48 protein-coding genes and 1 pseudogene (1 of these 49 running past the window's edge) are annotated in these 57,014 nt (G+C 72.2%); 24 read left to right on the top strand and 25 right to left on the bottom strand.

The genetic code is table 11. From position 1 onward, the window contains the following. On the top strand, positions 1-148 hold the final stretch of the coding sequence (locus ACIQM4_RS01860; protein ID WP_401584582.1) for a SpoIIE family protein phosphatase. 2,354 nt of this gene lie to the left of the window's left edge; 148 of the gene's 2,502 nt are visible here — the last part of the coding sequence; its start codon lies beyond the left edge, outside the window; the stop codon is at positions 146-148. A gap of 75 nt (positions 149-223) precedes the next feature. Next, entirely contained in the window at positions 224-1,429 is a 1,206-nt protein-coding gene (locus ACIQM4_RS01855) for a phosphatidylserine/phosphatidylglycerophosphate/cardiolipin synthase family protein (RefSeq protein ID WP_401584579.1), read from the top strand. Here ACIQM4_RS01855 and ACIQM4_RS01850 read toward each other — a convergent pair. The 7 genes from ACIQM4_RS01850 to ACIQM4_RS01820 form a co-directional block, all read right to left on the bottom strand. After that, positions 1,420-2,487 (bottom strand): YihY/virulence factor BrkB family protein, encoded by a 1,068-nt coding sequence (locus ACIQM4_RS01850; protein WP_401584576.1) that lies wholly within the window; start codon positions 2,485-2,487, stop codon positions 1,420-1,422. The genes ACIQM4_RS01855 and ACIQM4_RS01850 overlap by 10 nt on opposite strands. Positions 2,488-2,497: 10 nt before the next feature. Beyond that, the gene (locus tag ACIQM4_RS01845) at positions 2,498-3,742 is read right to left on the bottom strand and encodes a glycoside hydrolase family 6 protein (protein ID WP_401584573.1); all 1,245 of its coding nucleotides are present in this window, start codon (positions 3,740-3,742) and stop codon (positions 2,498-2,500) included. Positions 3,743-4,163: 421 nt separating this feature from the next. Beyond that, positions 4,164-5,321 carry an XdhC family protein gene (locus ACIQM4_RS01840; protein ID WP_401584571.1) on the bottom strand — a complete coding sequence of 386 codons (1,158 nt, stop codon included), beginning with the start codon at positions 5,319-5,321 and terminating at the stop codon, positions 4,164-4,166. 60 nt (positions 5,322-5,381) lie between these two features. Then, a complete protein-coding gene (locus ACIQM4_RS01835) occupies positions 5,382-6,839 on the bottom strand; it encodes an NCS2 family permease (RefSeq protein WP_401584568.1) in 1,458 nt (485 codons plus the stop codon). 281 nt (positions 6,840-7,120) lie between these two features. Then, positions 7,121-9,505, bottom strand: coding sequence for a xanthine dehydrogenase family protein molybdopterin-binding subunit (locus ACIQM4_RS01830; RefSeq protein ID WP_401584565.1), 2,385 nt, complete (start codon positions 9,503-9,505; stop codon positions 7,121-7,123). Between the two features lie 4 nt (positions 9,506-9,509). Continuing rightward, positions 9,510-10,139, bottom strand: a complete 630-nt coding sequence (locus tag ACIQM4_RS01825) for a (2Fe-2S)-binding protein (protein WP_401584562.1) — start codon at positions 10,137-10,139, stop codon at positions 9,510-9,512. A gap of 2 nt (positions 10,140-10,141) precedes the next feature. After that, positions 10,142-11,035: an FAD binding domain-containing protein gene (locus ACIQM4_RS01820; protein WP_401584560.1), complete on the bottom strand. Its 894-nt coding sequence runs from the start codon at positions 11,033-11,035 to the stop codon at positions 10,142-10,144. 311 nt (positions 11,036-11,346) lie between these two features. Here ACIQM4_RS01820 and ACIQM4_RS01815 point away from each other — a divergent pair, with 311 nt between their 5' ends. Continuing rightward, entirely contained in the window at positions 11,347-13,053 is a 1,707-nt protein-coding gene (locus ACIQM4_RS01815) for a PucR family transcriptional regulator (RefSeq protein ID WP_401584557.1), read from the top strand. Positions 13,054-13,226: 173 nt separating this feature from the next. Beyond that, on the top strand, positions 13,227-14,045 hold the full coding sequence (locus tag ACIQM4_RS01810; RefSeq protein WP_401584554.1) for a hypothetical protein: 819 nt from the start codon (positions 13,227-13,229) through the stop codon (positions 14,043-14,045). 68 nt (positions 14,046-14,113) lie between these two features. On the opposite strand, the gene ACIQM4_RS01805 is transcribed toward ACIQM4_RS01810, so the two are convergent. Further along, positions 14,114-14,761, bottom strand: coding sequence for a GntR family transcriptional regulator (locus ACIQM4_RS01805; protein ID WP_401584552.1), 648 nt, complete (start codon positions 14,759-14,761; stop codon positions 14,114-14,116). A 212-nt stretch (positions 14,762-14,973) separates the two neighbouring features. Between ACIQM4_RS01805 and ACIQM4_RS01800 the strand changes: the two genes are divergently transcribed. Further along, complete coding sequence (locus ACIQM4_RS01800) at positions 14,974-15,852, top strand: (2Fe-2S)-binding protein (RefSeq protein WP_401584549.1); 879 nt, start codon at positions 14,974-14,976, stop codon at positions 15,850-15,852. Positions 15,853-16,106: 254 nt separating this feature from the next. Beyond that, a complete protein-coding gene (locus ACIQM4_RS01795) occupies positions 16,107-17,174 on the top strand; it encodes a DUF2637 domain-containing protein (RefSeq protein ID WP_401584546.1) in 1,068 nt (355 codons plus the stop codon). Between the two features lie 31 nt (positions 17,175-17,205). Here ACIQM4_RS01795 and ACIQM4_RS01790 read toward each other — a convergent pair whose 3' ends face one another. The 4 genes from ACIQM4_RS01790 to ACIQM4_RS01775 all read right to left on the bottom strand — a co-directional run bounded on the left by ACIQM4_RS01790 (position 17,206) and on the right by ACIQM4_RS01775 (position 26,331). Beyond that, the gene (locus ACIQM4_RS01790; protein WP_401586033.1) at positions 17,206-17,592 is read right to left on the bottom strand and encodes an ATP-binding protein; all 387 of its coding nucleotides are present in this window, start codon (positions 17,590-17,592) and stop codon (positions 17,206-17,208) included. Positions 17,593-18,051: 459 nt separating this feature from the next. Next, positions 18,052-19,794, bottom strand: a complete 1,743-nt coding sequence (locus tag ACIQM4_RS01785; protein WP_401584543.1) for a pyruvate dehydrogenase — start codon at positions 19,792-19,794, stop codon at positions 18,052-18,054. 127 nt (positions 19,795-19,921) lie between these two features. After that, the gene (locus tag ACIQM4_RS01780) at positions 19,922-22,405 is read right to left on the bottom strand and encodes a protein phosphatase 2C domain-containing protein (RefSeq protein ID WP_401584540.1); all 2,484 of its coding nucleotides are present in this window, start codon (positions 22,403-22,405) and stop codon (positions 19,922-19,924) included. A gap of 134 nt (positions 22,406-22,539) precedes the next feature. After that, positions 22,540-26,331: a S8 family serine peptidase gene (locus ACIQM4_RS01775; RefSeq protein ID WP_401584538.1), complete on the bottom strand. Its 3,792-nt coding sequence runs from the start codon at positions 26,329-26,331 to the stop codon at positions 22,540-22,542. Positions 26,332-26,502: 171 nt separating this feature from the next. Here ACIQM4_RS01775 and ACIQM4_RS01770 point away from each other — a divergent pair, with 171 nt between their 5' ends. Beyond that, entirely contained in the window at positions 26,503-27,498 is a 996-nt protein-coding gene (locus ACIQM4_RS01770; RefSeq protein ID WP_401584536.1) for a helix-turn-helix domain-containing protein, read from the top strand. Between the two features lie 34 nt (positions 27,499-27,532). Here the strand turns inward: ACIQM4_RS01770 and ACIQM4_RS01765 are convergent, their stop codons facing one another. From ACIQM4_RS01765 to ACIQM4_RS01745, 5 genes are all read right to left on the bottom strand, one after another. Then, positions 27,533-29,014, bottom strand: a complete 1,482-nt coding sequence (locus tag ACIQM4_RS01765; protein ID WP_401584534.1) for a DNA-3-methyladenine glycosylase 2 family protein — start codon at positions 29,012-29,014, stop codon at positions 27,533-27,535. Positions 29,015-29,245: 231 nt separating this feature from the next. After that, complete coding sequence (rsgA, locus tag ACIQM4_RS01760; RefSeq protein WP_401584531.1) at positions 29,246-30,334, bottom strand: ribosome small subunit-dependent GTPase A; 1,089 nt, start codon at positions 30,332-30,334, stop codon at positions 29,246-29,248. A 325-nt stretch (positions 30,335-30,659) separates the two neighbouring features. Next, positions 30,660-31,406: a hypothetical protein gene (locus ACIQM4_RS01755; protein WP_401584529.1), complete on the bottom strand. Its 747-nt coding sequence runs from the start codon at positions 31,404-31,406 to the stop codon at positions 30,660-30,662. 106 nt (positions 31,407-31,512) lie between these two features. Next, the gene (gene dhbC, locus ACIQM4_RS01750) at positions 31,513-32,745 is read right to left on the bottom strand and encodes an isochorismate synthase DhbC (RefSeq protein WP_401586031.1); all 1,233 of its coding nucleotides are present in this window, start codon (positions 32,743-32,745) and stop codon (positions 31,513-31,515) included. A gap of 64 nt (positions 32,746-32,809) precedes the next feature. After that, a complete protein-coding gene (locus tag ACIQM4_RS01745) occupies positions 32,810-33,652 on the bottom strand; it encodes a 2,3-dihydro-2,3-dihydroxybenzoate dehydrogenase (protein WP_401584526.1) in 843 nt (280 codons plus the stop codon). A gap of 289 nt (positions 33,653-33,941) precedes the next feature. Here ACIQM4_RS01745 and ACIQM4_RS01740 point away from each other — a divergent pair, with 289 nt between their 5' ends. Beyond that, positions 33,942-34,616, top strand: a complete 675-nt coding sequence (locus ACIQM4_RS01740) for a methyltransferase domain-containing protein (protein ID WP_401584523.1) — start codon at positions 33,942-33,944, stop codon at positions 34,614-34,616. A 134-nt stretch (positions 34,617-34,750) separates the two neighbouring features. Continuing rightward, on the top strand, positions 34,751-35,413 hold the full coding sequence (locus ACIQM4_RS01735) for a phosphotransferase family protein (protein ID WP_401584521.1): 663 nt from the start codon (positions 34,751-34,753) through the stop codon (positions 35,411-35,413). Between the two features lie 49 nt (positions 35,414-35,462). On the opposite strand, the gene ACIQM4_RS01730 is transcribed toward ACIQM4_RS01735, so the two are convergent. Then, positions 35,463-36,458, bottom strand: coding sequence for an NAD-dependent epimerase/dehydratase family protein (locus tag ACIQM4_RS01730; protein WP_401584519.1), 996 nt, complete (start codon positions 36,456-36,458; stop codon positions 35,463-35,465). A gap of 223 nt (positions 36,459-36,681) precedes the next feature. Between ACIQM4_RS01730 and ACIQM4_RS01725 the strand changes: the two genes are divergently transcribed. After that, positions 36,682-37,077 carry a VOC family protein gene (locus ACIQM4_RS01725; protein ID WP_401584517.1) on the top strand — a complete coding sequence of 132 codons (396 nt, stop codon included), beginning with the start codon at positions 36,682-36,684 and terminating at the stop codon, positions 37,075-37,077. Here the strand turns inward: ACIQM4_RS01725 and ACIQM4_RS01720 are convergent. Continuing rightward, positions 37,014-37,790 (bottom strand): helix-turn-helix domain-containing protein, encoded by a 777-nt coding sequence (locus ACIQM4_RS01720; RefSeq protein ID WP_401584514.1) that lies wholly within the window; start codon positions 37,788-37,790, stop codon positions 37,014-37,016. The genes ACIQM4_RS01725 and ACIQM4_RS01720 overlap by 64 nt on opposite strands. 187 nt (positions 37,791-37,977) lie before the next feature. Between ACIQM4_RS01720 and ACIQM4_RS01715 the strand changes: the two genes are divergently transcribed. Continuing rightward, entirely contained in the window at positions 37,978-38,403 is a 426-nt protein-coding gene (locus ACIQM4_RS01715; protein ID WP_401584512.1) for a CU044_2847 family protein, read from the top strand. A 237-nt stretch (positions 38,404-38,640) separates the two neighbouring features. Here the strand turns inward: ACIQM4_RS01715 and ACIQM4_RS01710 are convergent, their stop codons facing one another. Beyond that, positions 38,641-39,858, bottom strand: coding sequence for a YihY/virulence factor BrkB family protein (locus tag ACIQM4_RS01710; protein ID WP_401584510.1), 1,218 nt, complete (start codon positions 39,856-39,858; stop codon positions 38,641-38,643). Between the two features lie 17 nt (positions 39,859-39,875). On the opposite strand from ACIQM4_RS01710, the gene ACIQM4_RS01705 reads away from it, so the two are divergent. The 13 genes from ACIQM4_RS01705 to ACIQM4_RS01645 all read left to right on the top strand — a co-directional run bounded on the left by ACIQM4_RS01705 (position 39,876) and on the right by ACIQM4_RS01645 (position 51,936). Then, positions 39,876-41,516 carry an acyl-CoA dehydrogenase family protein gene (locus tag ACIQM4_RS01705; protein WP_401584507.1) on the top strand — a complete coding sequence of 547 codons (1,641 nt, stop codon included), beginning with the start codon at positions 39,876-39,878 and terminating at the stop codon, positions 41,514-41,516. A gap of 114 nt (positions 41,517-41,630) precedes the next feature. Beyond that, positions 41,631-42,206, top strand: coding sequence for a GNAT family N-acetyltransferase (locus ACIQM4_RS01700; RefSeq protein WP_401584505.1), 576 nt, complete (start codon positions 41,631-41,633; stop codon positions 42,204-42,206). Between the two features lie 136 nt (positions 42,207-42,342). Then, positions 42,343-42,426: a putative leader peptide gene (locus tag ACIQM4_RS01695; RefSeq protein WP_318299652.1), complete on the top strand. Its 84-nt coding sequence runs from the start codon at positions 42,343-42,345 to the stop codon at positions 42,424-42,426. Between the two features lie 144 nt (positions 42,427-42,570). Next, positions 42,571-44,277, top strand: a complete 1,707-nt coding sequence (locus ACIQM4_RS01690) for a nitrite/sulfite reductase (protein WP_401584502.1) — start codon at positions 42,571-42,573, stop codon at positions 44,275-44,277. Next, a complete protein-coding gene (locus ACIQM4_RS01685; protein WP_401584500.1) occupies positions 44,274-44,456 on the top strand; it encodes a hypothetical protein in 183 nt (60 codons plus the stop codon). The genes ACIQM4_RS01690 and ACIQM4_RS01685 overlap by 4 nt, the downstream gene beginning before the upstream one ends. Then, the gene (locus ACIQM4_RS01680) at positions 44,453-45,148 is read left to right on the top strand and encodes a phosphoadenylyl-sulfate reductase (protein WP_401584499.1); all 696 of its coding nucleotides are present in this window, start codon (positions 44,453-44,455) and stop codon (positions 45,146-45,148) included. Before ACIQM4_RS01685 ends, ACIQM4_RS01680 begins: the two co-directional genes overlap by 4 nt. 20 nt (positions 45,149-45,168) lie before the next feature. Further along, a complete protein-coding gene (cysC, locus tag ACIQM4_RS01675; protein WP_401584496.1) occupies positions 45,169-45,702 on the top strand; it encodes an adenylyl-sulfate kinase in 534 nt (177 codons plus the stop codon). Beyond that, complete coding sequence (cysD, locus tag ACIQM4_RS01670) at positions 45,699-46,637, top strand: sulfate adenylyltransferase subunit CysD (protein ID WP_401584493.1); 939 nt, start codon at positions 45,699-45,701, stop codon at positions 46,635-46,637. The genes cysC and cysD overlap by 4 nt, the downstream gene beginning before the upstream one ends. 2 nt (positions 46,638-46,639) lie before the next feature. Next, positions 46,640-47,989: a sulfate adenylyltransferase subunit 1 gene (locus tag ACIQM4_RS01665; protein ID WP_401584491.1), complete on the top strand. Its 1,350-nt coding sequence runs from the start codon at positions 46,640-46,642 to the stop codon at positions 47,987-47,989. Between the two features lie 210 nt (positions 47,990-48,199). Then, a complete protein-coding gene (locus tag ACIQM4_RS01660) occupies positions 48,200-49,312 on the top strand; it encodes an aliphatic sulfonate ABC transporter substrate-binding protein (RefSeq protein ID WP_401584488.1) in 1,113 nt (370 codons plus the stop codon). Positions 49,313-49,353: 41 nt separating this feature from the next. Beyond that, positions 49,354-50,166, top strand: coding sequence for an ABC transporter ATP-binding protein (locus ACIQM4_RS01655; RefSeq protein ID WP_401584486.1), 813 nt, complete (start codon positions 49,354-49,356; stop codon positions 50,164-50,166). Next, a complete protein-coding gene (locus ACIQM4_RS01650) occupies positions 50,153-51,160 on the top strand; it encodes an ABC transporter permease (protein ID WP_401584483.1) in 1,008 nt (335 codons plus the stop codon). The genes ACIQM4_RS01655 and ACIQM4_RS01650 overlap by 14 nt, the downstream gene beginning before the upstream one ends. 5 nt (positions 51,161-51,165) lie before the next feature. Further along, entirely contained in the window at positions 51,166-51,936 is a 771-nt protein-coding gene (locus ACIQM4_RS01645) for a sirohydrochlorin chelatase (protein ID WP_401584480.1), read from the top strand. Positions 51,937-51,962: 26 nt separating this feature from the next. On the opposite strand, the gene ACIQM4_RS01640 is transcribed toward ACIQM4_RS01645, so the two are convergent. The 5 genes and pseudogenes from ACIQM4_RS01640 to ACIQM4_RS01620 form a co-directional block, all read right to left on the bottom strand. Continuing rightward, positions 51,963-52,514 (bottom strand): DUF1697 domain-containing protein, encoded by a 552-nt coding sequence (locus ACIQM4_RS01640; RefSeq protein WP_401584477.1) that lies wholly within the window; start codon positions 52,512-52,514, stop codon positions 51,963-51,965. Between the two features lie 61 nt (positions 52,515-52,575). Further along, a pseudogene (gene mgt, locus ACIQM4_RS01635) lies at positions 52,576-53,815 on the bottom strand (macrolide-inactivating glycosyltransferase). A gap of 24 nt (positions 53,816-53,839) precedes the next feature. After that, complete coding sequence (locus ACIQM4_RS01630) at positions 53,840-55,138, bottom strand: ABC transporter substrate-binding protein (protein ID WP_401584475.1); 1,299 nt, start codon at positions 55,136-55,138, stop codon at positions 53,840-53,842. After that, positions 55,138-55,971: a carbohydrate ABC transporter permease gene (locus tag ACIQM4_RS01625; RefSeq protein ID WP_401586027.1), complete on the bottom strand. Its 834-nt coding sequence runs from the start codon at positions 55,969-55,971 to the stop codon at positions 55,138-55,140. The genes ACIQM4_RS01630 and ACIQM4_RS01625 overlap by 1 nt, the downstream gene beginning before the upstream one ends. 74 nt (positions 55,972-56,045) lie before the next feature. Then, on the bottom strand, positions 56,046-56,990 hold the full coding sequence (locus ACIQM4_RS01620) for a carbohydrate ABC transporter permease (RefSeq protein ID WP_401584473.1): 945 nt from the start codon (positions 56,988-56,990) through the stop codon (positions 56,046-56,048). Positions 56,991-57,014: the final 24 nt, after the last annotated feature.

The raw sequence follows: 57,014 nt of genomic DNA, 5'->3' as shown, positions 1-57,014 counted from the left end.
CCGTACGGTGCAGGAGGCCCTGGAGCAGCTCCTCGCACTGGCCGGCACGGCGCCGCCCGAACTGGAGAAGCACTTGGACCGGTTGCTCACCCACAGCCGTTCCGACACCGACGACGACACCTGCCTGATCGGCATCGAGGTGCGCTGATCCGGCTCTGCGGGCCGAAGCGGCCCGCCCCCAGGGGAAGTTGACCCAGCACACTCACGCAGGAGCAGAACAGTCATGACCGCAGAGCTCGTCCCTTGCCGCAGCACCACCCCCGACGACGACACCGCGGCGCGCAAGCAGCGCATCCGGCGCCGGCTGGAGCGGCTGATCGGCATCGCCGCGACCGAGGGCAACCGCCTCACGCCGCTGCGCAACGGTGACGAGATCTTCCCGGCGATGCTGAAGGCCATCAAGGGGGCCCGGCACACGATCGACATGATGACGTTCGTGTACTGGAAGGGCGACATCGCCCGGGAGTTCGCGTTCGCCCTGGCCGGGCGGGCGCGCGCCGGCGTGCGGGTGCGGTTGCTGCTCGACGGCTTCGGCAGCCGGCTCATCGACAAGGACCTCCTCGCCGAGATGGACGCGGCCGGGGTCCGGGTCGCCTGGTTCCGCAAGCCGCTGTGGCTCTCTCCGCTCAAGCAGAACCACCGCTGTCACCGCAAGGCCCTGGTCGTCGACGAGCAGACGGCGTTCACCGGCGGGGTGGGCATCGCCGAGGAGTGGTGCGGCGACGCCCGGAACCCCGGCGAGTGGCGGGACACCCATGTGGAGGTCGCGGGCCCTGCCGTGGACGGGATAGCGGCGGCCTTCGCGCAGAACTGGGCGGAGTGCGACGACGACCTCTTCGACGACCACGACCGCTTCGTGGAGCACACGAAGCAGGGCGACGCGGTGGTGCAGGTGGTGCGCGGGTCGGCGAGCTTCGGCTGGCAGGACATGCAGACGCTGCTGCGGGTGGTGCTGGAGTCGGCGGAGGTACGGGTGCGTCTCGCGACGGCGTACTTCGCACCCGACCAGTACTTCATCGACCTGCTGTGCGCGACGGCGCGGCGCGGTGTCGAGGTGGAGATCCTGGTGCCCGGCCCGTACACCGACAAGCGGGTGTGCCAGCTGGCGGGCGAGCAGCACTACGAGGAGCTGACGGCCTGCGGCGTGAAGATCTGGCACTTCCAGCCGACGATGATGCACGCGAAGGTCATCACGGTGGACTCGGTGGCGGCCCTGACCGGCTCCACCAACTTCAACCGGCGCTCGCTGGACCATGACGAGGAAGTGATGCTGGCGGTGCTCGACGAGGAGTTCACGGCGGTCCTGGACGGCCACTTCGACGAGGACGTGACCCGCAGCGAGCTGGTCGAGGCGCACACGTGGCGCAGGCGCGGCGGTGTGCAGCGCCTGCGGGAGGCGGCGGTGACACCGATCCGCCGCTACTTGTGAGGACCCGCGGGGTGGGCCACGGCACCGTCCGGGCCGCCCGCGGTCTCTGAGGGTCCGGCGCCGTCCCGGTCCCCGAAGAGGACCGCGTCGCCCTCGCCGCCCGGTCCCGGGTCCGCCCGTACCGGCTCGGTGATGCCCGCCCGCGCCGCCTCCAGCTGGGCCGCGAAGGCGATGCCGAGGAAGAGTGCGACGCCGGTGAGGTTGGCCCACAGCAGCAGCGCCACGAACGCGGTCAGCGGACCGTAGAGCGCGCCGAAGGTACCGCTGCGCTCGACGTAGACCGTCAGCAGCCAGGTCGCACCGACCCACAGCACCAGTTGCACCGCGGACCCGAACGCCAGCCAGGTGTAGCCCGGTTGGACCCGCCGGGGCGACCACCGCAGGATCACCGCGGACGCCATCCACGCGAGCAGCACGCCCGCCGGGATGTCCATCGCGTGCCACCAGCCCAGCCAGCCGGCCGACCAGCCGAGCGCCTCGACGAGCGCGTCCCCCACCGCGTCGCCCGCCACCAGCGCCAGGAAGCCCAGCACCATCGGCATGCCGGCCGCGAGGGCGAGCAGCAGGCTCCGGGCGTACTTGCGGGCGAACGGCCGGTCGCGCTCGATCCCGTATATCCGGTTCGCGCCCCGCTCGATCTGGGCCATCGCGGAGGCGAGGTTGAGCACGGCGAAGACCAGGCCCGTCCACATCGCGATCGCCGTCCAGGTCCCGGAGGCGGCGCTGCGGCGGGTCTCGTCGAAGGCGTCCGCTATCAGGTCGGCGCTGTCCCCCGGCACGATCTTGGTGAGCGTCAGCTCGACGACCTGCCCCACCGCGTCGCTGTGCACGGTGGCCGCCGCGCCCACCACCGCGACGATGAAGGGCACTATCCCCAGCACCACCTGGTAGCCGAGGGACCGGGCGTGACTGAACCCGTCGGCGTACCGGAACCGGGCGAAGGCGTCGAGCAGCAGCTTGCGGCCGCCGTAGTGCCGCAGAGCCGTCAGAGCCTCGTCGCCGGAGAGTTCGTCCCCGATCATGTCCCGGGTCTGCGGGACATGAACAGTAGTTCCCATCCGGCATACGTTACCCGGGACGGCCCGGCAGGATGGTCGGGTTCGACAGTCGTACGAGTTCCAGGGCCTGGTCGGGGAACCAGTCGCCCGCCTTGGGGTCGACGGTGCCCCGCTCAGGGTCCTTGGGCCCCGCCGTACCGCGCAGGCACAGTCCGTCCGACTCGCCGGGGGTCTTGATCCACAGCTTGGCGTCGTGCAGCGGGTCGCCGGTGCGGGTGGTCGGCCGCACGCCGAGGCCGCGGCCCGGCGGGTTGCACCAGTCCTGCGGGTCGGTGTACTTGCCCGCGGGGGGCGTCCATGGTCCCTTGCCGTTGCGGCTGGTGTCCGTGACGAAGTGCTTCATCTTGTCGGGCGGTGTCGTCACGTTCTGGTCGAGCCACGCCTGGGCCGCGGCGCGCGGGCCCTTCTGGGAGGGGCAGGCCTCCGCCTTGCCGCCGGCCTCGACGTACGCCAGGCAGGACGAGATCAGCTTGCCGTACCAGGAGTTGGCCTCGTCGGTCTGGTAGTTCGAGGCGTTCGTGTAGAAGCCGGTGGCGTTCTTGACGCCGCCCTTGACCAGTCGCGGCACGATGCTTGCGACGTCGTGCCAGCCGGCGTGCCCGGTGTCGAGGTAGACCCGGGTGTGCCGGAGTGCGGCGAGGGTGGCGACGGCGTGGTTGACCTCTTCGTAGCGGGCCGCGGTCTTGGACCCCTGACCGTCGTCCTGCCCGCAGTCGGAGGGCAGCAGGGCGAGCGCGTCGGGCTCCAGCACCACGATGGCGTCGCGTTTGCCGATGCCGCGGGCGACGGCCTCGACCCACTCCTTGTACTCGGCGGTGGTGCTCGCGCCGCCACCGGAGTAGTTGGAGCAGTCGCGGCCGGGGATGTTGTAGAGCGCGAAGACGGGGACCGAGCCGTCGATGCCGGCGTCCCTGACGATGGCGCGCGCATCCCGCTCGACGACGGCCGGGCTCTGGTCCCCGTACCAGACGGCGTGCGGCGTGCGCACCATGCCGACGAGGCCCGCAGCCTCCTTGACGGTGCGGGGGCTGCCGCCGAGCTTGAGCGCCTGCTTGTAGGCGTCGGGGTTGGCGAGCGGCGTGTACAGGCGGGGGCTGCCGACGAGGGCGGGGGCCGGCGGCCCGGCGGCCGGCTCGGGCGCGCCGGACGCCGGAACGGAGGTCATGGCCCAGACCAGGCCGGCGGCGAGCGGGGGCAGGGCGGCGAGAACGAGGGTACGGCGGCGCAGCCGGCCTTTGGGCCGGGTGTGTTTCACGGGGCTCAGCGTCGGCACGGGGCGCGTGGGCGACGAGGGCTGCTCGGGCGGTTCGGGACGCATGAGGCACTCCTGGGTCGCAAGGACGTGCGGGAGCGGTTCCCGCACGAGAGTTGCCCAGGGCCATGTGCGCGTCAAGAGTGAGGAGGATTCCGTTGCACCCGGGGCCGCGGATTTAACGGTGCGTCAGGATTGCGCACGAGGCGAGCCGACGGGGTTCGTACGGGTGAGGAGTGACTGGCCGTCAGCCGAACGCGAAGCCCGACCACGACCACCGCGCGCCGAGCCGAGGCGCGACGACCCCACGCGAGGCCGTGGCGCGACGACCGAGCGCGGTCCGCGGCAGGCGACCGCGCCCGGGTACGGCGAAACCCGGCCCCTGACGACCGTGTGGTGTCGTCAGGGGCCGGGTTCGCTCGGGTTACGCCACCTCTCCAATCCGGCCGACCGTTCCCGGCGGGCCGTCGTGGTGGATCGGGGTGTGGGCGCCGGTGAGCGAGGCTCCCGTGCCGCCGCGGCGGGCGGCGACGATCTCCGCGCCGATGGACAGCGCGGTCTCCTCCGGCGTCCTGGCCCCCAGGTCGAGTCCGATCGGGGAGCGCAGCCTGGCCAACTCCATCTCGGTGACGCCCACTTCACGAAGCCGTTCGTTGCGGTCGAGGTGGGTGCGGCGCGAGCCCATCGCGCCCACGTACGCCAGCGGGAGCCGCAGGGCCGCCGCCAGCAGCGGGACGTCGAACTTGGCGTCGTGGGTGAGCACGCACAGCACCGTCCGCCCGTCCAGGCTGCCTGCGACCGAGTCCAGATAGCGGTGCGGCCAGTCGACCACCACCTCGTCGGCCTCAGGGAAGCGCGCCCGCGTCGCGAAGACCGGCCGCGCGTCGCAGACAGTGACCCGGTAGCCGAGGAACTTGCCCACCCGCGCCAGGGCCGACGCGAAGTCGATCGCACCGAAGACGATCATGCGCGGCGGCGGCACGCTCGACTCCACGAGGAGGGTCAGCGGCCGGCCGCAGCGCGAGCCGTCCGCGCCGATCACGACGCTCCCGGTCCGCCCCCCGTCCAGCATCGCGCGGGCCTCGCCGGCCGCCGTGCGGTCCAGTTCGACGTGCCCGCCGAACCCTCCCTCGTGGGTGCCGTCCGGATGCACCAGCACGGCGCGCCCGACGAGTTCCGGGGGACCTTCGGTGATCCGGGCGAGCGCCGCCGTCCTCCCCAGCGCGGCGGCGGCGCACGCGGCGGCCAGTACCGTGCGGTCCTGCGAGTCGCCCCGTACCGGCGTGACGAGGATGTCGATGACGCCGCCGCAGGTCAGGCCGACGGCGAACGCGTCCTCGTCGCTGTAGCCGAAGCTCTCCACCACGCAGGCGCCGTCGGTGAGCGCCTGCCGGCACAGTTCGTAGACCGCGCCCTCCACACATCCGCCCGACACGGACCCGATCGCCGTGCCGTCGCTGTCGACGGCGAGGGCCGCGCCCGGCTGCCTGGGCGAGCTTCCGCTGGTGGCCACGACCGTGGCGACCGCGAAGTCCCGTCCCTGCCTGACCCACCGGTCCAGCTCTTCGGCGATGTCCAGCATGGCGGTCTCCTCGGGGGTCGGGGACGGATGTGCGCAGGGTGCGTCCTGACGTGGGTACCCCTATCCGACGCCGAGCCAGCTCTCGATCGGGTGCAGCGCGAAGTACACGATGAAGATCAGCGTCAGCGCCCACATGAACACGCCGAGCTCGCGCGCCTTCCCCTGGGCCACCTTGATGACGGTCCAGGCGATGACGCCCGCGGCGACACCGGTGGTGATGGTGTAGGTGAAGGGCATCAGCACGACGGTGAGGAAGACCGGAATGGCGGTCGCCCGGTCGCTCCAGTCCACGTGCCGGGCGTTCTGCATCATCATCGCGCCGATGACCACCAGCGCGGCGGACGCCACCTCGGCGGGCACGATCGCGGTGAGCGGGGTGAAGAAGAGACAGGCCGCGAAGAAGAGGCCGGTGACCACGGCCGACAGGCCCGTACGGGCGCCTTCGCCCACACCGGTCGCCGACTCGACGAAGACGGTCTGGCCCGAGCCGCCGGAGACACCGCCGATCGCGCCGCCCGCACCGTCGATGAACAGCGCCTTGGACAGGCCGGGCATCCGGCCCTTGTCGTCGGCGAGCTTGGCCTCGGTGCCGACACCGATGATGGTGGCCATCGCGTCGAAGAACCCGGCCAGCACCAGCGTGAAGACGATCATGCCGACGGCCAGCACACCGATGTCGCCCCAGCCGGTGAACTGCACGTTGCCGAAGAGCGAGAAGTCCGGCATCGAGACCGCGCTGCCCTTGAGCTCGGGAGCGCCGTTGGTCCAGCTCTTGGGGTCGATGTCCATGACCGCGTTGAGGATGACGGCCAGGACGGTGCCCGAGACGATGCCGATCAGGATCGCGCCGGGCACGTTGCGGGCCTGGAGCATGAAGATCAGCAGCAGGGTGACCGCGAAGAGCAGGACGGGCCAGCCGGCGAGTTCACCGGTCGGGCCGAGCGAGAGCACGGTCGCCTTGCCGGGGTGCACGAAGCCGGCCTTGACCAGGCCGATCAGCGCGATGAAGAGACCGATGCCCATGGTGATGCCGTGCTTGAGCGCGAGCGGGATCGCGTTCATGATCATTTCACGGAGGCCCGTGACGACCAGGAGCATGATCACGACGCCGTACATCACGCACATCGCCATGGCCTGGCCCCAGGTCATCTGGGGTGCGACCTGCGAGGCGAGTACGCCGGAGACGCTGAGGCCGGCCGCGAGGGCCAGCGGGACCTTGCCGACGAAGCCCATCAGCAGGGTGGTGAGGGCCGCGGCGAAGGCGGTCGCGGTGATCAGGGCGGGCTGGCTCATGATGCCGCCGTCCACGTCCTTGCCGCCGAGGATCAGCGGGTTCAGGAGGAGGATGTACGCCATCGCCATGAAGGTGGTGACACCACCGCGCACCTCTCGGGCGACGGTGGATCCGCGCTGGGATATGTGGAAGTACCTGTCGAGCCAGGACCGGCCGGAGGGCTGGCGCGTGCCCGCGCCCGCATCCTCCGCCATGGTCTTCGGCTCAGTGGACTGCTGGGTCATGGTGCCTTGTCTCCCAAGGTTCAAAGGGGCATCCCACGTACCGCGAACGGCAAGGGAATTCGGGGACGGTTCGAGGGCTGCACGACCCGGAGGACGGTCCGAGGTGAGCTCATTGGTGCGGATGGACGGGTGGAACTGCCGCTAGCGATGCGGGAGTTTCGGGCCCCGGGCGGCGGGCGCGGAGGGAAGTGTGACGTTCCTTGGAGGCAGCGCCGCCCGGGGAGTTCGGGGGGACCGGCCGGGCCCGGGAAGTGGTGGTCCGGGCGCGGGGTCCGACGGTCTCAGGTGCCGGTGAGGTGCTCCGGACGGACCGGGGTGCGGTTCAGTTCGAGGCCGGTCGCGGCGCGGATCGCCGCGAGCACGGCCGGGGTGGAGGACAACGTCGGCGCTTCACCGACGCCGCGCAGTCCGTAGGGGGCGTGCTCGTCGGCCAGCTCCAGTACGTCGACCGGGATGGTCGGCGTGTCGAGGATGGTCGGGATCAGGTAGTCCGTGAAGGACGGGTTGCGCACCTTCGCGGTCCTGGGGTCGACGACGATCTCCTCCATGACGGCGATGCCGAGACCCTGGGTCGTACCGCCCTGGATCTGGCCGACGACCGACAGCGGGTTGAGCGCCTTGCCGACGTCCTGCGCGCACGCGAGCTCGACGACCTTGACCAGGCCCAGCTCGGTGTCCACCTCGACGACCGCGCGGTGCGCGGCGAAGGAGTACTGGACGTGGCCGTTGCCCTGTCCGGTACGCAGGTCGAACGCCTCGGTGGGCCGGTGGCGCCACTCCAGCTCCAGGTCGACGGCCTCCCCCTCCAGTACGTCGACGAGGTCGGCCAGCACCTCCCCGCCCTCGGTGACGACCTTGCCGCCCTCCAGGAGCAGTTCGGCGGTCGCCCAGGCGGGATGGTGGGAGCCGAACCTGGCGCGGCCGAGCTCCAGCACCTTCTCGCGGACGTGCTCGCAGGTGTTCTTGACGGCGCCGCCGGTGACGTAGGTCTGGCGGGAGGCCGAGGTGGATCCGGCCGAGCCCACCTTGGTGTCGGCGGGCTGGATGGTCACCTGTGTGACGCCGAGCTCGGTGCGGGCGATCTGCGCGTGGACGGTGACGCCGCCCTGGCCGACCTCCGCCATCGCGGTGTGCACGGTGGCGACGGGCTCGCCGTTGATCACCTCCATCCGGACCCGGGCGGTGGAGTAGTCGTCGAAGCCCTCGGAGAAGCCGACGTTCTTGATGCCGACCGCGTAACCGACGCCGCGGACGACGCCCTCGCCGTGCGTGGTGTTGGAGAGGCCGCCGGGCAGTGCCCGTACGTCCGCCTGCGCGCCGGCCGCGAGCCACTGCTGCTCGGGCGGCAGCGGCATCGCCTTGACGCGGCGCAGCAGCTCGGCCACCGGGGCCGGGGAGTCGACCGGCTGGCCGGTCGGCAGCAGGCTGCCCTGCTCCATGGCGTTCATCCGGCGGAACTCCACCGGGTCGATGTCCAGCTTCGCCGCCAGCTTGTCCATCTGCGCCTCGTAGGCGAAGCACGCCTGGACCGCGCCGAAGCCGCGCATGGCGCCGCAGGGCGGGTTGTTGGAGTAGAGGGCGAGGGCCTCGATGTCGACGTCCTCGACGACGTAGGGGCCCACGCTCAGCGAGGACGCGTTGCCGACGACCGCGGGGGACGCCGAGGCGTAGGCGCCGCCGTCCAGCACGATGCGGCACTTGAGGTGCGTGAGCTTGCCGTCCTTGGTCGCCCCGTGCTCGTACCTGAGCGTGGCGGGGTGGCGGTGGACGTGCCCGAAGAAGGACTCGAAGCGGTTGTAGCTCATCTTGACCGGCCTGCCGGTGCGAAGCGCGAGCAGACAGGCGTGGATCTGCATCGAGATGTCCTCGCGCCCGCCGAAGGCACCGCCGACGCCGGAGAGCGTCATGCGGACCTTGTCCTTGGGCAGACCCAGGACGGGCGCGATCTGGTTGAGGTCCGAGTGCAGCCACTGGGTGGCGACGTAGAGGTCGACGCCGCCGTCCTCGGCCGGTACCGCGAGCCCGGACTCGGGGCCGAGGAAGGCCTGGTCCTGCATCCCGAAGACGTACTCACCGGTGACGATCACGTCGGCCCGCTGCGCGGCCAGGCCGGCGTCGCCGCGCACGATCGGCTGGCGGTGCACGATGTTGGGGTGCGGGACGTGGCCCAGGTACTCGTCGGTGCGGTTCTCGTGCACCAGGACCGCGTCGGGCGCGGTCGCGGACGCCTCGTCGGTGATGACGGGCAGCTCGCGGTAGTCGACGCGGATCTTCGCCGCGGCGCGGCGGGCCGTCTCCGGGTGGTCGGCGGCCACGATCGCCACCGGCTCGCCGTGGTGGCGGACCTTGCGGTGCGCCAGGACCGGGGTGTCCTGGAGCTCCAGGCCGTAGTTCCTGACCTCGGTGGGCAGGTCGTCGTAGGTCAGGACCGCGCGGACACCGGGGAGCGCGAGCGCCTCGGTGACGTCGATGGAGACGATCTCCGCGTGCGCGGTGGTGGAGCGCAGGGTGTGGCCCCAGAGCATGTCCTCGTGCCACATGTCCGAGGAGTACGCGAACTCGCCGGTGACCTTGAGGGTGCCGTCGGGACGGAGAGTGGATTCGCCGATGCCGCCCTTGGTCCTGGAACCCTGGTCGATGTTCGTGGGGGTGCCGGTGACGCCCATGGTGCTAGACCGTCTCTTCCTGGTGTTCCTGGCGCGCGGCCGCCAGGCGGACCGCGTCGAGGATCTTCTCGTAGCCGGTGCAGCGGCAGAGATTGCCGGAGAGGGCCTCCCGGATGTCCCCGTCGGTCGGGGAGGGGTTGCGCTCCAGCATCTCGTCGGCGGCGACGAGGAGGCCGGGGGTGCAGAAACCGCACTGCACGGCGCCGGCGTCGATGAACGCCTGCTGGATCGGGGAGAGCGCGTCCTGCTCGCCGGTCCTGGAGTCAGCCGTCCGCGGGCGGGGCCCGCCGTCGGCCGGCAACGCCTGCCAGCGCTGGGCCGAGTCCAGGGAGGTACCGCAGGCACCCGGTCCGCACGCGCCCCCCGGGTGTGCGTCCTCGCGGTGCCTAGAGTAGTCGGCGAGGCCCTCGACCGTGACGACCTCGCGGCCCTCCACCTGTCCGGCCGCGACCAGGCAGGCACAGACGGGCAAACCGTCGAGCCGTACCGTGCAGGAGCCGCACTCGCCCTGCTCGCAGGCGTTCTTCGAGCCGGGCAGGCCCATGCGCTCACGAAGGACGTAGAGCAGGCTCTCGCCCTCCCAGACGTCGTCGGCTTCCTGCGGACGGCCGTTGACCGTGAAGTTGACGCGCATGATCAGGCAGCTCCTTCCAGGGTGGCGGCGGCGTTGCCGCGGTACTGCTCCCAGGTCCAGCCCAGCGTGCGGCGCGCCATGATGCCGACGGCGTGGCGGCGGTACTTCGCGGTGCCGCGCACGTCGTCGATCGGGTTGCAGGCGCCGGAGGCCAGCTCCGCGAACTGCTTGGCGACCGACGGCGGGATGATCTTGCCGCTCTCCCAGAAGCCGCCCTCTTCGAGCGCGGCGTTCAGGAAGTCCTCCGCCGTCCTCGCCCGCACCGGCGTGGGGGCGGCCGAGCCGATACCGGTCTTGACGGTGCGGCTCGCGGGGTGCAGTGCGATGCCGAACGCGCACACCGCGATGACCATCGCGTTGCGGGTGCCGACCTTGGAGAACTGCTGCGGCCCCTCGGCCTTCTTGATGTGCACGGCCTTGATCAGTTCGTCGGGCTCCAGGGCGTTGCGCTTGACGCCCGTGTAGAACTCCTCGACGGGGATCAGACGGGTGCCGCGGACCGACTCGGCCTCGACCTCGGCGCCCGCCGACAGCAGGGCCGGGTGCGAGTCACCGGCGGGCGAGGCGGCGCCCAGGTTGCCGCCGACGGAGCCGCGGTTGCGGATCTGCGGCGAGCCCACCGTGTGGGAGGCGAGCGCGAGCCCGGGGAGCTCCACGCGCAGGTGCTCCATGATCTGGGTGTACGGAACGGAGGCGCCGAGAGTCACGTTGTCCTGGCCCACCTCCCACTCCCGCAGCACACCGATGCGGCCCAGGTCCAGAAGGTACTCGGGGCGACGGTGATCGAAGTTGATCTCGACCATGACATCGGTGCCACCCGCGATGGGTACAGCGGTGGGGTGCTCGGCCTTCGCGGCGAGCGCCTCCTCCCAGCTGGCGGGGCGAAGGAAGTCCATGAGTGGCTCTCTCTTCGTGTCGGGGGGCGTCTTTCCAGTCGCTGCCTCCGCATGGTTTCGGACACTGGTTCATGTCCTGTTCATGCGGCGGTGGCCCAAGTACACAAGCCACGAGGTGCCCGGTGCAGTCACCGAAACCATGAAGGAGTTGGCTGGTCGCCCGTCACGTCTTGTAGATTCGAACGAAAGGCGGAGATCAGCAACCTCTCCGTAATTCACAGTTCTCAAAACAGCACAGCTCCCCGGCCACCCCTTTACCGGCCACCCGACACCCCTGCAGACCCACGAAACAGAACGGCGGCGACTCGACCATGCGGCTGCGCGCCCTGCTGGAATCCGATGCGCTCGGCCTGCGCCTTCTGGGCGGCGAGGACGAGCTCGACCGCACCGTGCGCGGCGTCATGACGACTGACCTGCGCGACCCGAGCCGCTATCTCTCGGGGGGTGAGCTGGTCCTCACCGGTCTGGCCTGGCGCCGTTCGGCCGAGGACTCCGAGCCCTTCGTGCGCATCCTCGCCTCGGCCGGGGTGGCCGGCCTCGCGGCGGGCGAGGCCGAGCTGGGCAACATCCCGCAGGACCTCGTCGAGGCGTGCGTGAGGCACCGGCTGCCGCTGTTCTCGGTCACCGAGTCGGTCGCCTTCGCCACCATCACCGAGCACGTCGTACGGCAGGTGTCGGGCGAGCGGGCCGGGGACCTGGCCGCCGTCGTCGACCGGCACCGCCGGCTGATGACGTCGGGCCCGGCGGGCGGCGGCCCCGAGGTCGTCCTCGACCTGCTCACCTCCGACCTGGACCTGCACGCCTGGGTGCTCTCCCCCGTGGGCCGCCAGGTCGCGGGCTCCGACACCCCGCTGCCCCACGGGGTCGGCCCCGCGCTCGCCGCCGAGCACCTGGCGGCCAGCCGCACCGGACGGCGCAGCCCGCACCGGGTGGTGCTGGGCAACATCGCCTACTCCCTCTTCCCGATCCGCACGGCGGGCCGGGGCGCCGACCGGATCGCCGGTACGGCCGCCTCCCGCGACGTCCGCGAGAACGTCCTGTCCGACTGGCTGCTGGCCGTCGAGGCCGACGCGGGAGACTGGCCGGCCGCCCGGCTCGACCTCCTCCAGGGCGTCACCCAGCTGATCGCGGTGGAACGCGACCGCAGGGACGCCGCCCGTACGGTACGGCGCAGGCTCGCCCAGGAGGTCCTGGAGCTGGTCCAGGCGGGCGCCGCCCCCTCGGAAATCGCCGCCAGGCTGCGGGTCGCGGCCCCGGTCCTGCTGCCGGGGCTCGGCGCGGCGCCGCACTGGCAGGTGGTGGTGGCCCGGGTCGAGTGGGAGGGCGGCACGGTGGAGAGCGGCCCGATGGCGCAGGCCCTGCTGGAAGAGATCTTGGTCGATCCCACCATCCCGGCGGACTCGATGGCGTCGGCGGCCGAACCGGCCGACCGCATCGCGGTCGCCCACAGCGGCGAGGAGGCCATCGCGCTCGTGCCGCTGCCCGCCGTCGCGGCCGACCAGCCGGAGGGCGCCGAGGCCCCCGGCCTGCACGCCGAGACCCTGCTGGACTCCGTTCAGGCCCCGCTCTCCGGCGGTCTCGCCGACGACGGCCGGCTGACCCTGGGCGTCAGCGCGCCGGTGCACTCGGCCGAGGGGCTGCGGGGCGCACTGGAGGAGGCCAGGCACGCCCGACGGGTCGCCGCCGCGCGCCCCGGCCGGGTCGCCGCCGCGGGACACCACGAGCTCGCGTCGCACGTGCTGCTGCTGCCCTTCGTCCCCGACGACGTGCGCCGGGCCTTCACCGCGCGGCTGCTTGACCCGCTGCGCGACTACGACCGGCGCCACCGCGCGGAGCTCATCCCCACCCTTGAGGCGTTCCTCGACAGCGACGGCTCCTGGACGCGCTGTGCGGCGCGGCTCCACCTGCACGTCAACACGCTGCGCTACCGGGTGGGCCGGATCGAGCAGTTGACGGGCCGTGACCTCTCCCGACTTGAGGACAAACTGGACTTCTTCCTGGCCCTGCGCATGAGCTGACGAAAAGTAACGGGCAGTCCACCGCGCCGCAACTGCCGCGCGGTGACCGCCCTTTGTGAAAACATTCACCCGGGCCCTTGGCCCCATGCGTCATTTCATGCTGTGATGCGCGCACGACCGCACGTCGAACCGGTCGCACTTCACAGCTCAAAGGCGCGCTCGGGGAGGGCAATGTGGCGGACACCGCCATGTCGGGTTCCACTTCTGACACAGGAGGAACCGGAGCACAGGGGTTCTTCGAGGGGGACGAGGAAGGCGGGGGGCCGCTCCAGACGGCGGTGTGGCGGCTGCGCTCCCGTGGCTGCTGGGGTGACGCCGCCGCACTGCTGGAACCGCACCCCGGCGCGGCCGCCGCCCTCCAGCGGGCCTCACTGCTGGTGGAGCGCTGCCTTTTCACGGAGCACGGCTGGCCGCAGGCCGAGGAGGCACTGCGCAGCGCGGAGGCCCTCGCCAAGGACGACGACGAGCGGGGCAGCGCGGCCTGTGAGCGCGGTCATCTCGCGTACGCCTCCACGGTGCTGGGCGTGCGCGACCGGGCCGACGAGGCCCGTTCCGCGCTCGGCAGGGCGGCGGCCCTGCTGCACCCCGACTCCCCGAACCGCCCGCTCCTGGACTTCCGCCGGGGCCTGATCGCCGAACACCTCTCCGACTCCCCGCAGTCCGCGCGGGCCGCCTACCGCAGGGCGCACGCGGGCGCGGCCACCCACCACAAGACCCTGCTGCTCTCCTTCACCTGGCGCCATCTCGCCGGCCTCGCCCTGCGGGACGGCGAACGGGCGGAGGCACGGCACGGTTTCGCGGAGTCGCTGCGGATACGGGAGGAGCTGGGCTACCTGGTCGGTACCGCACCGGCGCTGGCCGCGCTGGCGGACACGGAGCCGGAACCCGAGGCGAGCAGGCTGCGGGCGGAGGCGGCGCGCCTCTTCCACCTGCTGGACGGCGTTCCCACCTGGCTGGCCGCCCAGCTCTCGCCGCCCGCGACGGCCGTCTGAGACCGGGGCGCCGCGGGGGCCGTCGGGGCCCCGCGCGCCCGGTTCCGGCCGTGCGGCGGTCCCGCCGGCTACTCCGCCCCGGCGAAGTGTTCCCGTACGAGGGAGCGCACGACCGGCAGGTCCTGGTCGATCAGGGCCTCCAGCAGCGCCTGGTGCTCCGCCGCGTCCGCGACCAGGTCCGCCTGGCGCGGCGCCCGGCCGCCCATCGGCGGCCACTGCGCCCGCCGGTGCAGCGCGGCGGCGACGTCGACCAGCTGGGCGTTGCCCGCGAGGGCCAGCACCGCGCTGTGAAAGGCACGGTCCGCCTCGGCGTAGCCGGCCCTGTCCCCTCGCGCCGCCGCCGCGGTGGCCGCCTCGGCGAGGGGACGCAACGCGCGCCAGCGGGCGGGCTCGACCGTGCGGGCGAGCCGGAGCATGACCGGCACCTCGATCAGGGCACGCACCTCGGCCAGGTCGGAGAGGTACGAGGCACAGCGTTCGGTGACCCGGAAGCCCCGGTTCGGGACGACCTCCACGGCGCCCTCCTGGGCGAGCTGCTGCATCGCCTCGCGGACCGGGGTCGCGGAGACCCCGAAGCGGGCGCCGAGCGCGGGGCCCGAGTAGACCTCGCCCGGCGCCAGTTCGCCGCTGACGAGCGCGGCCCGCAGGGCGTCGAGTATCTGTCCGCGCACGGAGTGCCGGACCGGCCGGCCCCCGGACTGCTCCACCTGGTCCACCCTCCTTTGTGCGTACGTTTGTCCGTGGGCAGCCTAGGGTCTGCCCGGCGAGCCGGGCCGCACAGGGGGTGCGCCGCCCTTCGCCAGGTGGCGCGGTGTCGCATCCCGCAGTTCAAACATCCGAATGATCGGGTAAGGTAAGGCTTACCTGCACACCCCGCATGTGTACGTCCGTGCTGCACCCCCCGCGATGCGATTCGGTGGTCCCCTGCATGACCGTCCCCGCCCTCCGGCCGTCCCCCGCCGCGCGTCCCGCCGCCGCCTCCGCCGTGGCGGACTCCTACGCACGCCTCACCGAGGTCTTCCCCTCGCTGGTCGTACGAGAGCTGACGGACCCGGCCGAGCAGGCGCCGCGCGGCGGCGGCTGGGTCGGCGCGGACGAGCTCGCCGCGGCGGGCCCCGCCCTCGACGCGTTCCTGGCCTGGGACAACGCCCAGGTGCTGCGGGACTACGGACAGCAGGCCCGCCCCGACGTGATCGCCAGCTTCGCCCTGCACCGCTACGCCTGGCCCGCCTGTCTGCTGGTGACGGTCCCCTGGTTCCTGCACCGCAGGGTGCCCCGGGTGCCGGTCGAGGACGTGTCCTTCCAACGGGTGCTGGGCCGGATGACCGTACGGGTGAAGGAATTCGCCTGTCTGCCGGGCGACCCGGCGGCGGCGCTGCCCGGCGCCCGGGTGGTCCCCGACGAGGAGGCCCTGCGCGGCGAGGTGCGGGACGCGCTCGCCGAGCACCTGGAGCCGGTCCTGGCGGGCTTCGGACCGCGGATGCGGCGGCGCGGCCACGCCCTGTGGGGCATGGCGACGGACGAGATCGTCGAGGGCCTGTGGTACCTCGCCCACCTGCTGGGCGACGAGCAGCGCGCCATGGCCGAGCTCGAACTGCTGCTGCCCGGCGCGACGGCCCCCTACCGCGCCTCCGCGGGCTTCCGCGAGCTGACCGGGCCGAACGGTGAGGCACTGCCCACCCGGGACCGCGCCACCTGCTGCTTCTTCTACACGCTGCGCCCCGAGGACACCTGCACGACCTGCCCCCGGACCTGCGACGCGGACCGGGTGAAGAAGCTGCTCGCGGAGGCCGTTACTTCCGCCTGACCGCCACGCCACCCGTGCGGGTGGCGCTGCTCGAACCCAATACCGGCCGATGGCGCGGCAGTTCGACTTATTGCCACCTATCCGCATGGTGCGGTCTCCCGATGGCGTTCTCTTGTCCCGAAACCCCTTGTGCGCCTCGCGACGTGAGCCAATATGTCGCCGAAACGCAACTGGCGCGATCCGCCGTCCGCGATCCGTCTCCACGGACGTGGTCGCCGCTGCGCTGACGCAAAGGGACCGCAAAGGGACTCCGCATGAGAATGACCGACATATCGCTGGACTGGCTGCTTCCTGGCGTCGTGATGATCGCGGGTGTCCTGGCGGCGGTCGCCGTGGTCGCACGGGGCCGGCGCGCGGGCGAGAAGGCCGCCGCGGGCAGCGAGGATTCGTGGGAACGCAGCGAGGAGCGGCGCAGAAGGAAGGAGGCCTTCTACGGAAGTGCTTCCTACGTCCTGCTGTTCTGCTGTGCGGCCGTCGCCGCCGCGCTCTCCTTCCACGGGCTGGTCGGCTTCGGGCAGCAGAACCTGAACCTGTCGGGCGGCTGGGAGTACCTGGTGCCGTTCGGGCTCGACGGGGCCGCGATGTTCTGCTCCGTTCTCGCGGTGCGGGAGGCCAGCCACGGGGACGCGGCACTCGGCTCACGGCTCCTGGTGTGGACCTTCGCCGGGGCCGCCGCCTGGTTCAACTGGGTACACGCACCAAGGGGGTTCGGGCACGCGGGTGCTCCGCACTTCTTCGCCGGGATGTCGCTCTCGGCCGCGGTGCTCTTCGACCGGGCGCTCAAGCAGACCCGCCGGGCGGCGCTGCGCGAGCAGGGCCTGGTTCCGCGTCCGCTGCCGCAGATCCGGATCGTCCGGTGGCTGCGGGCACCCAGGGAGACCTTCGGTGCCTGGTCACTGATGCTGCTCGAAGGCGTCAGGACGCTGGACGAGGCCGTGGACGAGGTCCGCGACGACAAGCGGCAGAAGGAGCAGAACCGTCTGCGCAGGCGGGAGCACGCGAAGCTGGAGCGGGCCCAGCTGAAGGCCATCAACCGGCAGCACCGCGCCTGGGGGCGCGGCCGGGGCGGCCGTCAGGTGGACGTGCAGGCGCTGGGCGCCGGCCAGCCGGGCGCGCCGCACGCCGTCGCGGAGCCCGCCATACCGGAACCCGGGCAACTGCCGCTTCGCAACAGGCCCTCCCTGCAGGCCGTGAAAGGCGCCGCAGCGCCCGGGGGCGATCCCCGGACGGTCGACCTGACCGCCGAGGACGACACCCAGGCGCTGCCCCGGCTCGATTCCCTTGAGCAGAAGCTCAAGGACCTTGAGCAGCAGTTCGGTTAGCCGGGACGGTTACCGGGGGCCCGGTCCGGCGTCAGGCGCCGGCCGGGCCTCCGTCCAGTTCGAACCAGACCACCTTGCCGGGTCCGTGCCCCTGCACCCGTACGCCCCAGGCGTCCGCGAGGGCCTGGACCAGGAGCAGCCCCCTGCCGTTGGTGTCCTCGTCACCGCCCGCGGCCACCGGCTCCGGCAGCCGGGACAGGTGGTCGTGCACCTCGACCCGCAGCGTGGACCCGGCCAGGGTCACGTGCAGTTCGGCGTCGCTCTCGGTGTGTATCAGCGCGTTCGTCACCAGCTCACTGGCCAGTAGTTCCGCGACGTCCGCGCACCCCGGGCGCCCCCAGTGCCGCAGCAGCTCACGCAGCGCGTGCCGCACTTCGGGCACCGCGGTCAGGTCGGCCCGCCCCAGTCGCCGCCGCAGCCCGGTGGCTCCGAGGCCCTGCTCGGCCGCTCCGGCCGTCCCGCTCCCCCGTACGTCCGCCGTCCCTGCCCTCGTGTCCGTCAACTCCGCCCGTACGTCCGCCGGTCCGGCCCGCAGGTCCGGCGGGCCCGCGGCCCTTACGTCCGTCGGCGTCGCACGGCCGTGTGGCACCGGACCGGTACGGCCCGGCTGTTGCCCTGTCATAACCCCCACCCACACCCCGGTTCGTCCCCTTCTCCCTCGAACACCCTCACGGAATGAATGCCCCGCTCCGGGAACGGCACTCATTCCCGGCAGGGAGGGCATGAAGACCGAGTGCCGGGGTTCGCCCCATCGCCCGAGGGGCGGCTGCCGTTCCGGGCGTACGCGGTATGCGCCTGGGGCGGCCGGGAAGGCACGACGGCGCCCGGTCCTCGCACGACGGACGGGCCGGGGTGCGGGGGCCGGGCGCCGGGCGGGTCAGGGGCGCGGCACGTTGCGCAGGTTGGAGCGGGCCATCTGGACCATCCGGCCGACGCCGCCGTCCAGCACCACCTTGCCCGCGGACAGGGCGAAGCCCTTCACCTGCTGGGCCTTGATGTGCGGCGGGATGGAGAGCGCGTTCGGGTCGGTCACGACCTCGACCAGGGCGGGGCCCTTGTGCCGGAAGGCGTCCTTCAGCGCCCCGGCCACCTGCTTGGGCTTCTCGACGCGCACCCCGTACGCCCCGCAGGCGCGGGCCACGGCCGAGAAGTCCGGGTTGGTGTTCGTGGTGCCGTACGCGGGGAGCCCGTCGACCATCATCTCCAGCTCGACCATGCCGAGCGAGGAGTTGTTGAACAGGACGACCTTCACCGGCAGGTCGTACTGGACCAGGGTGAGGAAGTCGCCCATCAGCATCGAGAAGCCGCCGTCGCCCGACATCGAGACGACCTGGCGTGCCCGGTCGGCGAACTGGGCCCCGATGGCCTGCGGCAGCGCGTTCGCCATCGAGCCGTGCGAGAAGGAACCGATGACGCGGCGGCGGCCGTTGGGCGTCAGGTAGCGGGCCGCCCACACGTTGCACATGCCGGTGTCGACGGTGAACACCGCGTCGTCGTCGGCCAGTTCGTCCAGAACGGACGCCACGTACTCGGGGTGGATCGGGGTGTGCTTCTCCACCTTGCGGGTGTACGCCTTGACGACGCCCTCCAGCGCGTCGGCGTGCTTCTTCAGCATCTTGTCGAGGAAGCGGCGGTTGTCCTTGGCGCGGACCCGCGGGGTCAGACAGCGCAGCGTCTCGCGCACGTCGCCGCACACCCCGAGTTCCAGCTTGCAGCGCCGGCCCAGGTTCTCCGGCCGCACGTCCACCTGGACGATCTTCACGTCCTTGGGCAGGAAGTCGTTGTACGGGAAGTCGGTGCCGAGCAGGATCAGCAGGTCGCACTCGTGCATGGCCTCGTAGGCGGCTCCGTAGCCGAGCAGCCCGCTCATGCCGACGTCGTACGGGTTGTCGTACTGGATGAACTCCTTGCCGCGCAGCGCGTGCCCGACCGGGGCCTTGACGCGCTCGGCGAACTCCATCACCTCGGCGTGCGCGCCCTCGGTGCCGCTGCCGCAGAACAGGGTGACCTTCTGGGCCCCGTCGATCAGCTCCGTGAGCTTGGCGATGTCCGCGTCACCGGGGCGCACCAGCGGGCGGGAGGTGATCAGGGACTGCTCCAGGGCCTCCTCGGCCACGGCCTCGCCCGCGACGTCGCCGGGCAGCGAGACCACGCCCACACCGCCCCGGCCGACCGCGTGCTGGATGGCGGACTGCACGACGCGGGGCATCTGCTTCGGGGACGAGATCAGCTCGTTGTAGTGGCTGCACTCGTCGAACAGCTTGTCGGGGTGGGTGGCCTGGAAGAAGTTGAGCCCGATCTCGCTGGACGGGATGTGCGAGGCGAGGGCCAGCACCGGGGCCATCGAGCGGTGCGCGTCGAAGAGGCCGTTGATGAGGTGCAGGTTGCCCGGTCCGCAGGAGCCCGCGCAGGCGGCGAGCTTCCCGGTGACCTGGGCCTCGGCGCCGGCCGCGAAGGCCGCGGTCTCCTCGTGCCGGACGTGTACCCAGTCGATGGCGTCGTTGCGGCGAATGGCGTCCACGACCGGGTTCAGGCTGTCGCCGACGACCCCGTACAGGCGCTGGACCCCCGCCTGTACGAGGATGTCGACGAACTGCTCGGCCACCTTCTGCTTCGCCATGACGTGGGCACCCTCTCGGTAGGACAAACTGACGATCTCACCTCGCCTGTCCATGAACCCACGAAATATGCGGTTTTGCCTCCCAGGTATCCCCGTCCCACGGGCCTCCCGGGACCCCCTGGCTCCCCTACTCCTCCCAGACGGCGACCGCCGTGCGGTCGTCCGCGTACCCCTTGACCCGCAGCGTGACGTCCGCGAGGAACGTGGCCAGGCCGGGCGGGGACGGCCGGCCGGCCCAGCGGCGGGTGAGCTCCGCCGCCAGCGCCGGCTCGCCCCGCACCGGTTCCGCGAGACCCGCACTGGCCAGCAGCAGGACGTCACCCGACCGGGCGACCGAGGCACGGAACCGGAAGGGCGAGGTGGGCGGCACGCTGTCCACGTACGGGGAGGGCGGGGTGGTGATGCCGAGGTCCATGGTGAGCCGGTCACCGTCCAGACCCTCCTCGGGCGGCGCACCTTCCACTTCGTCCGCGCCCTGTGCCGGTACGGAGCCGAAGCCGACCACCGGCGCACCCGTGAGGGCGTCGGGGCCGGGCTCCGGGGGCTCGATGTCCTGCCACACCCCGTCGCGCAGCCGGAACAGGCCACCGTCGCCGACGCCGAACCAGATGCGGGTGCGGCACTCCGGGTCGGCGGAGAGCAGTAGACAGCGCAGGTGGGCGGTGTGCTCCTCCGGTTTGAGGCCGAGCTCGGCCGCCTGTGCGCGGAGCTTGCCGTAGCTGCGGTCGGTCAGCCGGTGCAGGCCCGACTTGAGGTCGCCGCGGCGTCCGGCCCTTATGTCCTCGGCCAGCCTGGCGTGACTGCGGCCGACCGCGCCGGCGATCCACCGGCAGGCGTCCGCGGCGGCGAGGTGCGCGCCGTCGGCTGCGCGGACCCCGCTGGCGACGGCAACCAGGACGAGCCCGCCGGGGCCTTCGCCGAAACGGGCGGTGAGCAGGGCGTCGCGGCGTGGCTCGCCGCGGTACCTGGCGGAGTCCCCGCGCACGGACGCGGCCCGCAGGGTGTACGTCCCGTACCGCGCGCCGTCGAGCACGGTGTCCGCGACGAGCCCGTCCAACTGCTGCGGATCGGCGGCCGCGAGCGCGGTCGGCTCGGCCTCGTAGGTGGGCGGACCGTCACCGACGTACCCGAGGAAGGGCCGCGGGGCGGCGGGCGGCGGAGCCGGGGGGCCGGCGGCGGTGGCGCCGCGGCGCGCACCACCTGCGCGACCGAAGCGGCCGGACCGGCCGGCCCGGCCGGCGCCGCCGGGGGCGGGCGCGGTCCCCTGACCACCGCTCCAGGGCGGAAAGGCGGTCGGCAGCGGCGGAACGTCGCGCAGGGGTCCGTCGGCACGGGGATCGGTGACGGCGGCCGAGGTGGGTGCGGGGGTGGGGGCGGCCGGGGGCGCGGGTTCGGCTGCGGGTGCGGGTGCGGGTGCGGGGTCAGGTTCGGCGTGGACGTCTGGTTTCGCGTCGGCGTCGGGCCTCGCGTCCGCCGGGTCTGCGGCCTCGGTGGGATTCGCCGTGGCGCCGGAGGGCTGGGTCGACGGTGCACCCGCGCCGGGGGCCGGACTCGTCACCGTCGTCGCGTCCGGATCGGGATCGTTCGGCGGCACGGACCGAAGCCCCGGTTCGTCCCACAGGCGACGGGTGCGGTGGCGGTCCTGACGGGCACCGGGGGCGCCTGGCGGACCGGGCGGCGCAGGGGGCGGGCCCCAGGTCGATGAGGCGGCCGACGTCTGGTCCGTACGCGATGCGCCGTCCGCCCTCCCGAAGGGAAACGCCGACACGTCCGCCGCGCCGGACACGGGCTCAGCGGGCGGCACGGGCGTCACGCCCGACACGGGCACCGCGGGCGGCGCAGGTGGCACAGGTGGCACAGGCTGCGCAGGTGGCACGCGTGGAGCGTGCGTTCCCGCCCGTTGCGCCGTGCTCGCGTCCGTGGGTTCCGCGGCCTCGGCGGGCCCCTCTTCGGGGCGCGCGTCCTGGAGGTCGGGGCCGGGGTCGAGGTCGAGGACGGGGCCGGGGTCGGGCTCGGGGTCGGCCCCGCTCCCCCACTCCGACCAGTCGGCGCGGCCTGCCGTGCCCGCCTCCCGTTCCGCGCCCTCGCCGCGATCACCCTCGGCTCGGCCAACTCCCTTTCTGCGGCGCGGGGCCGGCAGCCAGGCGTCCCAGGCGCCGGACCGGTCCTGGGCGGGATCCGGTTCCGGCGCCGGGGGCCCGTCGACGGCATGGCCGCCGGGCGGGGACGGCTGCTCCAGGGCTTCGGGGCCGCCGGACGGGGGTGGCTGGTCCAGATGTTCCGGAGGCTCCGGGGGCTCCGGGGGCTCCGGGGGCTCCCACGGCGCGCGGGGGCGCGGGCCTGCGAAAGGGCCGTGGCGGCCCGGGAGTCCGGGCCACCCGGGTTCGTCGCGCGGTGGCTGTGCGGGCGGTGCCGGTGGTGCCGGTGGTCCCGGCGGTTCCGGTTTCTCCTCCGGCCGCCGGCCGGAGATCACGCCGGGCACCGAGTCGAAGTGGTCGTCCACGGTGCGGTCCTGACCCGGCTCCGGGTCGGTTTCCGGGGTGGCCTCGTCGTACAGCCTGTCCCACCAGTCGTCCTCGGCGTGCGTGCGCCGCTCCCCCTGCTGACTCATGCCCCTATTGTCCACCGCTGAGGCGATTCGGAAACGGGGCAGGACGAAAAAAGGGGCCCGCCGGGCGACCCCACCCCCCACGGGAAGGGTGTGCCCGGCGGACCGGTCGTGGCGTGTGCGCGGGTGACGTACGGCTAGCGCACGTCGTAGGCGCGGACCACGAGCTGGGTGACGGAGTTGCCGTGCGTGTCCGTCAGTTCGGTCTTGAGCGTGACCGGCTTTCCGGCCGCCCCCGCATGGTCGACGACCGCGGTCCAACTGCCGCCCGACTTGACCACCTTGGACTCCGTCCAGGTCGCACCGTCGTCGTAGGAGTAGGACAGGGCGGCCGTCTTGATCGCGCCGGGTGTGTAGCCGGCGTGCCCGGAGGCACTGAGCGTGATCTTCTGGCCGTTCGCCGCGGGGAGCGTCTTCAGACCGTCAGCCGCCACGCCGTAGCGCGGGAAGATGATCGGGAGCGGCACGGAGTAGGTGTCCTCGTCCAGTTGCGAGATGAACTTCCAGGTGGTGCTGACCGCGGTCGAGCGCTTCCACCCGGCAGCGGGCAGTCCGATCTTCCGTACCTCCTGGCTGAGTTCGTAGGTTCCCTTCTCCGCCGGGACCTCGAAGACTCCGCTCGGCCAGCCGGAGTCACCGATGAGCTCACCGTCGCGCTTGAGACTGAGCGAGCCGATGTCACCGAAGCTGCCCTGGACCGCCCAGTGTTGGCTGTCGCCCCACATCGCGTCGGCGAAGCCGATGAGGTTGCCCTGGCGTTCGGAGACCAGCACCGGCTTGTCCTGGTCGTCGCGCGGGGCGGTGGGGGCGACGACTCCGTCGTACCAGGAATCGGTGAGCCGCTGCCCGGAGCGCAGCACCCGGTTCGGGGCGACCATCAGCTCACCGAACGGGAAGCTGCTGCTCAGCGTGCGGCCCCAGCCGGAGCCGTCGGCGCTGTAGAGATCGGTGCGCCTGCCCGGGGCGGGTACCGGGTCGGCGAGTGCGGAGAGAAAGACCCGGCTGCCGTCCGGACGCAGCGCGTCGACGGATTCGATGAAGTCACCCGCGACGCCCATGGACCCGAGGCCGGACTCCACCGCGGCCAGCTTGCGGTCCGAAGTTCGGTAGTTCCGGGCCGACTTGAGGGGGCCCTCCTCCTGGAAGGCGAGGTTGTAGACGTACGGGCTGCGGGCGGTGCCCTGCCAGTCGAGGGTGACGGCGCCCTGCGCGGTCCTGGCCTTGAGGTCCTTGCCCTCCGCCGCGGGTACGGCGAGGAGGGGAATCACGGACGAGCCGGTGAGTCCGGCCGACGGGTACCAGGTGCCGGCGGACGGGCGGTACGTCAGCACGGTCAGTGCCCCGGCGTCGCGGGCGTTCTTGGCGAGCGCGCTCAAGTCGGGCGCCGTGTCCGGTACTTCGACGAGGGCGATCCGGCCCTTGGGGTCGGCCGCCTTGAGCTCCTGCACGGTGCCCTTGCCCGCGTCGACGACTGCGGCGCTGCCCCTGCCGTCGAGGTTGACCGAGCCGGTTCCGCCGGTGACGGCGTGCAGGGCAGGGCCGCCCCGTACCGCCAACCGGTCGAGGAGCGGGGCGTACAGCCGCCAGTAGCTGCCGAACTCGAAGTCGCCCTTGGTCGCGCGGCCCTGGACGTCGGCGAAGTAGCCGGTGACGCCGCGTCCCGCGCTGACCGTGCCGGAGTGCCGCCAGGTGTTCTTCCAGGAGCGGTTGAAGGCGAACGTGGTGCTGCGCCGCTCGCCGGGCCGGTCGGTGCTGACGTTCAGCCGGTGGGCCTTGCGTGCGTCGAGGACGACGGTGGTGTCCTCCTTGACCTCCAGCTGCGGGTGGGCCAGGTAGCTCAGCGAGCCCACGGCCCGCCCGGTGGCGTCACCGGCGTCGGGCGTGGTCACGAAGGAGGAGAGGAAGTACGAGCCGGGCCTGACCTCGTAACGCTGTTCCGCCTGACCGTCGTTGGAGCGGATCTCGCCGCTCTCGTCGTCGGTGCCGATGACGTCGAGGGTGCTCGGCCCGGCAGCCGGCCTGCCCGCGCGGTCGATGAGCTTGACCCGCAGGGTGACCGTCCGGGGCTGCACGTACAGCGAGAACGGGGTGGAGACGGTGAGGCCGCCGCGCGCGGTGGCCAGCACCCGGCCGGTGACGTCGCCGTACTGGGCGCGGTCGAGGCGCGCGGACGGGTCGAGGGTCAGCGGCACCTGGACGGTGGCGCGGGCCGGGACGGTGACCTGGTCCTTGCCGAGGCGCGCGATCCGCGAGCCGATCCGGGAGCCGTCGTTGCCGGTGGGCTGCTGGAGGGTGAGGTCCAGGGTGACCGGGCGGTCGGTGACGTTGGTGTACGGCACGTCGACGACGGTGCGGTCGCTGCTGTGCTGCGGCCAGTTGAAGGTGCCGCCCTGGACCGCGGGGGCGCCGGTGACCTTGTTGCCGAGCGCGGCCTTGATGTCGAGGCGCCCGCCGCCGGTCTCGCGCACGTCTCCCGGGACGACCTTCGCGGAGGAGACCAGGGCCGCCTTGATCTGCTGGGCGGACCAGTCGGGGTGGGCCTGCTTGACGATGGCGGCGGCGCCCGCGACGTGCGGGGCGGCCATCGACGTACCGGACATGGCCTGGTACGCGTACACGCCCCGGCCGCCCGCGGCCGCGGCGGAGATGGCGACGCCGGGGGCGGCGATCTCCGGCTTCAGGGTGTGGCCGGTGACGGACGGGCCCCGGCTGGAGAACGGGGCGGTGGAGTCGTCGCGGTCGACGGCGCCGACGGTGAGGACACCCGGCGCGCAGCCGGGCGAGGACACGGAGTTCAGCCGCGGGCCCAGATTGCCGGCGGCCACCACGAAGAGCGTCTGCCTGCTCTTCGCGAGTTCCTCGGCCGCGACGCTCAGCGGGTCGGTGCAGTCGGTGGGTTCGGGGCTGCCGAGGCTCATGGAGACGACGTCGGCCCGCTGGTCGACGGCCCACTGCATGCCCGCGATGATCCACGACTCGGCGCCCGAACCACCGTCGTTGAGTACCTTGCCGTTGAGGAGCTCGGTCCCGGGGGCGACGCCCTTCATCCTGCCGCCGCTCGCCGCGCCGGAGCCGCCCACGGTGGAGCTGGTGTGGGTGCCGTGCCCCTGGACGTCCCCGGTACCGGCGGAGTCGGTGAAGTTCTTGGCCGCGGCGATCCGGCCCGCGAGGTCGGGGTGCTCCGCGTCGGCGCCGGTGTCGAGGACGGCGACCTTGGTGCCCTTGCCGTCGAGTCCCGCGGCCCACGCCGACGGCGCGTTGACCTGCTTGGTCGACCGGTCGAGCGTGCCGGCGACCTTGCGGTCGAGCCACAGCTTGGCGAGGCCGGAGGCGGCGCGCGAGCGGACGTTCGTGACGTCGGCCCAGAAGTCGGCGGCCTTGGCCTTGTCCGCCTTGAGGGCGACACCGCCGACGGGCGCCAGGACCGTACCGCGGGTCGCCGCGCGCGGGACCGGGGGCAGGGCACGGGAGACGTTCACGGACTTGTCGTACACGGCGATCAGCGGCAGCGACTTGACGTGCGCGTCGTCGTAGCCCTGCCTGATCAGCCCGGAGACGTTGAAGAGTTCCCGGTCCACGCGGCCCGACGCGAGGGCGCCGGCCGCCGCTTCGGGGAAGACGTACAGGTCCTTGGCGCGCCCGGAGGTACGGGTCTGCAGGAGCGGCACCGTGCCGTCCGGGCCCGGCAGCGCGGTGGCGGCCTCCGCGGCCCCCGAACTCCCCTGCCGCACCTGCACCTTGTCGCCTGTGACGAGGGTGACGACGACGGCCTTGGCCGCCCCGTCGCCCGCCTTCGCGGCTCCGGCGATCGGTCTCTTCCCTGCCGCCGGGTCCGTGGGCACGGAGGCTGCCACGGACGGGGCGACCGCGGTGACGGCGAGGACGGCGGCGGTGGCCGCTCCCAGCGCCGTGCGCGATATCGGACGCATCTTGCTCCCCAGGTCGGTCCAGCACGATCCAAGTCGGCCCGGTCCACGGGCTGATGACCGGTGGCGACAGGTTGGCAGAGGTGCAGGTGGTGCGGTGATGATGTAGTGAGGCGGGTTTGTGCCGTGGCTCATTCCCGCCAGCCGTGGGAAAGGGATGGGGAGAGTGCTGAGGTGCTGAGTGCGATAGGGCTCGACGAGGCCCAGGAGTCGACATACCGGACGCTGGTCGCCGTCGGGGCGGCCGACGTGTCCGACCTGGCGCACCGGCTGGGAACCACCGAGACGGACACCGAGCGGGCGCTGCGCCGGCTGGAGCGGCAGGGGCTGGCCGCGCAGTCCTCCTCCGGTACGGAGCGGTGGGTGGCGGCGCCGCCGGGAGTCGCGCTGGGCGCCCTGCTGACCCAGCAACGGCATGAGTTGGAGCAGGCGGAGTTGGCGGCGGCACTGCTCGCGGAGGAGTACCGGGCCGAGGCGTCCGAGCCCGCGGTGCACGACCTGGTGGAGGTCGTGACGGGGGCGAGCGCGGTCGCGCACCGGTTCACGCAGTTGCAGCTGGGGGCGGTGGAGGAGGTGTGCGCCCTGGTGACCGGGCACCCGGTCGCGGTCACCGCGCACGAGAACGCCGCCGAGGAGCGGGCCACCGCCCGCGGGGTGTCGTACCGGGTGGTCGTCGAACGGGAGGTGCTGACGCTGCCACGCGGGGTGCTGGAGCTGACGGCCGCCCTCGGCAGGGACGAACAGATCCGGGTCGTCGACCGGGTCCCGACCAAACTGGTCGTCGCCGACCGGGCGTTGGCGATGGTTCCGCTGACCGGCCGGGACGCGGAGCCCGCGGCGCTGGTGGTGCACGCGAGCGGGCTGCTGGAGTCATTGACCGGGCTGTTCGAGGCGGTGTGGCGGGAGGCGCGGCCGGTGCGCCTGGAACGGCAGGGGCCGGGCCCGGCCGGACTCCCCGTGGCCGTGCCCGACACGGGCCCCGACGGGGTGGACCTCCAGATACTGTCGCTGCTGCTGGCCGGCATGACGGACGCGAGTGTGGCGAAGCAGCTGGATGTGGGGCTGCGGACGGTGCAGCGCAGGGTGAAGGGGCTGATGGAGGCGGCGGGGGTCACCACCAGGCTGCAACTGGGCTGGCACGCCTACGAACGGGGCTGGGTGGGGCGGTAGCCCCTACCCGGGGACCGGCCAGGCGCGCCGGCCCCTACCCGCGGATCGGCGCGACCGTGCCGAGCAGGAGGTGGCGGGTGGCGTACGAGCGCCAGGGGCGCCATGCCCCGTCGTCCGGGCCGCCGGGCAGTGCCACGTCCGGATCACCGAGCGCGCGCATCCGGATCACGGCGGCGCAGTGCGCGTCCACCCCGGGGACCGCGGTCAGGGCGCGGGCCGCCTCGTCCCGGTCCGCTCCCGGATCGAGCCGTACGGAGCCCTCGGCAATGGCGGTCGCCAGGGGGCCGGCGGCCAGGTCACCGGTGAGGTCGCCCGGGGCCGGGAAGAGGCGGTCGAGGGATCCGCAGGGCTCGGGGAGGGGGTTCCCGAAGGCCTCGACCAGATCGGCGGCCCTGTCCCTGCCGACCCGGGCGCGAACCGCGATCTCGTCCGGGTCGGCGGCGCCCGGCGAGCGCAGCCCTGGACGGGCCTCCACCAGGGGGGCCAGCCGGGGGTCGGCGCCGAGGCGCTCGTCGACGGCGTACGGGTCGGCGTCCAGGTCGAACAGGCGGCGCAGACGCTGCACGGCGGTGGTGAGGTCACGGAGGTCGGAGAGGTTGATCCGGGCTTCGAGCCAGCCCGGGTGAGGGGCCTCGTCCACGGACACCACGGCTGTGCCGTGCGGCAGGCGCAGGGAGCGCCGGTAGGTGCGGGCACCCGGCTCGCCGAGGACCTCCTCGACCCGGGGGACGGCCTCCTGTGCGAGGAGGTCGAAGACCTGGCGGGCGGCGTAAGGGCCCCGGTAGGCGAGGCGCAGCGGCACGCCGGCACCGGCGTGCCCGACGGTCGGGGCGGCGAGCCGGGTGCCGCGCTCCCCGCGCAGCTCGCTCGGAGTCCGCGCGTAGACCTGGCGCACCGTGTCGTTGAACTGCCGCACGCTGGCGAACCCGGCGGCGAAGGCGATCTCCGTGATCGGGAGACCGGTGGTCTGGAGCAACACCCGGGCGGTGTGGGCGCGTTGGGCGCGGGCCAGGGCAACGGGGCCCGCGCCGAGTTCGGCCGTGAGCTGTCGCTGCACCTGGCGCGTGCTGTAGCCGAGCCGTCCGGCCAGGCCGGGCACGCCCTCGCGGTCCACCACCCCGTCACCGATCAGCCGCATCGCGCGCCCGACCACGTCGGCGCGCACGTTCCACTCGGCGGAGCCCGGCACCGCGTCCGGGCGGCAGCGGCGGCAGGCCCGGAAGCCGTTGCCCTGGGCCGCGGCTGCCGTCGGGTAGAAGCGGACGTTGTGCCGCTTGGGTGTGACCGCGGGGCAGCTGGGGCGGCAGTAGATCCCGGTGGTCGTCACCGCGAAGAAGAAGACCCCGTCGAACCGGGCGTCCCGGCTGCTCACGGCCTCGTACCTGGTCGCGGTGTACGCACTCTCCGCGGGGTCGTCGAGGCGGCGCCGTTTGTCGGGGCCACGCCGCCCGTCGGGGCCGTGCCGCCCGTCGGGGTTTCGGCGGGTCTCCTCCTGGTTGTCCTCGTACGCGGTCATGCGTCCAGTGTGCGTCCGGGGCCGGGCCGGGGCTCGCGGGATTCGGACATCGAGGCCCGGCGGCGGCTCACGGGACTCGGATGTCGAGACCCGCGGCGAAACGCGGGGGCGACGCCCTCGCGGAGGGCGGCGGCGGTGTGACCGTCGCTCCGCCGGAAGGCGCCCGCCGGCCCGACGGGGAGCGAGCGCCCCTGCGCCGCGGGGCGGCCGCCGCTTCCCCCGCGGACGCGTCTACCGCGCCCGGCCGCCCCGCTTCGCCGCACTGTTGGCCCGGCCCTCGGCCCCCTTCTGTTTCCAGTCGCGCCGGATCTCCTGGCGCAGCCGTGCGTCGCTCTTCGCGACGATGCGGCGGTTCTCACGGATCAGCTTGCGCCAGCTCTCCAGCCGCCGTTCGGGGAGCGATCCGTCCTCGATCGCCGCGAGCACCGCGCAGCCGGGCTCGACCTCGTGCCCGCAGTCGTGGAAGCGGCAGTTCCCCGCCAACTCACCGATCTCCGAGAACACTTGGCCGACCCCCGCCTCGGAGTCCCACAGCCCGACACCGCGCAGTCCGGGGGTGTCGATGAGCACTCCCCCGCCGGGCAGCACGAGCAGGTTGCGGGTCGTGGTGGTGTGCCGGCCCTTGCCGTCTACGTCCCGGGCCGCCCGCACCTCCATCACGTCGGAGCCGAGCAGGGTGTTGGCGAGGGTCGATTTCCCCGCGCCGGAAGCGCCGAGCAGCACGCTGGTGCCGTCGGCGACGACCGCCGCGAGGACGTCGAGCCCCTGCCCCGTCCCGGAGCTCACCGCCAGCACGTCGACGCCGGGGGCGGCCGTCCCGACGTCCTCGACGAGGTAGGAGAGTCCGACGGGATCCGGTACGAGGTCGGCCTTGGTGAGGACGACGACGGGCCTGGCCCCCGACTCCCACGCCAGGGCCAGGTACCGCTCGATCCTGCCGAGGTCCAGCTCGACGGCGAGCGAGACCGCGATGATCGCGTGGTCGACGTTGGCGGCGAGGATCTGCCCCTCGGACCGCTTGGATGAGGTGGAGCGTACGAAAGCGGTCCGGCGCGGCAGCAGCGCCCGGATCAGCTGCGGGTCGCCGGCGGGCTCGACGGCCGCCCAGTCACCCGTGCAGATGACGCGCAGCGGGTCGTGCGGGGTGACCAGCGCGGTGTCGGCGCGGATCAGCCCGTCCGCGGTGAAGACGTCGGCCTGTCCGCGGTCGACCCGCACGACCCGGCCCGGCAGCAGTCCCTGCTCGGCGTACGGGGCGAAGCAGGTCTCCCAGTCCGCGTCCCAGCCGTGGGCGGCGAGGGCGGAACCGTGGGTGGACATGCCGGATGAAGAAGCGTGGAACAAGGGGAAACCCTTCCGTGGGCGGCCCCGGCGACGCGCGCGTCGCGCGCGGAGGTGGAGAGGTGGTCAGCCGGAGGCCACAGGGGTGGACACGAGGAACTGCTGAATGCGGGCAGCGCCCGCCGACGTGACAGTCATCAATGTCCTCACCTCCTGCTCCTCAACGAGAGCCCTCGTCCGCACGGGGTGCGCGGCTCGGCGCCGCGTCCCGGAACGAGGGAAACGTTAGCTCCGTCCCGGGCGCGGTGCCACCGGTTATTCGACCGGGCACGGCACCGGCGCCCCGACCGCGCGGCCCTGCCGTTCAGAGGTGCCGGGTGAGGACCTGCGCCACCATGTCGAGCGCCACGTGCAGTTCGAGCAGTTCGTGCGCCTCCAGCTCGGCGTCCAGTCCCGGGCTCTCGGAGCTCAGCGTGATCCGCCGGTCCTCCTCGTGGACCTCCAGCCGTACGTCGGCGCTCTCCCCCGACGGCAGCGCGAGGGTGACCGTGGCGGCGGTGGGCATCGGCCGCAGGAAGGTGATCTCGGAGTCGGAGCGCCGCAGCTGCGCGGTCAGCTCGCGGGGGGTGCTGCGCGAGGCGCGGTGCAGGTGGGAGTGGTGCAGGGCGATCTGGAGGAAGTCGGAGAGCTCCTCCGCTGTCTCCAGCCGGTCCGCGTCGGGCAGGTCCTCGATGAGGAGCGCCGCGATGCTCCGGTACGCACCGGCGAGCTGCCAGGCCACGGTGGTCAGCGGTCCGGGGTCGGCGGTGTCGTCGACGAACGGGGCGATGATCTCGCCCGCCGGACGCGCCACCTTCTCGGCCGCCTCCGCCGTCAGGGTGTCCGGGCGCGGCGCGGGGGCCGCGTCACTGTCGTTCCTGTCGATGCCGCGCTCCCGCAGGACCTCGTGCACCGCCGCGCGGGAGATCCCGGCGAGGGAGGCCAGCTCGGTGGCGTTGCGGGTGCCGGTACGCCAGGCGGCCTCGATGCGCTCGGCGCGGTTCTCGTCGGTGCTCTCGTGCAGGGCGTGCAGCGCGTCCAGCCGGGCACCTTGGGTTTCGTATGCGCTCATAACGGTCAAGGTAGGCGGAATCACCCGGCAGGTACGGCAGCACCGCGCCGCACCGCCCGCATGGCGGGGGTGCGGCGCGGTGAGGGTCGTCCGGGGCGCCGGGGGGTTACTCGGCGCCCACCGCGTGCAGGAAGGTGCGGAACTTGGCCGCTGTCTCCGCCGTCTCCGCCTCGGGCTCGGAGGCGGCGACCACGCCCGCGCCCGCGTACAGCCGCAGGGTGCGCTCCCGCGCCTCGGCGCAGCGGATGGTGACGACCCACTCGCCGTCGCCGTCCGCGTTGCCCCAGCCGATCATGCCGGTGAAGAAGCCGCGGTCGAACGGCTCGGTCTCCGCTATGACTTGACGCGCCGTCAGGGTAGGCGTGCCGCAGACCGCGGGCGTCGGGTGGAGGGCGGACGCGAGTTCGAGCGCGGAGGCGGCGCTGCTCTCGGGAAGGGTGCCGGTGACCGTGGTGGAGAGGTGCCACATGGTGGCGGTACGGATCAGGGTCGGCTTGGCGGGCACGTCGAGCGTGGTGCAGAACGGCGCGAGCGCCCCGTGCACGGCGTCGACCACCACGGCGTGCTCGTGCAGGTCCTTCGCCGAGGAGAGCAGGGCCGCCGCCCTGCGGACGTCCTCGGCGAGGTCGTCGCTGCGCGGCGTGGACCCGGCGAGCGGGTTGGCGACGACCTTGTTGCCACGCCGGGAGACGAGGAGTTCGGGGCTGGCGCCGATCAGGTTGCTGTCCGGCCCGGTGGGCAGTGCGAACGTGTACCCGGACGGGTCACGGCGGGCGAGGCGCTGGAGCATCACCGGCAGGTCGAGCGGTGCGTCGGCGGTGAGTTCGAGGGTCCGCGCGAGGACGACCTTGCTGAACTCGCCGCGCCACATGCGGTCCACGACGGCGGCCACGCCGGCCCCGTACACCTCCGGCGACGGCACCGGCGTGACGTCCCACTCGGTCGCCGCGGGCAGGTCCGCGGGCAGGGCGATCAGCGGGTCGTTGACGAGCGGCGGCGCGTCCTGCACGAACTCGGGCACGGCGAGGGCCGCGGGCGCGCTCTGGTCGAACGGTACGGCGCCCATGACGACCGGGTTCCCGTGTCCGTCCCGCCGGGCGGCGGCGAGGGTCTCGGCGACGCGCTGCGCCAACGGAGTCTGCCCGTGCGGTACTTCACGCGCGGGGCCGTCGGCGAGCAGGGTGCGGGTGGGGGTGGCGAGGAAGCGGGCGCCCTGGCTGTAGGCGTCCAGCAGTCCGGTGGCCGCGCCGACGGCAGGGTGCGCCGCCTCGGCGGAGTGCCGTCCGCGCGGGGTGGGGACGGCGGGGGTGGCTGTGGCGACTACGGGCGCCGTCGACACGGTGTCCACGGGGTCTCCAATGCTCGTGAGGGTGTGGGGGCGGGAGCGAGAGAGGGGAGGCGGATCAGCGGAGGGTCGCGCCGCCGTCGACGTAGATGTCCTGCATGGTGATGTGGCGTGCGCGGTCGGACGCGAGGAAGAGCACGGCGTCCGCGATGTCCTCGGGCCCGGCGATGCGGCCGAGCGGTATGCCGGTCTTGAACGACGCCAGGTCGCCCTCGACGACACGGCGTTCGGCCTCCGGGTCGCCCTCCCACATACCGCGCTGCATGGGGGTGTCGGTGGATCCCGGTGCGACGACGTTGCAGCGGACGCCACTGCGGGCGACCTCCAGGCCCAGGCACTTGGTGAACATCGCCGCGGCGGCCTTGGAGGCGGCGTACGCGGCCATGCCGGTACGCGGAATGCCGGCCGCGTTGGACGCGACGGTGACGATGCAGCCCTTGCGGCGCTCGGTCATGCCGGTGGCGGCGGCGCGTGAGGTGTGGAAGACGCCGGTGGTGTTGACGGCGAAGGTGTCGGCCCAGTCCTGGTCGGTCAGCTCGGTGGCCGGGGCGGTGCGCAGGATCCCGGCGACGTTCACCAGCAGGTCCAGCGGGCCCAGTTCGGCCTCGACGCGGGCGATCGTGTCGTTCACGGCGTGGGCGTCCGTGACGTCGAGGGGGTACGCGACAACCCTGCCCGCGCCCTCCGTGCCGTCGGGGCCCCCGAGGGACTTGGCGAGCGCCTCGACCCCGTCGGGCACCCGGTCGGTGGCGGCCACGGTCGCACCCCGGGCCACCAGTGCGCGTACGACCGCCTCGCCGATACCCTGGCCGGCCCCGGTGACGAGCGCGACACGACCGGCGAACTCACCCTCCGGGCGCGGCGGTTCGGACGGCGTACGCGACGGTATGTGCTCAGGCATGCAGGACCCTCCCTCGACTTCTTAGGTGAGCCTAACCTAACGCACTTCGAAGATCGAGAGGGACCCCGCCCCCGCCGGGAGAAGCACGGGCACCGCGCCGGGAGGGACGGCCGCCCCGCCGGGAGTGACGGGCCGTCGCCGCCGGGAGCGCCGGGGCCGGAGTTGCCCGGAGCGCCGGGGCCGGAGTTGCCCGAAGTGCCGAGGCCGGAGTTGCCGATAGCGCCGGGCCCGAGTTGCCGTTCCGGCAACAAGTTTTGCCGCGGGAACGCGGTGCGCCGATGCTTTCCCCATGACAGAGACGAACGGTGCACCCACCGACGACGCCGACCGGACCGCCCCCGCCACCGACGCCGAGTTCTGGGACAACCGGTACTCCGAGAGCGACCGCATCTGGAGCGGCAACCCCAACACCGTGCTGGTCCGCGAGGTCGCGGGCCTCACCCCCGGCCGGGCACTGGACCTCGGCTGCGGCGAGGGCGCCGACACCGTCTGGCTGGCCCGCCAGGGCTGGCAGGTCACCGGCACCGACATCTCCCGCGTCGCGCTGGGCAGGGCCGCCGAGCACGCGGCGGACGCGGGCGTGAGCGAGCGCGTCGACCTCCAGTGGCACCGGCTCGGCGACTCGTTCCCCGCGGGCTCCTTCGATCTGGTCTCCGCCCAGTTCCTGCACTCCGAGGGCGACCTGCCGCGCCTCGACATCCTGCGGACGGCCGCCGCCGCGGTCGCGCCCGGCGGGACGCTCCTGATTGTCGGGCACGCCGGCTGGGCCACCTGGCAGCTGGACAACCCGCCCCTGCCCGACGTGCACTTCGACACCCCGGACGAGATCGTGAGCGCCCTCGAACTCAAGGGCCCCCGCTGGGAGTTGCTGATCGCCGCCGAACAGGACCGGGTCCAGAACGGACCGGACGGCACCCCCGGGGCCCGTACCGACAACACGGTGATGGCACGCCGGCTGCCGTGAGCACCACCCGCGCCGCGTGACGGGTGGCACGGCGCGCCCGGCGCGCCGCACACCCCCGCGTGCTCCGGTTCCACTACCCGGCCCGAGCGGCTGCGTCAACCCGGAGCCGGTGGCACGCGCCCATGGCGGCGTACATGAGCAAAGCTTGCTCCATGGAACTGCTGCCGCACGGTTACACCAACCACACCACCCACCACGCCGGCGTCGTGACCAAGACGTACAAGGGCCGGGACGCCAGGCGCAGGATGGAGCGCGAGGCCGCGGCCCTGTGCGGGCTGGAGACGCTGGGGGTGCTGCTGCCGGTCCCCCAGCTGATCGGCTGCACCGGCGAGAGCCTGAGCATGACCTTCCTGGACGGCGTGCACGGTCAGGACCTGATCGAGGCCGGCTGGGCGCAGGACGTACTGGCCGCCTGCGGCGCGGTGTTGCGGGCGGTGCACTCGGTGGACGCCTCCGAGGTCTTCCCCCGGGCCAGGGGCGGTTCGGTGATCGTGCACGGGGACTTCGGACCGAACAACCTGCTGCTCACCGACGACGCCTCGCGGGTCACCGCACTGCTGGACTGGGAGTGGTCGCACGCGGGCGACCCCCTGGAGGACCTGGCGTGGTGCGAGTGGATCGTCAGGACCCACCACCCGGAACACCTCCCCGCGCTCGACGGGTTCTTCGACGCGTACGGCCACCGGCCCGACTGGCGCCTACGGCACCGGGCGATGACCGACCGGTGCCGCGAGCTCGTCGACTTCCAGCCGCACCGGGTGGGGCTGCTGATCGCCACCGAGGGCTGGACGGAGTGAGGCCGGGAGGTGACCTACCGTCAGGCTGCTCTTGGGGGACGCATTTTCGTCACGCGTCCAGGGCTGCCAGCACCTTGGCCTCGACGTCGGGATCGAGTCCCACCACCGGCCGGTCGGCGCGCTGCGGAGCCACCCGGCCCAGGGTGTTCAGCCACGCCCAGGTGTCCGCCACCGTCTCGGCCACCGGACGGCAACTCAGCCCGGTGGCCAGAGCCTTGGAGACGTCGGCACGGTGAATCGTGTCGTGGTCCTCGCCCGGCGGCACCCACACCGGGAGCTGCGTCCAAGGCTCGACGCCGTGGGCGAGAATCAACTCCGGTGCTGCCCAGCGGAGTTCCACGCTTCTGGCACCGGCCACGCGCACGCACGCCGCCAGCAGCTCCCCCGTAGTGGTGTGCCCCTCGGGGGACACCAGGAGGTAGGGACCGGACAGACCCGACTCCATCGCGTCCAGCATCCACACCGCCATGTCGCGTGCGTCGATGTACTGGAGGGGCAGCTCCTGCGGCCCCGGGGCCAGCACCGGGCCACCGCGGGCGACCCGGTTCAGCCACCAAGGGAGGCGGCCGATGTTCTCGCCGGGCCCGATGATCAGCCCGGCCCGCACCAATACCGTACGGTCAGCGCCGAAGGCCTCCTCCGCGGCGACTTCACCGGCCCGCTTGACCTGCGCGTAGCCCTCGTCGCCCGGATCGACCAGCGGGCCGTCCTCCGCCTGGTGCGGCGGGCAGGGGTGGGCGTACACCGACCGCGAGGATACATAGACGTAGCGTGCGGCGTGCTCGGCGAGCAGTGCGGCCGAGTGCCGCACGGCGCGGGGGTCACCCGACCAGGTGTCGAGCACGGCGTCCCACCGGGCCCCGTCGCGGACGGTGTCCTCCAGTGCGGACAGGTCGCCGAGGCGGTCGCCGTGGAGTGCTGTCACGCCGGGCGGCGGGGCGTGCTCGCCGCGGTGGAAGACGGTCACTTCCCAGCCCCTGGCGAGAGCGTCCTCGGTCGCCGCCCGCCCCACGAACTCGGTGCCGCCGAGTATCAGTAGCTTCATACCGCCGATCATCCCCGAGGGCACGCCCCAGGTCCCGGGCGGCGAGTGCGCCCTGGGCGGAATGCGCACGGGGCCCGCACCGCAGCCGCCCACGGACCACCCCAGAGCCACCCGCGCCCCCGCACCAGAACCGCCCGCCGGTCCCGCCCCAGAGCCGCCCGCGGCCCCGCACACGTCCGTTTTCTTCAAGATCCGGGCCGGGCCGCCCGGTTACGTTTCTTCCATGACTCCTCGACTCGACGCCGTCAGCATCGTCACCGCCGACCTGGCCGCCTCCCTCGACTTCTACCGCCGCCTGGGTGTCCCGCTGCCGGCCGACGCCGCCTCACAACCCCATGTCGAGGCGGTCCTGCCCGGCGGGCTGCGTCTGCTCTGGGACACGGAGGACGTCATCAGCTCCTTCGACCCCGCATGGGAGAAGCCACAGGGCGGCGAACGGCTCGGTCTCGCTTTCCTCTGCGGCAGCGCGGCCGAGGTGGACGCCACGTACGACGACCTGATCGCGGCCGGCTACTCCGGTCATCTCAAGCCGTGGAACGCGCAGTGGGGCCAGCGCTACGCCGTCGTGCTCGACCCGGATGGCCTCGGGGTGTCCCTCTTCGCCGCCATCGCCGAGTAGGCGCTCAGCGTCATCCCGGCCAGTTCCCGCGTCTCGCGGGCCAGGTGCGCCTGATCCGCGCAGCCGGACGCGTACGCCGCCGCCGCGAACGGCACTCCGTCCCGTACGAACTCCAGGGCGCGCTGCAGACGCAGGACCCGGCCCAGCGTCTTGGGCCCGTACCCGAAGGCGTCGAGCGAGCGCCGGCGCAGCTGCCGTGCCCCGAGACCGACCGCGTCCGCGGTCTGCGCCACCGTGCGCCCGGCGCCGAGCCCCGCGGCGACCGCGCGCATCAGCGGATCGGGAGGGCCCGTTTCCCTGGCCAGGTCCAGCACCAGTGACTCCAGGGCGAGGGCCTGGTCCGGCGCCGCCGCGATGCGTGCCGCGAGCTCGCGTACGCGGGGCCGACGCACGCTTCCGGCGCCCGGCCACACCTCGTCGAGCCCCACCCGCAGATCCCGCAGCTCGTACGCGGGCACCCCCAGGAAGGCGGCCATCGTGCCCGGCGCGAACCGCACTCCCGCGAACCGGCCACCGGGGGTGTCGGCGGCACGGTGGGCGCGGGTGTCGGGCCCGGCGACGATCAGTCGTCCGTCGGTCCAGAGCAGGTCCATGCAGCCGTCGGGCAGCACCGGGTAGGCCGGCGCGGGGGACGGCGGGCCAGGGTCGGCCGCGCGCCGCCAGAGGACCGCGCCGTCGAGCCTGGACGGTCGCTCCTGGTAGGTGCCGGACATCCTGCCAGGCTAACGCGCACCCTCCGGCCGCACCTCCGTACGGCCCGTGATCGCGTCCCCCGGCGCGCACCATGCGCCCACCGGCTGATCCACTGGCACTCGTAGGACCTCTCGGGAACAATGCGGTACGTCCGGTGCGGCGCCACTCGGCGTGACTGGCTCAACTCGGCGGACCACGGGGGCTGTTGTGAGCGAACTGATGCAGTTCAGCACGGAGGACGGCGGGAACGTGGTCGTCGAGATCGACCACCGACCCCGCGGCGCCCAGCTGGTCTCGCGCGGTGAGACCCAGCTGCTGGACGCGGGACGCAGCTTCGACGGCGCGCTTGCGGGCATCCGCACCGCGGCCGAGTCGGCGCTGCGGACCTTCCGGGGCGGTGCGCTCCGGCCGGACGGGGTGGAGCTGGAGTTCGGTGTGAAGCTGACCGGCGAGGCGGGTGCGGTGATCGCGAAGAGCTCGGTCGAAGGACACATCACGGTCAAACTCTCGTGGACCTCCGCGGCCGACGCGGTGGGCGACGATCCGACCGGGCCGCACCAGGCACGCGAGTCCGTGCCGCACCAGCCTCACCCGTCGGGGCCGCACGAGCCACACGCGTCCGGGCCGGCCTAGGCCCGCGCGTCCGGGCCGACCCAGGCCGCGTGTCCGGCACCAGCCACACACGTCCGTGCCACACCAGGCCCACGCGTCCGGGCCGGCCCAGGCCCGCGTGTCCGGCGCCGGGCACACACGTCCGTGCCCCACCAGGCCCGCGCATCCGGACCGGCCCAGGCCCGCGTGTCCGGCGCCGGGCACACACGTCCGTGCCGCACCAGGCCCGCCCCCGGCCGGCTCGGAGCCGGGCGGCCCTCAGCCCTGCGTCCTGCCCCGCTCTTTCTCCTTCTCCCGCTCGCGCTCCCTGTCCTTCTGCGACTGGAGCCGGCCCTTCACGTCGTCCGGGGGCAGGAACCGCGACCACCGTTCCGGGAACTCCGACGGCATGTCCGGGTTGGCGCCCGTCCACTCGCCCTCGCCGTCGTCCTCGTCGTCCGTGTCCCATGCCGCGGCGCTCTCCAGCTGGGCCGCCCTCGCCCGCGCTATCACCGCCGCCGCCTGCTCGGTCCGCAGCCGGTCGTTGTCGGCGCGGGCCGCGGCCGTGGCGACCGAGGGCCACACCCGGTCGATCGCCGCGTTCACCGCGGCGCCCACCAGCACCGCGAACGCCGACACGCCGATCCACAGGAGCACGGCGATCGGCGCCGCGAGCGAGCCGTAGATCGTGCCGCCCTCGACCGTGCTGGTGACGTAGATGCGCAGCAGGAAACTGCCCAGTACCCACATGCCCAGCGCGATCAGCGCACCGGGCACGTCCTCCACCCAGGGCGAGCGCACCGGTACCGACACGTGGTAGAGCGTCGTCAGGAAGACCACCGACAGCACTATCACCACCGGCCAGTACAGGACGCTGATGACCTCCGTGCCGAACGGCACCAGCGCCACCACCCGGTCGGGGCCCACCACCATCAGCGGCAGCACCACCGCGCCGATCAGCAGGGCCGCCACGTACAGCAGGAAGGCGAGCAGCCGGGTCTTGACGATGCCGCGGTGGCCGTCGAGTCCGTACATCACGGTGATGGTGTCGATGAAGACGTTCACCGCCCGCGAGCCGGACCACAGCGCGATGGCGAAGCCGATGGAGATGACGTCCGGGCGGCCCTCCCTGGTCACGTCCTCCAGGAGCGGTTTGGCGAACTCGTTGACACCCCGGTCGGAGAGGACCGCCTGGGAGGCGTTGAGGATGTTCTCCTCGATGGACCTGACCGTCTCGGTGGCCGTCCAGTCGTCGATGTAGCCGAGCAGACCGATCAGGCCGAGGAGCAGGGGCGGCAGCGACAGGAGGGTGAAGAACGCGGCCTCGGCGGCGAGACCGAGGATGCGGTACTCGACACAGGAGTTGACGGTGTCCTTGAGCAGCAGCCACGCCAGCTTCCGCTTCGATACGTTGCGGTAGAGGACCCGGGCCCGGTGGAGCCGGTTCTGCTTGCGGTGCTTCCCGGGCCGATCGGGTGTTTCTTTTGCTGCCTGCACCTCCTTACCGTAGCCGCATGGCAGCCACCACCCACACAGTGACCAACCAGGCCCCGCCCCTGGTGGGGTACGACGTGTTCGGCGCGGACCTGGCCCTCACCGAGGCCGTGTCGCGGCACACCGACCCCGCCCTCCTGGACGACGTACAGCAGGAACTCCACGCGCTCGGCCGGGCCACCGGTTCCGCCCAGGTACAGGAGTGGGGTGCGCAGGCGAACGAGAACCCACCGCGGTTGCACACCCACGACCGGTACGGCAACCGGATCGACGAGGTGGAGTTCCATCCGTCCTGGCACCGGCTGCTCGGCCACGCCGTGTCGTCCGGGCTGACGAACGCCTGGGGCAGGCCCGCGGGGCACGTCCGCCGGGCCGCCGGGTTCCTGGTGTGGACGCAGGCGGAGGGCGGTCACGGCTGTCCGGTGTCGATGACGCACGCGGCGGTGCCCGCGCTGCGCGCCGATCCCGCGCTGGCCGCCGTCTGGGAGCCGCGGCTCACGTCGTCGGTGTACGAACAGGAGTTGCTGCCCGCGGATCAGAAGCCGGGCGCGCTGTTCGGCATGGGGATGACGGAGAAGCAGGGCGGCAGCGACGTACGGGCCAACACCACGCAGGCCCTGCCGATCGACGGCGCTCGCGCGGGTGAGTACGCGCTCACCGGGCACAAGTGGTTCTGCTCGGCGCCGATGAGCGACGGCTTCCTGGTGCTGGCCCAGGCGCCCGGGGGGCTGAGTTGTTTCCTGGTGCCCCGGGTGCTGGACGACGGGAGCCGCAACACCTTCCGGGTCCAGCGGCTGAAGGACAAGCTCGGCAACCGGTCCAACGCCTCGGGCGAGGTCGAGTTCGACGGCACCTGGGGACGGCTGGTCGGCGAGGAGGGGCGCGGGGTGCGCGCCATCATCGGCATGGTCGCCGCGACCCGGCTGGACTGCGTGATCGGTTCGGCGGCGCTGATGCGGCAGGCGGTCGCCCAGGCCACCCACCACGCCGCGCACCGCAAGGCGTTCGGTGGCGAGCTGATCGACAAGCCGCTGATGCGCAACGTGCTGGCGGATCTGGCACTGGAGTCGGAGGCCGCGACGACTCTCGCGCTGCGTCTGGCCGCCGCGTACGACAGCGACACCGAGCAGGACAGGGCGCTGCTGCGGCTCGCGGTCCCGGCCGCCAAGTACTGGGTGACGAAGCGGTGCACGCCGGTGGCTGCGGAGGCGTTGGAGTGCCTGGGCGGCAACGGTTACGTCGAGGAGTCGGGCATGCCGCGCCTGCTGCGCGAGGCCCCGCTCAACTCGATCTGGGAGGGTTCGGGGAACGTCCAGGCGCTGGACGTGCTGCGGGCGCTGCAGCGCGAACCTGCGGCGTTGAACGCCTTCCTCACCGAGGTCGGCCAGGCGCGCGGCGCCGACCACCGGCTCGACGGGGCGATCAAGGGACTGCTGACCGAGCTGGCCGACCTGGACGCGATCGAGGGCCGGGCCCGGCGGCTGGTGGAGCGGATGGCCCTGGTCCTCCAGGGGTCGCTGCTGGTGCGGTGGGCGCCGCCAGAGGTCGCGGACGCGTTCTGCGCGTCCCGGCTCGGCGGCGACTGGGGGTCGGCGTTCGGCACGCTGCCGAGCACCCTGGACCTGGGCTCGGTGGTGGAGCGGGCGCGGGCACAGGTGTAGGCCCGCTGCCACGCGGCGGCGGGCGCAGGTGCAGGCCGCGACGCCACGCGGCGGCCGGGGGCAGGTGCAGGCCCCGCTGCCGCGCGGCGGCCGGGGCGTGATTCCCTGGCCGCCATGAGCACCATCAAAGTGACGACCTGGTCCCTCGAACAGACCTCCCCCGACGACCTGAACCCCGCCGCTCCCCCGCCGGGCGACGGGCTGCGGATCGTACGGGCCGAGGTCGCATCGCCCGAGTTCAGCCGCTTCCTCTACACGGCGGTCGGCGGCGACATCCGCTGGACGGACCGGCTGCCCTGGAGCTACGCGCAGTGGCAGCAGGCGGTGGAACGCCCGGGGACCGAGACCTGGGTGGCGTACCAACACGGCACCCCGGCCGGGTACGTCGAGCTCCAGGCCCAGGACGAGGGCACCGTCGAGATCGTCTACTTCGGGCTGATCCCCGCCTTCCGCGGCCTGCGCATCGGCGGCCACCTCCTTTCGTACGGCGTCCGGCGCGCCTGGGACCTGGCGGAGCGCCACCCCGGCCGGGAGGCCACCCGGCGGGTCTGGCTGCACACCTGCTCCAAGGACGGGCCGCACGCGATGGCCAACTACGAGCGGCGCGGCTTCCGGCTGTTCGACACCTCGGTGGAGGTGGAGCCGGAGGTCGCCAACCCCGGCCCGTGGCCCGGCGCCCACCCCGCATGATCTCGGCCGGGGCCGCCGGGGCACCCACCAGGAGCGTGACGTGACCCAGACCACACCGTCCCACAATTTGGGACGATGTGGTCCATATTCTGGATAGTAGTGGACTGGCCCGAGATTCCCGTGCCACGCTTCCGTCATGTCTACAGCTGGAGTTGCCTTGATCAGTCGGCGTCACGTCGACCTCGGCCGCATGTCCAGCGCCATCTGTCCGGCCTGCTGACAGCCCAGCACTGCCGCACATCTGACTTTTCCCCACCTCGTACTGCCGATCCGCATGTCTGCGCACCGCCGCGCCACTTCTGCGCGAGTGTGCAGGTCAGAGCCGTCTTCCCGCAGTCACCGCAGCCTTGAAGGACGTACCGCCATGTCTGCCACCCCAGAGAAGCCCGCCGCGGGTGCTGCCGTCACTGCCCGCCGCAAGGCCGGACGCCACCGCGGCGAGGGCCAGTGGGCCGTAGGGCATCACACCCCGCTCAACGGCAATGAGCAGTTCAAGAAGGACGACGACGGTCTCAATGTGCGGACACGCATTGAGACGATCTACTCCAAGCGCGGTTTCGACTCGATCGACCCCAACGACCTGCGCGGGCGAATGCGTTGGTGGGGGCTCTACACCCAGCGCAAGCCCGGGATCGACGGCGGCAAGACCGCGATCCTGGAGCCGGAGGAGCTGGACGACGAGTACTTCATGCTGCGGGTACGGATCGACGGCGGCCGGCTGACCACCGAGCAGCTGCGCGTGATCGGCGAGATCTCGCAGGAGTTCGCGCGGGGCACCGCCGACCTCACCGACCGGCAGAACGTCCAGTACCACTGGATCCGCATCGAGGACGTGCCGGAGATCTGGCGGCGGCTGGAGGCGGTCGGCCTCTCGACCACCGAGGCGTGCGGCGACACCCCGCGCGTCATCCTCGGCTCCCCGGTCGCCGGAATCGCGGTCGACGAGATCATCGACGGCACGCCCGCCATCGAGGAGATCTACCGCCGCTTCATCGGCAACCCGGACTTCTCCAACCTGCCGCGCAAGTTCAAGTCGGCAGTCTCCGGCTCTCCGCAGCTGGACGTGGCGCACGAGATCAACGACATCGCGTTCGTCGGCGTGGAGCACCCCGAGCACGGCCCCGGCTTCGACCTGTGGGTCGGTGGCGGGCTCTCCACCAACCCCAAGCTGGGCGTCCGCCTGGGTGCCTGGGTCTCCCTGGAGGACGTGCCCGACGTCTACGGCGGCGTGATCGGCATCTTCCGCGACTACGGATACCGGCGGCTGCGCACCCGCGCCCGGCTGAAGTTCCTGGTCGCCGACTGGGGCCCGGAGAAGTTCCGGCAGGTCCTGGAGGACGAGTACCTGGAGCGCAAGCTCACCGACGGTCCCGCGCCGCAGCAGCCGAAGGGCATCTGGCGCGACCACCTCGGCGTGCACAAGCAGCGGGACGGCCGCTTCTACGTCGGCTTCGCGCCGCGGGTGGGCCGGGTGGACGGCTCCACGCTCACGAAGATCGCCGAGCTCGCCGCCGCACACGGCTCGGGCCGGCTGCGCACCACGGCCGAGCAGAAGATGATCGTGCTCGACGTGGCCGAGGAGCAGATCGACTCGCTGGTCGCCGGCCTGGAGTCGCTGGACCTGAAGGTCACGCCCTCGCCGTTCCGGCGGGGCACGATGGCCTGCACCGGCATCGAGTTCTGCAAGCTGGCGATCGTCGAGACGAAGGCGCGCGGCGCCTCACTCATCGACGAACTGGAGCGCCGCATCCCGCAGTTCGACGAGCCGCTCACCATCAACATCAACGGCTGCCCGAACGCCTGCGCCCGCATCCAGGTCGCCGACATCGGCCTCAAGGGCCAGTTGGTGCTGGACAAGGACGGCAACCAGGTGGAGGGCTACCAGGTGCACCTGGGCGGCGCGCTCGGCCTGGAGGCCGGGTTCGGCCGCAAGGTCCGAGGCCTGAAGGTCACCGCGACCGAACTGCCCGACTACGTCGAGCGGGTGCTGACCCGCTTCCAGGAGCAGCGCGAGGACGGCGAACGCTTCGCGACCTGGGCGACGCGTGCGGCGGACGGAGACCTGACGTGAGCGAGCGCGCGGCCCCGTTCCACTGCCCGTACTGCGGCGACGAGGACCTGCGGCCCAACGAGACCGGGCACGGCGCGTGGGAGTGCCACTCCTGCAACCGGGCGTTCCAGCTGAAGTACCTGGGGCTGCTCAGCCGAGGCGTCGCACAGGCCAACAAGACGGAGGGCGGGGAGATATGACGACCACTCAGACCGATCTGAAGTCACTCGCCGAGCAGGCCGGGCGCGACCTTGAGGACGCCTCGGCGCTCGACATACTGAAGTGGGCCACCGCCACCTTCGGCAGCCGGTTCTGCGTCACGTCCTCCATGGAGGACGCGGTCGTCGCCCACCTCGCCGCACGCGCACTGCCCGGCGTCGACGTCGTCTTCCTCGACACTGGCTACCACTTCGAGGAGACCATCGGCACCCGGGACGCCGTGGAGGCGGTGATGGACGTCAACGTCATCACCCTGCTCCCCACGCAGACCGTCGCCGAGCAGGACGCCGAGCACGGTCCCAGGCTGCACGACCGCGACCCCGACCTGTGCTGCGCGCTGCGCAAGGTCAAGCCGCTGGAGGAGGGCCTGCGCGGGTACGACGCGTGGGCCACCGGACTGCGCCGCGACGAGTCCCCCACCCGGGCGAACACCCCGGTCGTCGGCTGGGACGAGAAGCGCCGCAAGGTCAAGGTGTCGCCGATCGCCCGCTGGACGCAGGACGACGTGGAGGCCTACGTCGCGGAGCACGGCGTGCTCACCAACCCGCTCCTGACGGACGGCTACCCGTCCGTGGGCTGCGCCCCGTGCACCCGCAGGGTGCTGGCGGGCGAGGACGCACGCGCCGGGCGCTGGGCCGGCCGCAACAAGACCGAGTGCGGGCTGCACGGATGACGAAGAGTCGGGAGAACACAGTGACCGGAGCCACCGTCTGGCTCACCGGTCTGCCCAGTGCGGGCAAGACCACCATCGCCTACGCACTCGCGGACCGGCTGCGCGCCGAGGGACGCGCGGTGGAGGTGCTGGACGGCGACGAGATCCGCGAGTTCCTCTCCGCCGGGCTCGGCTTCAGCCGCGCGGACCGGCACACCAACGTGGGCCGGATCGGATTCGTCGCCGAACTCCTCGCCCGTAACGGCGTGCTGGCGCTCGTCCCGGTCATCGCCCCGTACGCCGACAGTCGCGAGGCGGTGCGCAAGCGGCACCAGTCCGAGGGCACCGCCTACCTGGAGGTGCACGTGGCGACGCCGGTCGAGGTGTGCTCCGTACGCGATGTGAAGGGCCTGTACGCCAAGCAGGCGGCCGGGGAGCTGTCCGGGCTGACCGGGGTCGACGACCCGTACGAGGCGCCCGCCGACCCGGACCTGCGCATCGAGTCGCACACCCAGTCCGTCGACGAGTCCGCCGCGGCGCTCCACGCGCTGCTCACCGAGAGGGGTCTGGCATGACGACCACCGCCGCAACCACCAGCGAAGACGTCGCCAGCCCCTTCGCGCTCAGCCACCTCGACTCGCTGGAGTCCGAGGCGGTGCACATCTTCCGCGAGGTGGCGGGTGAGTTCGAGCGGCCGGTGATCCTCTTCTCCGGCGGCAAGGACTCCATCGTCATGCTGCACCTGGCGCTGAAGGCGTTCGCCCCGGCGGCCGTGCCGTTCTCGCTGCTGCACGTGGACACCGGGCACAACTTCCCCGAGGTCCTGGAGTACCGGGACCGCGCCGTCGAGCGGCACGGGCTGCGGCTGCACGTCGCCTCGGTGCAGGACTACATCGACCGGGGTGTGCTGCGCGAGCGACCCGACGGGACGCGCAACCCGCTGCAGACCCTCCCGCTGACCGAGAAGATCCAGCAGGAGCGGTTCGACGCCGTCTTCGGCGGCGGCCGGCGTGACGAGGAGAAGGCGCGCGCCAAGGAGCGGGTGTTCAGTCTGCGTGACGAGTTCTCGCAGTGGGACCCGCGCCGTCAGCGTCCCGAGCTGTGGCAGCTGTACAACGGCCGGCACGCGCCGGGTGAGCACGTCCGGGTCTTCCCGCTCTCCAACTGGACCGAGCTCGACGTGTGGCAGTACATCGCCCGCGAGAAGATCGAACTGCCGCAGATCTACTACGCGCACGAGCGCGAGGTCTTCGCCCGCAACGGCATGTGGCTGACCGCGGGCGAGTGGGGCGGGCCCAAGGAGTCCGAGACCGTGGAGACCCGGCTGATCCGCTACCGCACGGTGGGCGACATGTCCTGCACGGGGGCAGTCGACTCGGACGCGGTGACGCTGGAGCAGGTCATCACCGAGATCGCCGCGTCCCGGCTCACCGAGCGGGGCGCCACCAGGGCCGACGACAAGATGTCCGAGGCCGCGATGGAAGACCGCAAGCGCGAGGGGTACTTCTAACCATGACCACCGTGAACACCGCCGTCACCGCGGTGGAACAGCTGAGCACCACCACCCTGCTGCGCTTCGCGACCGCCGGTTCCGTCGACGACGGCAAGTCCACCCTGGTCGGGCGGCTGCTGCACGACTCCAAGTCGGTACTGACCGACCAGCTGGAGGCCGTCGAGCACGCCTCCCGCAACCGCGGCCAGGAGACCCCCGACCTGGCGCTGCTCACCGACGGTCTGCGGGCCGAGCGCGAGCAGGGCATCACCATCGACGTCGCGTACCGCTACTTCGCCACCACCCGGCGGCGGTTCATCCTCGCCGACACCCCCGGGCACGTGCAGTACACCCGCAACATGGTCACCGGCGCCTCCACGGCCGAGCTGGCGGTGGTGCTGGTGGACGCCCGCAACGGCGTCGTCGAGCAGACCCGCCGGCACGCCGCGGTGGCCGCACTGCTGCGCGTCCCGCACGTCGTGCTCGCGGTGAACAAGATGGACCTGGTCGACTACGCCGAGCCCGTCTTCGCCGCGATAGCCACCGAGTTCACCGCGTACGCGAGCGAGTTGGGCGTGCCGGAGATCACCGCGATCCCGATCTCGGCGCTCGCGGGCGACAACGTGGTGGAGCCCTCCGCGCACATGGACTGGTACGGCGGGCCGACCGTGCTCGAACATCTGGAGACGGTTCCGGTCGCGCACGACCTGACCGCCTGCCACGCCCGTTTCCCCGTCCAGTACGTGATCCGCCCGCAGTCCGCCGAGCACCCCGACTACCGGGGCTACGCCGGTCAGATCGCGGCCGGCGCGTTCCGGGTCGGCGAGCGGGTGACCGTACTGCCCTCGGGCCGCACCAGCACCGTCGAGGGGATCGACGCGCTGGGGCAGTCCGTCGACATCGCCTGGGCGCCGCAGTCGGTGACGCTGCGCCTCGCCGACGACATCGACGTCTCGCGCGGTGACCTGATCGCCCCCAGCGGGGACGCCCCCGCGCCCACCCAGGACGTCGAGGCGACGGTCTGCCACGTCGCCGACCAGCCGCTCACCGTCGGGCAGCGGGTCCTGCTCAAGCACACCACCCGCACGGTGAAGGCGATCGTCAAGGAGATCCCGTCCCGGCTCACCCTGGACGACCTCTCCCAGCACCCGGCCCCCGGGCAGCTGGTCGCCAACGACATCGGCCGGGTCGTCGTACGCACCGCCGAGCCGCTCGCACTGGACGCGTACGCGGACTCCCGGCGCACCGGCTCCTTCCTCCTGATCGATCCGGCGGACGGCACGACACTCGCCGCGGGCATGGCCGGACAGTCCTTCGCGACCGCCGCCGCCACCAAGTCGGTCGCGGACGAGGAAGGTTGGGACTTCTGATGAAGATGGTCGACGTGTACGCGTCCTTCGCGAAGGAGGGCGGCCGGATCGGCAGCGGCACCCTCGGCAGCGGTCAGGGCGGGGTCGGGCGATGTGTGTGATGACGAACACCTCCGGCCCCCGCACCTCCCCGCGCGCGCACCGCGTGCGGGTGCTCCGTCCGCACACTCCTTTCCGCGTTCACAGACGAAGACCCGAGGACTCATCACCATGTCTGTCCCACGTCCCACCCTGCGCCGTTCCCTGGCAGCCGCAGCCGCGCTGCCCCTGCTGATCGCGGCGCTCGGCGCCTGCGGTTACGGTTCCGAGGCCAAGTCCGAGGACAAGCCCGTCCCCGCCGCCAAGGGCGAGAAGATCGGCGGCCTCGACGAGGTGAAGATCGGCTACTTCGCCAACGTCACGCACGCCACCGCCCTGGCCGGCCTCCAGGAAGGCCTGTTCCAGAAGGAACTGGGCGGCACGAGGATCAAGTCGCAGGTCTTCAACGCGGGCCCGTCCGAGATCGAGGCGCTCAACGCCAAGGCCATCGACATCGGCTGGATCGGCCCCTCGCCCTCCATCAACGGCTACACCAAGTCCAAGGGCCAGAACCTGCGCATCATCGGCGGTTCCGCGTCGGGCGGTGTCTCCCTCGTCGTCAAGGCCGACAAGATCAAGTCGCTCGACGACCTCAAGGGCAAGCGCATCGCGACCCCGCAGCTCGGCAACACCCAGGACGTCGCACTCCTCAACTACCTGTCCGAGAAGGGCCACAAGGTCGACGCCGCCACCGGCAAGGGTGACGTGACGGTGGTCAGGCAGGACAACAAGGAGATCCCGAACTCCTTCAAGGCCGGTGCCATCGACGGCGCCTGGGTGCCGGAGCCCACCGCCGCACGGCTCGTCGAGGCGGGCGGCAAGGTGCTGCTCGACGAGAAGAAGCTGTGGAAGGACGACAAGTTCGTCATCACGAACATCATCGTCCGCCAGGACTTCCTCAAGGAGCACCCGGACGTCGTCGAGGCGGTGCTGCGGGGCTCGGTCAGGTCCAACGCCTGGATCAAGGCCAACCCCGACAAGGCCAAGGCCAGCATCAACGCGAAGCTGAAGACCGACTCCGGCAAGGAACTGCCCGCGAGCGTCCTGGACCAGGCGTTCAAGAACGTCGACGTGCTCGACGACCCGCTGGCCGCGACCCTGCGCGACGAGGCGCAGCACGCGGTGAAGGCGGGTCTGCTGAAGGACCCGCTGCTGGAGGGCATCTACGACCTGCGCCCGCTGAACAAGGTCCTCAAGGCGGCGGGGCAGCCGGCCGTCGACGACGCCGGTCTCGGCGTCAAGTAGCCCGGTCCGACACACCAGTTCAGCCCTCAGGAGGGAGACCCATGGCCACCGCACTCGTGAAGCAGGAATCGGCCGCCGCGCCGGTGACGGGGCAGGCGTCCGCGTACGCAGCGCGCATCGACCACGTCTCGAAGTCGTTCGGCCGGCCGGGCTCGGCAGGCCGGCAGCTCGTCCTGGACGACATCAGCATCGATGTCGCGCCGGGCGAGTTCGTGACCCTCCTGGGGGCGTCGGGCTGCGGCAAGTCGACACTGCTCAACCTGGTCGCCGGGCTCGACGAGCCGTCGGCGGGAGCCATCGACGTACCGGGCGGGCGCCCGGCGCTGATGTTCCAGGAACACGCGCTGTTCCCGTGGCTGACCGCGGGCAAGAACATCGAGCTGGCGCTGAAGCTGCGCGGCGCCGCCAAGGCGGACCGCAGGCCGGAGGCGGAGCGCCTGCTCGAACTCGTACGGCTGAAGGGCGCGTACGGCAAGCGGGTGCACGAGCTGTCCGGCGGCATGCGCCAGCGTGTCGCGCTGGCCCGCGCTCTCGCCCAGGACAGCCAACTCCTCCTGATGGACGAGCCGTTCGCGGCACTGGACGCCATCACGCGGGACGTGCTGCACGAGGAGCTGACCCGGATCTGGGCCGAGACGTCCGTCTCCGTGCTCTTCGTCACGCACAACGTGCGCGAGGCGGTGCGGCTCGCGCAGCGCGTCGTCCTGCTGTCGTCACGCCCGGGGCGGATCGCCCGCGAGTGGCAGGTCGGCATTGCGCAGCCGCGCAGGATCGAGGATCCCGCGGTGGCCGACCTGTCCGTAGAGATCACCGAACAGCTGCGTGGGGAGATCCGCCGACATGGCCAGCACTGACACCACCACGGCCGCAGGGTCCACCGGGACCCCGGAGCCGGCCGGGGCCGACGGGTCCCGCACCGCCAGGCCCACCGGGGCCGTCGGAGCCACCGCTGCCGCGCAGGACACCGAGGTACGGGAGACCCCGTCCACGAGCAGCCTGGCCGGACTTGAGGCGGGGCTCGACGCGCTGGACACCGCGCCGGTCCGCGAGCGCGTGGGTCTGGGCCGGATCCTGCTCGCCAAGGTCGTTCCGCCGCTCGTCGCCATCGTCCTGGTCATCACCGTGTGGCAGCTGGCCGCCGCCTCCGACCTCAAGCCCGACTACGTACTGCCGGGCCCGCTCGACGTGGCGGGCTCCGTCAAGACGATGTGGCTCGACGGCACCCTGCTGGGCTACATCTGGACCAGCATCTCGCGCGGCGCGCTCGGCTTCCTGGTGTCCGTCGCGATCGGCACGCCGCTGGGCCTGCTGGTGGCCCGGGTCAAGGTGGTCCGGGCGGCGATCGGCCCGATCCTCTCCGGCCTCCAGTCCCTGCCCTCGGTGGCCTGGGTGCCGGCCGCGATCATCTGGTTCGGCCTGACCGACGCGACGATCTACGCGGTGGTGCTCCTCGGCGCCGTCCCCTCCATCGCCAACGGCCTGGTCTCCGGTGTCGACCAGATCCCGCCGCTGCACCTGCGGGCGGGCCGCACCCTCGGCGCCAGCGGTCTCAACAGCGTCCGGCACATCCTGCTGCCCGCCGCGCTGCCCGGCTACCTCGCCGGCCTCAAGCAGGGCTGGGCGTTCTCCTGGCGCTCCCTGATGGCCGCCGAGCTGATCGCGAACTCCCCCGACCTCGGCACCGGCCTCGGCCAGCTGATGGAGAACTTCCGCATCAACAGCGACATGTCGGGCGTGCTGGCCACGATCATCCTGATCCTGATCGTCGGTATCGGCATCGACCTGCTGTTCTTCTCCCCGCTGGAGCGCCGCGTGCTGCGCAGCCGCGGCCTCCTGGTCAGGAGCTGATCCCCGTGCAGAGCCCCGCACCCACCGCGCCCACCCTCCTGCTCGTCGCCCACGGCAGCCGCGACCCGCGCCACGCGCAGACGGTGCGGGAGCTGGCGTCGCGGGTGCGGGAGCTACGGCCCTGGACCCGGGTGGAGGTGTCCTTCCTCGACTTCAACACGGCCTCCGTCCCCGGCCAGTTGGCGCGGCTGGACGCGGAAGGGGCCCGTGCGGTGGTCGTGCTGCCGCTGCTGCTGACCCGTGCCTTCCACGCCAAGTCGGACCTGCCCGCGGTCCTGCACGCGGCGTCGGAGCGCCACCCTCGGCTGCGGCTCGCCACGGCCGGGGTGCTGGGCCCTTCGCCGCTCCTGCTCGCCGCTGTCGAGCGGCGGCTGTACGAGGCCGGGCTGCGGCCCGCTGACAAGAGCTCGACCGGGGTCGTCCTGGCCTCGGCGGGCTCCACGGACCCGGAGGCGATCGCAGTGATCGCTGAAATCGCGCGGGAGCTGCGGCACACCGGTTGGTGCGCCGTGCGGCCTGCGTTCGCCTCCGCGGCACTGCCCCGTACCCAGGAAGCGGTACGGGCCCTGCGCACGGACCCCGGCGTCGACCGGGTGGCCGTCGCCCCCTACGTCCTGGCTCCCGGCTTCCTGCCGTCCAGGATCTTCGCGGGCGCACGGGAGGCCGGCGCCGAGGCGGTGGCGGGCGTACTGGGTGCCTGCCCGGAGCTGGCCGAACTGGTGGTGTCCCGCTACGAGCAGGCGGGACGGACGGCGCTGGTGGGCGCGACGGCGTAACCCGCCGCGCGGGGGCACTGCGGGGCTCAGGCGGTGAGTTCGACCAGTTTCGCCACCGTGTTCCAGTTGCGGCTCGTAATGGTCATCCCCTTGGTGAGGGCGGGCCTGGACAGGGCCTCGCCCAGCGCGGACCGGCCCAGCCCTTCGGGGGCGTAGAGATAGAGGACCCGGTCGCCGACGCGGAACTCCTCCGGCAGGTACGCCGACCGGTCGAGCGCGGCGAACCGGGCCTCGTCGTAGGGCGCCGAGGAGAAGTTGGCGTGCAGCTGCCTGCCCTCCAGCTCCGCGGCGGGGAAAGGACAGGCCTCGGCCACCGCGCGCAGGTAGTCGCCGCCGCGCACCAGGCAGTCGACGGCGAAGCCGAAGTGCTTCTCGACGGCCGCTTCGAGCGTACGGGCGAGCGCGTCCTCACAGTCGCCCGACCGGGTGGTGAAGACGGCGTTCCCGCTGTTCAGGTGGGTGCGGACGGCACCGTGCCCCAAGCCCTCCAGCAGCGCGCGCAGTTCGGCCATGGGGACCTTGCGGTGGCCGCTCACGTTGATGCCGCGCAGGAGCGCGGCGTACGTCTTCGTCGTCATGGCACCGACGATAGGCGCCGCCACCGACAGAGCCCGCCCGCAAGCCGCGTATGCGGGTGGATCACGGAAGCTGCGCCTCGATGAGTTCGACGGCGCGCGGCGTGCCGCCCTCCTGCGCCATCTCGGCGGCGATCCCGGCCAGCCTGCTCGCGACCTCCGGGTCGGACACCAGCGACTGCGCCGTGTCGCGCAGGAGTTGCGCCGTGGCGTCCTCGGTGTCGATGCGCCGGGCCACCCCGAGACCCTGGAGCATGTCGGCGTTGCCGAACTGGTCGACGGCCTGCGGGACCGCGATCATCGGAGTACCGGTGGCCAGACCCTCCTGACTGCCGCCGGCCCCCGCATGGGTGACGAACAGGTCGGCCTGCTTGAGGATGCTCAACTGCGGTGCCCAGCGCGTCACCTCGACGTTCGCCGGGATCTCGCCGAGCTCGGACTCCTCGACGAACTTGCCGATCTGGAGCACCAGGTGCCAGCCCGGCAGGCCGCCGAAGGCCTGCACGCACTCGCGGTAGAAGGCGGGCTGCTTGGTGAAGGACGAGCCGAGCGAGACCAGCACCACCTTCTCGGCCCCCTCGGGCCGGTGCCACTCCTCCTGGTCCGTACGCGGGCCCTGACAGGCCCCGACGAAGGTGTGCACGCTCTCGTCCACCCGGTCGGCGTTCGGCTGCATCGCCTTGGGGATGAGGACCAGGGAACGGGTGGGTGCGACGAACTCGAAGAAGTCGTCGGCCGGCATGTCGTTCTCCCGCAGCCAGCCGCTGAAGCGGTCCATGTAGGCCTGCCCCCGCTCGGTCTTCAGGAGCTCGGCGTACATGGGCTTGGCCACCTCCTCGTCGTACCCCTGCCAGGCGACCATGTTGGGCGACAGGGAGATGACCGGCACTCCCCAGCGGTGGGCGAGGATCGGGGCGGGGTATCCGGTGATGTCGTGCAGGACGAGGTCGGGCTCGTCCCCCTCGAAGGCTTTGATCATTTGCGGCAGCGCCTCGATGCCGTTCTCCAGGAACGGTTCGATGTTGTCGATGAGTTCGGTGCCCCACACCTCCGGGTCGGCCCCCTCCACCGGGAGCGACGAGGCGTAGACCACCGGTTCGGCCCCGACCGCGGCGACCTTGTCCGCGTACACGGCCGGGATGGCGTAGCTCACCCGGTGTCCCCGTGCGACCAGGGCGCGGATGACTTCGAGGCTCGGGTTGACGTGGCCGGGCTGGGCGATGGAGAACATCAGGATGTGCGCGGCGGCGCGAGAGGTGGCGTTCATGGTCACCACCGTAGACAAGACGAGACGTCTCGTGCAATCGATAATCGCCGCCGGGCCCCGCTCAGCGCTGATAGCGCGCCAGCACCAAGTTCCCGTCCTTCTCCAGGCGTTGACGCAGTTCGCGCGCGTCGATCGCACCGCTGTAGTACTCCTGGTACGCGGGCGTGGCGACCTTGTCCTTCCACTCCGGGTAGCCGCGCACCTCCTGCGCCGGCGCGGCACGCAGGTGCTCGGCGAGGGCCGTGCCGGTGGCCCAGCCGTCCTTCGGCGTCCGCAGCGAGGGGTCCTTCAGCGCCTCGGAGCCGGTCGGCAGCATCCAGTCGCCCTTGGCGAGCCGGACCATGTTCTGCGGCCGGAGGAAGAAGTCGATGAACTCCACCGCCTCCTTCTTGTACGGACTGTCCTCGGCCACCGAGAGGGTCTGCGGGCTGACGCCCTGGGTGAGCCCGCCGCTGCCCGCGGGCGCGGGCAGGACCGTCCACGGGAAGCCTTCCGGGGCCTGCTCGTTGATCTGCTGGCGGTAGGAGAACCCGAGCGGGACCATCGCGTACTTCCCCCCGAAGAAGCCGGGCAGGGTGTCGGACCCGCCCATCCCCAGCGTCGCCGACGACGCGGAGCCGTCCGTGTTCACCTGGTCGTGGACGGTGGCGGGGACGGTCCCGTCGCCCTCGGTGAAGCGGATCGTGAACTTCCCGTCGTCCCCCTTGCGGAACAGCTCGCCGCCCGCCGAGAGGCTCAGGTTGAGCGTGGCGGAGACCGGCTCCTTGAGGGGCCAGGCGACGGCGTACCTGCCCTTGCCCATGTCGGCGGTCAGCTTCTTGCTGACCTGCCGGAACTCCTGCCAGGTCCACGGTGCGTCCGGGGTCGGGACGCGGACGCCCGAGGTCTTGAGCAGCTTCTCGTTGGCGATCAGGACACGTGGTTCCTGGAGGAAGGGGACGCCGTACACCTTCTTGCCGAAGGTGGTGGTGGCCCAGCTCCGCTGCGGGATGTCCGCCTTGAGGCGGGGCGGCAGCAGCTCGGTGAGGTCGGCGAGGTCACCGCCGTGGGCGAAGTCCGCGAGGTCGTCGGTGGCGTCGTGGATGATGTCGGGCGCCTCGCCCCCCTCGAAGGAGGTGAGCAGCTGGTCGTGGACGTTGTCCCAGGAGCCCTGCACATACTTGATCTGGACCTTGGGGTGGGCCTCGTTCCACTCCGCGACGAGCTTCTTGTTGATGTCGACGGACTCCTTCTGCCAGGCGAGCGACTGGAAACGGAGGGTGATCACGCCGTTCTCGTCGGGGCCCCGGTCGGCGGCCGAGCAGCCGGCGAGGAGCAGGGCCGTCGCCGCCGCGGCCACCAGGGCCCGGTACCTGCGCATCAGCTCTTCACCGCCCCGGCCAGCATCCCGCCGGTGATCCGCTTCTGGATGATCGCGAAGATCACCAGTGAGGGCAGGGTGGCGAGGAAGGCGGCGGCGGCCAGCGGGCCGAGGTCGGCCACGCCCTCGGTGCCGATGAAGTGGGTGAGGACGACCGGCAAGGTCTGCTTCTCCGGTGACTTGAGCAGGACGAGCGCGAAGAAGAACTCGTTCCATGCGGTGATGAACGCGAACAGCGCGGTGGCGACCAGCCCCGGCGCCAGCAACGGCGCGGTGACGGAGACCAGCGTGCGGAGCCTGCCCGCCCCGTCGACCGCCGCCGCCTCCTCCAGCTCGGGCGGGACCGCGCGCACGTACCCGACGAGCATCCAGAGCGCGAAGGGCAGCGACCAGACGACGTACACCATGATCAGTCCGGGCAGCGAGTTGATCAGGTGCAGGTTCTTGAGGATCAGGAACAGCGGGATGATCACCAGGACGAACGGGAACGCCTGGCTGATCACCACCCAGCCGGTGGCGGCGGTGGTCAGCCGGGAGCGGTGGCGGGCCATCACGAAGGCCATCGGGGTGGCGATGACGACCGCGATCAGGGCCGCGGAGACCGCCGCGACCAGGCTGTTTCCCGCGGCTTCGAGGAGTGGCTGCTCCTCGAAGGCCTGCCGGTAGTTGTCGAGGCTGAAGTCCTTGGGGATCCAGGTGGGGTGCAGGTCACCCAGTTCGCGGGGGGACTTGAAGGAGGTCGAGATCAGCCAGAGGAACGGGAAGGCGAGGAAGACGAGATACGCGAGGAGGGCGAGGTACTGGCCCGCCCGAGCGGGCCCGCTGGTCCGCATCGGGCTGCGCGTACGGCTGCGCAGGCCGGAGGGCGCGCGGGAGCGGGAACCGCGGCCGAAGGGAGCTTGGGTACTCACTGGTCCTCCCCTCCCTTGAGCCGGCCCACCAGGAACAGCGCGAGGAGTACGGAGATGACCGCGACCATGATGCATCCCATCGCCGCCGCGTACCCGAACTGCCCGTAGCGAAAGGCCTGTTCGTATGCGAAGAGCATGGGCAGCCGGGTACGGCCGCCGGGCCCGCCGCTGGTCAGGACGTAGACCAGGGCGAAGGAGTTGAAGTTCCAAATAAAATTGAGGGCCGTGATGGACAGGGCGATCGGCTTGATCGCCGGCCAGGTGACCGCGCGGAAGCGGCGCCAGGCCCCCGCGCCGTCGAGGGCGGCGGCCTCGTGCAGTTCGTGCGGGGTGTTCTGGAGTCCGGCCAGCAGGGCGACGGTGGTCTGCGGCATGCCGGCCCAGATGCCAACGAGCACCACGGCGGGCAGTGCGGTGGCGAGTCCGGTGAGCCAGTCGCGCCCCTCGCCCAGGCCCAGACCGCGGAGCGTCTCGTTGAGGATGCCCGCGTCGGGGTTGTAGACGAGGCGCCACATGATGCCCACGACGACTTCCGGCATGGCCCACGGGACGATCGCGAGAGCCCGTGCCAGCCAGCGGAACCGGAGGTTCTGGTTGAGCAGCAGGGCCAGTCCCATGGCCAGCAGGAACTGCGGGACGGTGACGCCGACCGCCCAGAGCAGGCCGATCCGGAAGGAGTCCCAGAACAGGGTGTCGTGCAGCAGGTCCTGGAAGTTGAGGGCACCGACCCACTGGGTGGGCGCGGTGCGGCCCGACTGGGAGTCGGTGAAGGCGAGCGCGATGCCGTAGAGCAGCGGGCCGACGCTGAGCACCAGGATCGGGATCAGGGCGGGCAGGACCAGGAACCAGGTACCGAAGTCGGTCCGCCGCCCGGGGTCCGCTCTGCCGGGCCGGTCCCGTTTCGCCCTGCCGGACCACCCCTTTTCGGTCGCCAATGTCACGAATTCGGCTCCTTTGGGCAGTTC

It is taken from the genome of Streptomyces sp. NPDC091272 (assembly GCF_044757485.1).
GTDB lineage: Bacteria > Actinomycetota > Actinomycetes > Streptomycetales > Streptomycetaceae > Streptomyces.
The sequence above is the reverse complement of the archived record's forward strand: the minus strand, read 5'-3'. Positions and strand labels throughout refer to the sequence as shown.

Bases quoted from the DNA above. Each gene is read 5' to 3' on its own strand.
- ACIQM4_RS01795 (WP_401584546.1), top strand. From the start codon at position 16,107: ATGAGAATGACCGACATATCGCTGGACTGGCTGCTTCCTGGCGTCGTG.
- ACIQM4_RS01830 (WP_401584565.1), bottom strand. From the start codon at position 9,505: ATGGGCGTCACCGGCACCCCCACGAACATCGACCAGGGTTCCAGGACC.
- ACIQM4_RS01825 (WP_401584562.1), bottom strand. From the start codon at position 10,139: ATGCGCGTCAACTTCACGGTCAACGGCCGTCCGCAGGAAGCCGACGAC.
- ACIQM4_RS01680 (WP_401584499.1), top strand. From the start codon at position 44,453: ATGACGACCACTCAGACCGATCTGAAGTCACTCGCCGAGCAGGCCGGG.
- ACIQM4_RS01725 (WP_401584517.1), top strand. From the start codon at position 36,682: ATGACTCCTCGACTCGACGCCGTCAGCATCGTCACCGCCGACCTGGCC.
- ACIQM4_RS01660 (WP_401584488.1), top strand. From the start codon at position 48,200: ATGTCTGTCCCACGTCCCACCCTGCGCCGTTCCCTGGCAGCCGCAGCC.
- ACIQM4_RS01745 (WP_401584526.1), bottom strand. From the start codon at position 33,652: ATGCCTGAGCACATACCGTCGCGTACGCCGTCCGAACCGCCGCGCCCG.
- ACIQM4_RS01640 (WP_401584477.1), bottom strand. From the start codon at position 52,514: ATGACGACGAAGACGTACGCCGCGCTCCTGCGCGGCATCAACGTGAGC.
- ACIQM4_RS01785 (WP_401584543.1), bottom strand. From the start codon at position 19,794: ATGGCGAAGCAGAAGGTGGCCGAGCAGTTCGTCGACATCCTCGTACAG.
- ACIQM4_RS01705 (WP_401584507.1), top strand. From the start codon at position 39,876: ATGGCAGCCACCACCCACACAGTGACCAACCAGGCCCCGCCCCTGGTG.
- ACIQM4_RS01740 (WP_401584523.1), top strand. From the start codon at position 33,942: ATGACAGAGACGAACGGTGCACCCACCGACGACGCCGACCGGACCGCC.
- ACIQM4_RS01665 (WP_401584491.1), top strand. From the start codon at position 46,640: ATGACCACCGTGAACACCGCCGTCACCGCGGTGGAACAGCTGAGCACC.
- rsgA (WP_401584531.1), bottom strand. From the start codon at position 30,334: ATGTCCACCCACGGTTCCGCCCTCGCCGCCCACGGCTGGGACGCGGAC.
- ACIQM4_RS01820 (WP_401584560.1), bottom strand. From the start codon at position 11,035: ATGGACTTCCTTCGCCCCGCCAGCTGGGAGGAGGCGCTCGCCGCGAAG.
- ACIQM4_RS01630 (WP_401584475.1), bottom strand. From the start codon at position 55,138: ATGCGCAGGTACCGGGCCCTGGTGGCCGCGGCGGCGACGGCCCTGCTC.
- ACIQM4_RS01655 (WP_401584486.1), top strand. From the start codon at position 49,354: ATGGCCACCGCACTCGTGAAGCAGGAATCGGCCGCCGCGCCGGTGACG.
- ACIQM4_RS01730 (WP_401584519.1), bottom strand. From the start codon at position 36,458: ATGAAGCTACTGATACTCGGCGGCACCGAGTTCGTGGGGCGGGCGGCG.
- ACIQM4_RS01765 (WP_401584534.1), bottom strand. From the start codon at position 29,014: ATGACCGCGTACGAGGACAACCAGGAGGAGACCCGCCGAAACCCCGAC.
- ACIQM4_RS01695 (WP_318299652.1), top strand. From the start codon at position 42,343: ATGTCTACAGCTGGAGTTGCCTTGATCAGTCGGCGTCACGTCGACCTC.
- ACIQM4_RS01690 (WP_401584502.1), top strand. From the start codon at position 42,571: ATGTCTGCCACCCCAGAGAAGCCCGCCGCGGGTGCTGCCGTCACTGCC.
- ACIQM4_RS01720 (WP_401584514.1), bottom strand. From the start codon at position 37,790: ATGTCCGGCACCTACCAGGAGCGACCGTCCAGGCTCGACGGCGCGGTC.
- ACIQM4_RS01855 (WP_401584579.1), top strand. From the start codon at position 224: ATGACCGCAGAGCTCGTCCCTTGCCGCAGCACCACCCCCGACGACGAC.
- ACIQM4_RS01835 (WP_401584568.1), bottom strand. From the start codon at position 6,839: ATGACCCAGCAGTCCACTGAGCCGAAGACCATGGCGGAGGATGCGGGC.
- ACIQM4_RS01650 (WP_401584483.1), top strand. From the start codon at position 50,153: ATGGCCAGCACTGACACCACCACGGCCGCAGGGTCCACCGGGACCCCG.
- ACIQM4_RS01775 (WP_401584538.1), bottom strand. From the start codon at position 26,331: ATGCGTCCGATATCGCGCACGGCGCTGGGAGCGGCCACCGCCGCCGTC.
- ACIQM4_RS01735 (WP_401584521.1), top strand. From the start codon at position 34,751: ATGAGCAAAGCTTGCTCCATGGAACTGCTGCCGCACGGTTACACCAAC.
- ACIQM4_RS01625 (WP_401586027.1), bottom strand. From the start codon at position 55,971: ATGCGGACCAGCGGGCCCGCTCGGGCGGGCCAGTACCTCGCCCTCCTC.
- ACIQM4_RS01755 (WP_401584529.1), bottom strand. From the start codon at position 31,406: ATGAGCGCATACGAAACCCAAGGTGCCCGGCTGGACGCGCTGCACGCC.
- ACIQM4_RS01850 (WP_401584576.1), bottom strand. From the start codon at position 2,487: ATGGGAACTACTGTTCATGTCCCGCAGACCCGGGACATGATCGGGGAC.
- ACIQM4_RS01840 (WP_401584571.1), bottom strand. From the start codon at position 5,321: ATGCTGGACATCGCCGAAGAGCTGGACCGGTGGGTCAGGCAGGGACGG.
- ACIQM4_RS01800 (WP_401584549.1), top strand. From the start codon at position 14,974: ATGACCGTCCCCGCCCTCCGGCCGTCCCCCGCCGCGCGTCCCGCCGCC.
- ACIQM4_RS01815 (WP_401584557.1), top strand. From the start codon at position 11,347: ATGCGGCTGCGCGCCCTGCTGGAATCCGATGCGCTCGGCCTGCGCCTT.
- cysD (WP_401584493.1), top strand. From the start codon at position 45,699: ATGACGACCACCGCCGCAACCACCAGCGAAGACGTCGCCAGCCCCTTC.
- ACIQM4_RS01700 (WP_401584505.1), top strand. From the start codon at position 41,631: ATGAGCACCATCAAAGTGACGACCTGGTCCCTCGAACAGACCTCCCCC.
- ACIQM4_RS01780 (WP_401584540.1), bottom strand. From the start codon at position 22,405: ATGAGTCAGCAGGGGGAGCGGCGCACGCACGCCGAGGACGACTGGTGG.